This is a genomic window from Sinorhizobium sp. FG01, from assembly GCF_002531875.1.
In the GTDB taxonomy this organism is placed as follows: Bacteria; Pseudomonadota; Alphaproteobacteria; order Rhizobiales; family Rhizobiaceae; genus Sinorhizobium; species Sinorhizobium fredii_C.
Genome location: NZ_NWTB01000002.1, coordinates 1 through 57213, shown reverse-complemented (window position 1 = coordinate 57213; position 57213 = coordinate 1). Strand labels below are relative to the sequence as shown.

52 protein-coding genes (1 of these 52 only partly in view) are annotated in these 57213 nt (G+C 61.9%); 18 read left to right on the top strand and 34 right to left on the bottom strand.

From position 1 onward, the window contains the following. A protein-coding gene (locus CO656_RS00405) for a CDP-glycerol glycerophosphotransferase family protein (protein WP_097524411.1) crosses the window boundary here: on the top strand, positions 1 to 1930 show its 3' portion. It extends 671 nt beyond the left edge of the window; only the last 1930 of its 2601 coding nucleotides appear in the window; its start codon lies off the left edge, out of view; the stop codon is at positions 1928 to 1930. Between the two features lie 127 nt (positions 1931 to 2057). Here CO656_RS00405 and CO656_RS00400 read toward each other — a convergent pair whose 3' ends face one another. After that, positions 2058 to 3524 (bottom strand): stealth conserved region 3 domain-containing protein, encoded by a 1467-nt coding sequence (locus CO656_RS00400; RefSeq protein ID WP_097524410.1) that lies wholly within the window; start codon positions 3522 to 3524, stop codon positions 2058 to 2060. Positions 3525 to 3709: 185 nt separating this feature from the next. Then, entirely contained in the window at positions 3710 to 4672 is a 963-nt protein-coding gene (locus CO656_RS00395) for a glycosyltransferase family A protein (RefSeq protein ID WP_158255697.1), read from the bottom strand. 215 nt (positions 4673 to 4887) lie between these two features. On the opposite strand from CO656_RS00395, the gene CO656_RS00390 reads away from it, so the two are divergent. Both CO656_RS00390 and CO656_RS00385 read left to right on the top strand, forming a co-directional pair. Then, positions 4888 to 7248 (top strand): galactosyltransferase-related protein, encoded by a 2361-nt coding sequence (locus CO656_RS00390; protein ID WP_097524408.1) that lies wholly within the window; start codon positions 4888 to 4890, stop codon positions 7246 to 7248. 201 nt (positions 7249 to 7449) lie between these two features. Continuing rightward, the gene (locus tag CO656_RS00385; RefSeq protein ID WP_097524407.1) at positions 7450 to 8430 is read left to right on the top strand and encodes a capsular polysaccharide biosynthesis protein; all 981 of its coding nucleotides are present in this window, start codon (positions 7450 to 7452) and stop codon (positions 8428 to 8430) included. A gap of 11 nt (positions 8431 to 8441) precedes the next feature. On the opposite strand, the gene CO656_RS00380 is transcribed toward CO656_RS00385, so the two are convergent. The 4 genes from CO656_RS00380 to CO656_RS00365 form a co-directional block, all read right to left on the bottom strand. Continuing rightward, the gene (locus tag CO656_RS00380) at positions 8442 to 9218 is read right to left on the bottom strand and encodes an ABC transporter permease (protein WP_097524406.1); all 777 of its coding nucleotides are present in this window, start codon (positions 9216 to 9218) and stop codon (positions 8442 to 8444) included. Between the two features lie 294 nt (positions 9219 to 9512). Next, a complete protein-coding gene (locus CO656_RS00375; RefSeq protein ID WP_097524405.1) occupies positions 9513 to 10043 on the bottom strand; it encodes a dihydrofolate reductase family protein in 531 nt (176 codons plus the stop codon). A gap of 273 nt (positions 10044 to 10316) precedes the next feature. Then, positions 10317 to 10820: an SRPBCC family protein gene (locus tag CO656_RS00370; RefSeq protein WP_097524404.1), complete on the bottom strand. Its 504-nt coding sequence runs from the start codon at positions 10818 to 10820 to the stop codon at positions 10317 to 10319. Continuing rightward, positions 10813 to 11160, bottom strand: coding sequence for a metalloregulator ArsR/SmtB family transcription factor (locus CO656_RS00365; RefSeq protein WP_097524403.1), 348 nt, complete (start codon positions 11158 to 11160; stop codon positions 10813 to 10815). Before CO656_RS00365 ends, CO656_RS00370 begins: the two co-directional genes overlap by 8 nt. An 829-nt stretch (positions 11161 to 11989) precedes the next feature. Between CO656_RS00365 and CO656_RS00360 the strand changes: the two genes are divergently transcribed. From CO656_RS00360 to CO656_RS00340, 4 genes are all read left to right on the top strand, one after another. Continuing rightward, positions 11990 to 12391: a cupin domain-containing protein gene (locus CO656_RS00360; protein ID WP_097524711.1), complete on the top strand. Its 402-nt coding sequence runs from the start codon at positions 11990 to 11992 to the stop codon at positions 12389 to 12391. A 45-nt stretch (positions 12392 to 12436) separates the two neighbouring features. Continuing rightward, positions 12437 to 13756, top strand: coding sequence for an epoxide hydrolase (locus CO656_RS00355; RefSeq protein ID WP_179864682.1), 1320 nt, complete (start codon positions 12437 to 12439; stop codon positions 13754 to 13756). 96 nt (positions 13757 to 13852) lie between these two features. Continuing rightward, on the top strand, positions 13853 to 14590 hold the full coding sequence (locus tag CO656_RS00345; protein WP_097524401.1) for a response regulator: 738 nt from the start codon (positions 13853 to 13855) through the stop codon (positions 14588 to 14590). Beyond that, entirely contained in the window at positions 14587 to 15909 is a 1323-nt protein-coding gene (locus tag CO656_RS00340; protein ID WP_097524710.1) for an ATP-binding protein, read from the top strand. Before CO656_RS00345 ends, CO656_RS00340 begins: the two co-directional genes overlap by 4 nt. A gap of 77 nt (positions 15910 to 15986) precedes the next feature. Here the strand turns inward: CO656_RS00340 and CO656_RS00335 are convergent, their stop codons facing one another. The 9 genes from CO656_RS00335 to CO656_RS00300 form a co-directional block, all read right to left on the bottom strand. Continuing rightward, a complete protein-coding gene (locus tag CO656_RS00335; RefSeq protein ID WP_097524400.1) occupies positions 15987 to 16652 on the bottom strand; it encodes a VOC family protein in 666 nt (221 codons plus the stop codon). A 142-nt stretch (positions 16653 to 16794) separates the two neighbouring features. Beyond that, positions 16795 to 17211 carry an organic hydroperoxide resistance protein gene (locus tag CO656_RS00330; protein WP_097524399.1) on the bottom strand — a complete coding sequence of 139 codons (417 nt, stop codon included), beginning with the start codon at positions 17209 to 17211 and terminating at the stop codon, positions 16795 to 16797. Between the two features lie 359 nt (positions 17212 to 17570). Further along, entirely contained in the window at positions 17571 to 18617 is a 1047-nt protein-coding gene (locus CO656_RS00325; protein WP_097524398.1) for an alpha/beta hydrolase, read from the bottom strand. A gap of 143 nt (positions 18618 to 18760) precedes the next feature. Then, positions 18761 to 19705, bottom strand: coding sequence for a GlxA family transcriptional regulator (locus CO656_RS00320; RefSeq protein WP_037416245.1), 945 nt, complete (start codon positions 19703 to 19705; stop codon positions 18761 to 18763). Positions 19706 to 19767: 62 nt separating this feature from the next. Further along, entirely contained in the window at positions 19768 to 21312 is a 1545-nt protein-coding gene (locus tag CO656_RS00315) for an MFS transporter (RefSeq protein WP_097524397.1), read from the bottom strand. A 48-nt stretch (positions 21313 to 21360) separates the two neighbouring features. Then, positions 21361 to 22164: an SDR family oxidoreductase gene (locus CO656_RS00310; RefSeq protein ID WP_097524396.1), complete on the bottom strand. Its 804-nt coding sequence runs from the start codon at positions 22162 to 22164 to the stop codon at positions 21361 to 21363. Between the two features lie 113 nt (positions 22165 to 22277). Beyond that, a complete protein-coding gene (locus CO656_RS29565; RefSeq protein ID WP_097538664.1) occupies positions 22278 to 22466 on the bottom strand; it encodes a hypothetical protein in 189 nt (62 codons plus the stop codon). A gap of 33 nt (positions 22467 to 22499) precedes the next feature. Then, a complete protein-coding gene (locus CO656_RS00305) occupies positions 22500 to 24260 on the bottom strand; it encodes a cytochrome c biogenesis protein DipZ (RefSeq protein WP_097524395.1) in 1761 nt (586 codons plus the stop codon). 171 nt (positions 24261 to 24431) lie between these two features. Then, on the bottom strand, positions 24432 to 25106 hold the full coding sequence (locus tag CO656_RS00300) for a type 1 glutamine amidotransferase domain-containing protein (protein WP_037416233.1): 675 nt from the start codon (positions 25104 to 25106) through the stop codon (positions 24432 to 24434). A gap of 168 nt (positions 25107 to 25274) precedes the next feature. Here CO656_RS00300 and CO656_RS00295 point away from each other — a divergent pair, with 168 nt between their 5' ends. The 6 genes from CO656_RS00295 to CO656_RS00270 all read left to right on the top strand — a co-directional run bounded on the left by CO656_RS00295 (position 25275) and on the right by CO656_RS00270 (position 29770). Further along, positions 25275 to 26207, top strand: coding sequence for a LysR family transcriptional regulator (locus tag CO656_RS00295; protein ID WP_097524394.1), 933 nt, complete (start codon positions 25275 to 25277; stop codon positions 26205 to 26207). 142 nt (positions 26208 to 26349) lie between these two features. Further along, on the top strand, positions 26350 to 27063 hold the full coding sequence (locus CO656_RS00290) for an SDR family oxidoreductase (RefSeq protein WP_097524393.1): 714 nt from the start codon (positions 26350 to 26352) through the stop codon (positions 27061 to 27063). Between the two features lie 75 nt (positions 27064 to 27138). After that, a complete protein-coding gene (locus CO656_RS00285) occupies positions 27139 to 27375 on the top strand; it encodes a 4-oxalocrotonate tautomerase family protein (RefSeq protein WP_037416227.1) in 237 nt (78 codons plus the stop codon). A 125-nt stretch (positions 27376 to 27500) separates the two neighbouring features. Next, on the top strand, positions 27501 to 28502 hold the full coding sequence (locus CO656_RS00280; RefSeq protein WP_037416223.1) for a DMT family transporter: 1002 nt from the start codon (positions 27501 to 27503) through the stop codon (positions 28500 to 28502). A gap of 368 nt (positions 28503 to 28870) precedes the next feature. Then, positions 28871 to 29287: a cupin domain-containing protein gene (locus CO656_RS00275; RefSeq protein WP_097524392.1), complete on the top strand. Its 417-nt coding sequence runs from the start codon at positions 28871 to 28873 to the stop codon at positions 29285 to 29287. A gap of 27 nt (positions 29288 to 29314) precedes the next feature. Then, positions 29315 to 29770 carry a carboxymuconolactone decarboxylase family protein gene (locus tag CO656_RS00270; RefSeq protein WP_097524391.1) on the top strand — a complete coding sequence of 152 codons (456 nt, stop codon included), beginning with the start codon at positions 29315 to 29317 and terminating at the stop codon, positions 29768 to 29770. A 118-nt stretch (positions 29771 to 29888) separates the two neighbouring features. Here the strand turns inward: CO656_RS00270 and greA are convergent, their stop codons facing one another. After that, positions 29889 to 30371 carry a transcription elongation factor GreA gene (gene greA / locus CO656_RS00265; RefSeq protein ID WP_097524390.1) on the bottom strand — a complete coding sequence of 161 codons (483 nt, stop codon included), beginning with the start codon at positions 30369 to 30371 and terminating at the stop codon, positions 29889 to 29891. Between the two features lie 240 nt (positions 30372 to 30611). Between greA and CO656_RS00260 the strand changes: the two genes are divergently transcribed. After that, positions 30612 to 31340: a hypothetical protein gene (locus CO656_RS00260; protein WP_179864668.1), complete on the top strand. Its 729-nt coding sequence runs from the start codon at positions 30612 to 30614 to the stop codon at positions 31338 to 31340. Positions 31341 to 31665: 325 nt separating this feature from the next. Here CO656_RS00260 and CO656_RS00250 read toward each other — a convergent pair whose 3' ends face one another. The 13 genes from CO656_RS00250 to CO656_RS00190 form a co-directional block, all read right to left on the bottom strand. Continuing rightward, positions 31666 to 32196 carry an Rrf2 family transcriptional regulator gene (locus CO656_RS00250; RefSeq protein ID WP_037416213.1) on the bottom strand — a complete coding sequence of 177 codons (531 nt, stop codon included), beginning with the start codon at positions 32194 to 32196 and terminating at the stop codon, positions 31666 to 31668. Between the two features lie 197 nt (positions 32197 to 32393). Next, positions 32394 to 32795, bottom strand: coding sequence for a hypothetical protein (locus CO656_RS00245; RefSeq protein WP_037416210.1), 402 nt, complete (start codon positions 32793 to 32795; stop codon positions 32394 to 32396). 107 nt (positions 32796 to 32902) lie between these two features. After that, positions 32903 to 36238: a M10 family metallopeptidase C-terminal domain-containing protein gene (locus CO656_RS00240; RefSeq protein ID WP_097524389.1), complete on the bottom strand. Its 3336-nt coding sequence runs from the start codon at positions 36236 to 36238 to the stop codon at positions 32903 to 32905. 435 nt (positions 36239 to 36673) lie between these two features. Further along, positions 36674 to 37678 (bottom strand): N(2)-acetyl-L-2,4-diaminobutanoate deacetylase DoeB, encoded by a 1005-nt coding sequence (doeB, locus tag CO656_RS00235; protein ID WP_097524388.1) that lies wholly within the window; start codon positions 37676 to 37678, stop codon positions 36674 to 36676. Positions 37679 to 37682: 4 nt separating this feature from the next. Further along, on the bottom strand, positions 37683 to 38864 hold the full coding sequence (gene doeA / locus CO656_RS00230; protein ID WP_037416191.1) for an ectoine hydrolase DoeA: 1182 nt from the start codon (positions 38862 to 38864) through the stop codon (positions 37683 to 37685). 33 nt (positions 38865 to 38897) lie between these two features. Then, positions 38898 to 39887 carry an ectoine utilization protein EutC gene (gene eutC / locus CO656_RS00225; protein WP_097524387.1) on the bottom strand — a complete coding sequence of 330 codons (990 nt, stop codon included), beginning with the start codon at positions 39885 to 39887 and terminating at the stop codon, positions 38898 to 38900. Continuing rightward, on the bottom strand, positions 39884 to 40891 hold the full coding sequence (eutB, locus tag CO656_RS00220) for a hydroxyectoine utilization dehydratase EutB (protein WP_037416200.1): 1008 nt from the start codon (positions 40889 to 40891) through the stop codon (positions 39884 to 39886). The genes eutC and eutB overlap by 4 nt, the downstream gene beginning before the upstream one ends. After that, a complete protein-coding gene (gene eutA / locus CO656_RS00215) occupies positions 40888 to 41673 on the bottom strand; it encodes an ectoine utilization protein EutA (protein ID WP_097524386.1) in 786 nt (261 codons plus the stop codon). Before eutA ends, eutB begins: the two co-directional genes overlap by 4 nt. After that, on the bottom strand, positions 41673 to 42335 hold the full coding sequence (gene ehuD / locus CO656_RS00210) for an ectoine/hydroxyectoine ABC transporter permease subunit EhuD (protein WP_097524385.1): 663 nt from the start codon (positions 42333 to 42335) through the stop codon (positions 41673 to 41675). The genes eutA and ehuD overlap by 1 nt, the downstream gene beginning before the upstream one ends. A gap of 2 nt (positions 42336 to 42337) precedes the next feature. Further along, a complete protein-coding gene (gene ehuC / locus CO656_RS00205; RefSeq protein ID WP_037416179.1) occupies positions 42338 to 42997 on the bottom strand; it encodes an ectoine/hydroxyectoine ABC transporter permease subunit EhuC in 660 nt (219 codons plus the stop codon). A 107-nt stretch (positions 42998 to 43104) separates the two neighbouring features. Then, complete coding sequence (gene ehuB, locus CO656_RS00200; protein WP_037416176.1) at positions 43105 to 43956, bottom strand: ectoine/hydroxyectoine ABC transporter substrate-binding protein EhuB; 852 nt, start codon at positions 43954 to 43956, stop codon at positions 43105 to 43107. A 63-nt stretch (positions 43957 to 44019) separates the two neighbouring features. Continuing rightward, positions 44020 to 44805, bottom strand: coding sequence for an ectoine/hydroxyectoine ABC transporter ATP-binding protein EhuA (gene ehuA / locus CO656_RS00195; protein ID WP_097524384.1), 786 nt, complete (start codon positions 44803 to 44805; stop codon positions 44020 to 44022). A 118-nt stretch (positions 44806 to 44923) separates the two neighbouring features. Beyond that, the gene (locus CO656_RS00190; RefSeq protein WP_176536548.1) at positions 44924 to 46345 is read right to left on the bottom strand and encodes a PLP-dependent aminotransferase family protein; all 1422 of its coding nucleotides are present in this window, start codon (positions 46343 to 46345) and stop codon (positions 44924 to 44926) included. Between the two features lie 59 nt (positions 46346 to 46404). Here CO656_RS00190 and CO656_RS00185 point away from each other — a divergent pair, with 59 nt between their 5' ends. After that, a complete protein-coding gene (locus tag CO656_RS00185; protein WP_097524383.1) occupies positions 46405 to 46899 on the top strand; it encodes an Lrp/AsnC family transcriptional regulator in 495 nt (164 codons plus the stop codon). Between the two features lie 63 nt (positions 46900 to 46962). On the opposite strand, the gene CO656_RS00180 is transcribed toward CO656_RS00185, so the two are convergent. The 3 genes from CO656_RS00180 to CO656_RS00170 form a co-directional block, all read right to left on the bottom strand. Further along, on the bottom strand, positions 46963 to 48126 hold the full coding sequence (locus CO656_RS00180) for a Gfo/Idh/MocA family oxidoreductase (RefSeq protein WP_097524382.1): 1164 nt from the start codon (positions 48124 to 48126) through the stop codon (positions 46963 to 46965). A 104-nt stretch (positions 48127 to 48230) separates the two neighbouring features. Beyond that, positions 48231 to 49154 carry a TIM barrel protein gene (locus CO656_RS00175; RefSeq protein ID WP_097524381.1) on the bottom strand — a complete coding sequence of 308 codons (924 nt, stop codon included), beginning with the start codon at positions 49152 to 49154 and terminating at the stop codon, positions 48231 to 48233. A gap of 30 nt (positions 49155 to 49184) precedes the next feature. Next, positions 49185 to 50099, bottom strand: coding sequence for a sugar phosphate isomerase/epimerase (locus tag CO656_RS00170; protein ID WP_097524380.1), 915 nt, complete (start codon positions 50097 to 50099; stop codon positions 49185 to 49187). A gap of 126 nt (positions 50100 to 50225) precedes the next feature. Between CO656_RS00170 and CO656_RS00165 the strand changes: the two genes are divergently transcribed. Continuing rightward, positions 50226 to 51224 (top strand): LacI family DNA-binding transcriptional regulator, encoded by a 999-nt coding sequence (locus tag CO656_RS00165; RefSeq protein WP_179864667.1) that lies wholly within the window; start codon positions 50226 to 50228, stop codon positions 51222 to 51224. Positions 51225 to 51277: 53 nt separating this feature from the next. Here the strand turns inward: CO656_RS00165 and CO656_RS00160 are convergent, their stop codons facing one another. Both CO656_RS00160 and CO656_RS00155 read right to left on the bottom strand, forming a co-directional pair. Continuing rightward, positions 51278 to 52432 carry an acyltransferase gene (locus CO656_RS00160; protein WP_097524378.1) on the bottom strand — a complete coding sequence of 385 codons (1155 nt, stop codon included), beginning with the start codon at positions 52430 to 52432 and terminating at the stop codon, positions 51278 to 51280. 158 nt (positions 52433 to 52590) lie between these two features. Continuing rightward, on the bottom strand, positions 52591 to 52995 hold the full coding sequence (locus CO656_RS00155; protein WP_095678091.1) for a DoxX family protein: 405 nt from the start codon (positions 52993 to 52995) through the stop codon (positions 52591 to 52593). A 151-nt stretch (positions 52996 to 53146) separates the two neighbouring features. Between CO656_RS00155 and CO656_RS00150 the strand changes: the two genes are divergently transcribed. Continuing rightward, positions 53147 to 54019 (top strand): ferritin-like domain-containing protein, encoded by an 873-nt coding sequence (locus CO656_RS00150; RefSeq protein ID WP_097524377.1) that lies wholly within the window; start codon positions 53147 to 53149, stop codon positions 54017 to 54019. Positions 54020 to 54325: 306 nt separating this feature from the next. Beyond that, positions 54326 to 57115, top strand: coding sequence for a DNA translocase FtsK (locus CO656_RS00145; protein ID WP_097524376.1), 2790 nt, complete (start codon positions 54326 to 54328; stop codon positions 57113 to 57115). Positions 57116 to 57213: the final 98 nt, after the last annotated feature.

The following is a 57213-nucleotide window of genomic DNA, read 5'->3' as shown; positions in this document are numbered from 1 at the left end:
CGAAGACGCGAATTTCATAAATCGATATTTGTTGCGGTGCCCGGACGCTACCGTCGTGTTCTTACGCTCGGCGATCTATTATTACAGAAAACGGCAGGACCAAACCTCGCAAATGGATAATGCTCACGGCCGCCGCGAGTTTTACACCAATCAACCCATCTATGGGTGGCTGGGTCTTCTGTACGATGCTGCGGAACGGGGGGCGACCATACCAAGATTTGTACAGCGTACTATCCTGTACGATACGACCGGCCATATCAGGATTGCAATGTCCAAGCCTCACCTGATGGCCTTCCTTTCAGATGAGGACCGTGGGGCTCTTCGCGCCAGCCTGTATGAAACGTTTTCGTTTATCGATCCTGCAAACATTAAGGATTTTGGCCTCTCTTCCTTCCATGAAGAGATTCGTGTCGGAGCGCTTAACCTTTTCAAGAAAGCCACTCCTGATCGGACTATGGTCTACATTAAAGAGTTCGACGCCAGTGCCGGCATGGTCAAGCTTCTGTATTTCTCCGAACGGCCAGCGGATGACCTGATCGTGACGGTCGGCGGGAAAATCTGCGAAAAACTCTTTACCAAATCGATCAAGGCAGAGATCTTCGGGGAGGAGTTTTATCACGAGCACTCCTTCTGGATTCGTTTCAGCAGCGGCAAACTGAATGCCAGCCGACACATAGCGACGGAATTTCGTCTTGCTGGCAGAAGCATTCAAGGCGGCGTCAGCATCAATGATATTATATGCGCGTTTTCTCCCGCCATTCCGCATCAAATGTCTACGCGAGGACGGGCTAATCGCACCTATGCCCTCGCTCCCTCTGCCGTCAGCAAGTTCGAAGACTGCTGGGTATTGATGGACCGAGCCGACAAGGCTGGAGATAATGCGGAAGCTTTTTACAGGTATCTCCGAGATACGCAGAAGGCTGTAAGGGCCGTATTTGTGTTAAGCCGCAGTTCTTCGGATTGGCAGCGGTTAAGTGATGACGGCTTCAATTTGGTCGACTTCATGTCTCGAGACCACTTCGCCGCCCTCGCCAATTCGAAATTTCTTTTGAGTTCCCACGGCGACAGATTTATCGCTCGACCCTTCGACGGGGCGCAGTATAGCGACTTAATGACCTACAAATTTGTATTTCTACAGCACGGTGTCATCGTTCACGACCAGTCTGAATGGTTCAACGATATGATGCCACGGATCTTGGTCACATCGACGCCGCAGGAGTTCAACTCTGTTGTCGGTGAGGGATCTGGCTATCGTCTGACTAGACGAGAGGTCCGACTGATCGGACTGCCACGTCATGACCAGCTTCATTCGGCGGGCGCAGCAGCGGAGAAGGACACAATCTTCATCATGCCGACCTGGCGTCAAAATCTCACCCATGTCGAAGGGATCGAGAACAAACGAAAGGTTATCCCCGGATTTGCTGAGAGCGAATACGTACGCCGGTGGCGGGCCTTTGTTAATTCGGAGCGGCTGCGAAACCTATGCCAAGCACATGGTAAATCGGTTGTCTTCTGCCCGCACCCAAATTTTGCTGATGACATCGAAGCGTTCAATCTTCCGTCGTGGATTGAGGGCCTGAACGCGTTACAAGCTGCCAGCCTGCAGCCTTACTTTGCCAGAACAGACGTCCTCGTCACGGACTATTCCTCGGTCGCATTTGATTTGGCTTTCCTTAATCGTCCAGTCATTTATTACCAGTTCGATCGGGAGACCTTCTACGCTGGGCACATCTATAAGACTGGATATTTCGACTTCGAGCGAGATGGTTTCGGCCCACTTTCTCTAGAGGAAGGTGATGCCTTGGAGAGCCTTGAGGCCGCACTTCGAGGCAATGAAGACCCGAGATTCGCACAACGCAGACAAGATACTTTCCCATTCCGGGATGGACTGTGCAGGGAAAGATTGCATAAGGAACTACAATATCTTTAAACAATGAAAGCGTCACATCGAAGTAAACGCGAATCCCTCGTCCAGCCGTAGCCGAGTTCCGAGTGGCGCTCAAGACGTGGAGCTAACTACGAGGGGGCCCAAAACTTCTGAGGCTTTGGAGGGTCGCCTAAATCTCAGCTGGAGATTTGAACGTATAGTGCTCGTTCAAGAATTGCTGCTTAAATCGGCGGAAAGCTGCATCGTTTGAGCTTCCGCCGCCGTCGTTCACGCAGAAGAATCGCAGCGAACTATACATCTTCCGCGATAAGAAGCGCTTGTAGTTCGTCGCTCTGACTATCATGGCCGACTCATCGATGTGAGCCGCACGCCCGTGCCACAAGGCAAAGTGATGGTAAAGGAATGAGGAGAAGGAAAAATCAGTCTTCCGCCGAAACTGCGCTTTCCTCGTCGTTTCCAACTGCTCTGGAAACGTTTTAACCATGTCAGCATAGACAGAGCGGGCGTAGGCGTGCGGCGTATGGCAGTGGAGTTTGCTGGGCAGAACGCCCGTGGTTTCGAACATCAGCCGTGCGCAATTTACAGCTGCATGCTGCCATTCCTCAGCCGTCCCAGTCTGGACCCGTTGCAGAAGATGCTCAATCACACCGCAGGTCTCCATTCTGCTGACAGAGTGCCCGTACGCGTTGAAGAAATCCCTTGGGCGAACCACCGCGGAAAGAAAGACGTCGTCATTGAAATAGACGTAGCGCTCGGATAAGCCCGGTATTTCGTGGAGGAACGTTTCAATCGCGTGCGAATTGAATAGCGGCAGATAGCGCTCGGGGACGACCTCGTGATGCGCAACCCATTGAACGCGGTCGGACGCTTTGAACCACGCAGGCGGGGCGCAATTGGTGAATATGAAGACCTTCCTGATCCACGGTGCGAACGTGAAGAGCGAACGTATCGAGTACTTCAACTCATCAACTTGTGTGAACCTGTCATGGTCAACGGTAGACACCGCGCGATAGGGTGCGATCATCTCGCGCCAACCTGGATCCTCTGCATTAACCCACGTGTAGACTGCGTCAATTGGCTCGACAAAGGCATCCGACCTGACCCCCGAGACACTATCCGCATCAAGAAGTTTTTTGATTGGTGCTACTCGGCCAATGGCCTCATAGGTATCCCCTGCCCGCCTCCACAGAGTGACACTGAAACGCTCAGACAGCCGGGCGTCCTTATCGACGATGGCAAGTTCGACGTAACCGCTCTGATTCTGCTTTGGCATCCACGCCTTGAAGCTCACGCGACTCACATCCCTCCACGTGCCGTCGTTCATCAATAGGTAAATCATTTCTCCCGCTGCCTCGGCGGTTCGCTTCATGGCCTCAAGTATGAAGGGGAAGGCTGTCGCGCTCAGGTCGACATCAGAATCAAGTCCCGACGCAGTGCGTGTAACGCCCAAATCAACGCTGCGAACCACATCAGCAACGCTGCAAGGCTCCCCCCGTGGCGCCGTTACAATGGCCCCTGCCCACGGATCCTCCTGCCGTCTCGGCACTAGCATATGCGGCAGACGATACCGCTTGATAAGTTCCTTTCTCATCAAGACGCTACCATTGTCGATCGCGCCCATCAATTTCTTCAGCATCAACCAATCCTGAGTGTGCTTGCATCCGCGGCGCGGATTAGCCTTCGAGGACCGACAAACAAGAGCTTATCAGCTTGAAAGGAAATAGGGCTTATGCGGTCTGAGGCGCGGAAGCAACTCACCCTTGGTCAGCTCTATCCTGGCTATCCATCGCCTGATGCGATCATTCCAGTTCGATTCCGCCCTCAGAACGTCACCAATCGTGCAGGCGAAACATAGACATCGATTTCACCCTTTCGCATCTTTGCATGGCGCTGCTGCATTGCCTCCCATGAGGCGGCAGCTTCAGCCTTTCTCGTGAACCTCACGACCCGCTCGCCGGCGTTCTGAATATCAACTTCCGAGAAAAACGAGGAGTTGTTGCGAAACAGCGCCTCATAAAGCGTTCGAAAAACAAGAAGCTCGCATCCCTTCCCGAAAGCGATTTTGATCCGCTCATAAAAATCCGCATCCTCACTGAGGTTGCTTTCCAGGAAAAATCCGACTCTGTCCAAGACTTCACGACGTGGAAACATCATGGAGATGATGCATTTCATGACGCGTCGATCGTTTATCTGCAGTCTCGCGCCGTCTTCGTTGACCCGGACATAGTTGCACAAGACCAGTTTCTTGCCTGGAAACTTCTGCAAGGCATCGCATTGCATCTCCAGTCTCGACGGCGCGCTGAAATCATCGCCATCTTGAAACGTGACGTAATCGCCGGTCGCGGCCTGCAGGCCGCGGTTACGGCTCGCCCCGGTTCCCAATTGGCGCGCGTTGGTTATGACGCGAATCCGGTGGTCGGCCCGAGCAATCTCACGAATGATCCCGAGTGAGCCGTCCGTACTGGCATCGTCGACGACGATAATTTCGAGATTGTTCAGCGTCTGCCGCGTCAAGCTTCGAAGCGACCGTTCGATGGTCGCCTCATTGTTTCGAGTTGCGACTATGACGCTGACACAGGGCCGCTGAATCCGCAAAAACTTGCGCCGAATGGCCTTGTATGGCCACCACCATTCGTACAATCGCTGGGGGTCAGCACAAATATCCGAGAGCTGGCCGTTTCGATCCAAGCTCTCGAAAGCTCTCACCACGATCGCGCCGCCGACAGGCAAGTTCCATCGCTTCATTCTTCTCAACGGAAATCGCCTGAATTCGCTAAGCGCCATCAACCTCTCCAGACCGACGAAATGGGCTCCCATTGGGCAATGTGTAGGTTTTATGACAGATATATGTCAATTGCCAGAAGGCTGTGTTTATGACCCGCCTGTGTTGGCGATCTCTCGGAACCGCGACCTGCTTGTCATCAGACTGTCATCGGCCCTGATCTAAGAACGGCAACCTCGCATTCCGTTGCCGCTCAAAGTTCGAAAGGTGCGCTCTGATGAGATATGAGAAGCCGTCGGCCTTCATGAACTCGACCGTCGAAAGTCCCCTCCTCACGGTCATAGTCACGATCAGGACGGCCTCGCACTATGACATGATCTCGCGCTTGAGACTCCGGCTTCTGGACACAAGCAGACCGGCGAGCGTCTCCTTCGTTGTGGTAGACGAGGGATCTCCGCCTGCAGATGCGGAGCGACTGGCGTCCGTCTGTCGTGAACTTGGGTTCGATTATCTTCGAGTCACTACCAACAAGCGGAACTTCTGCGCGGCGACGGCGCGCAACCTGGGTGCTACCCATGCACGCTCTACGTTTATCATGCATGAGGACATCGATCTCTTCGGCTATCCCGGCTACTATCAGGCTCTGCTGCGCGAGATCGAGTTACAAGGACTTACGGAGCACTCGAGCCGCTTTATTACCGTTCCTGCTCTCTATTTAAGTGCCGAAACGACGGAAAGGGTCTTAGCCGGCACTCTGTCAAAGGACGAGATCGTACACGACTTCCTTCTAGGCGGGACGCACGTTCGCACCTCTTTGCCGGCGAGTTCGGCGATCATCGTCAACAGGATGTATTATCTCTCGATCGGCGGCTACAACGAGCAGTTCAACGGTTGGGGTCTCGAGGATCTCGAATTCGCCTACAGGCTCGTACGAGGAGCAAACACATTCATGTCGCCTCAGGATCACGCCTGGCTGGTCGAGGCAGGTTACGCGACTGCCTCTTCCTACAAGGGCTGGCGCGCCCAATTCCGGCTCCACGGCGAAATGCTTTCCCGCAAGGGTCTCTTCGTCTTTCATGCGGACCACCCGAAGGATCCTGCCTGGCGAAATGCCGAATTGCACGGTGACAACAAGAAGCTGTTCGCGGCAAGCATCGAGAAGTTCGAGGCCGCAGGGCAGCATCTGCCTCCCCTTCCCGCTGCCGAACGCGGAAAATCGCTGATCTTCGGACGAGGCACTTTTGCTTACAACCCGGCGCTTTTGCCGCTTTGGGGAGGGTTGGAGGTCAGAAGCTATCAGCATTTCGATAATGTCGACATCGTTCACTATGTGCACGCAAACGACATCGATCGAGTGATTTTCACCAACCCCTACGCAAACGAATCGCGCTTGCGCGTTTACACGGATGTCCGAGAAGCGGGAATCCCCTTCTATGTTGTCGAACGGGGAGCCTTGACTGATTCGATGTTCATCGACGACACAGGCTTTTGCTGCGAAAGCACACGCTACAGCAGCCATCATTGGCCTCAGCACCTTGATGACGGACGCCTTCGCAGGGTTCAGGACTATATCGCCCGGGAGACCGAGTCGGATGCGACACTGGAGAAGCAGGGACAGAGGATTGGCACTCGCGCAGCACTCCAACGGCTGGGGCTTTGCGCGGACAAGAAAATCCTCTTCGTACCGTTCCAATCCAGATCGGATACGACCGTTCGCTATTTCGCCGGGGAAATCGGCTCTTTCGATAATTTCGTCGAACTCGTTCGCGAAGTGACAAAGAGTCTTCCTTCCGATTGGGCCGTCGTCTTCAAAAAGCATCCGCTTTCCTCGGTCCAGGAAACCGTGCCGGGAGCGATTGACGCGGGTGACATGCACATCAAGGATCTTTTGGCGATCAGTGACTATGTGCTGCTGATGAATTCCGGCGTCGGCGTCCTTTCAGTTGTGTTTGGCCGCCCCGTAATACACACGGCGCAAGCCTTCTATTCGGATGAGAAGCTCAACCGGAAAGCCGGGTCAGTCGATGAGGTCCTGCGATTACTCAAACATGGCTTCGATGTGGACGAAGACAGCCGGCTCCGATTTATTTCCTATCTGATCGAGGACTTTTACAGTTTCGGCAAATTCACGGTTTCCGAGAAGCAACATACAGACAACGCGAAACTGACGATCACCGACCGGATCGACTATTATCGTGTGAACCTGCTTGGCCAAAGAATTCTCGACACAGCCGATGATCAGCGGGTTCTTAACGTCAACGCACCTATCTACGATCCATTCCGCGAGTGGATCCGGTCGCAGCGATATTTCGAAGCCAGCAATGGTGACCCGGCTGTGCCTGCGAATTCGCGGGAGGCAGCGGCAAGAGCAAGGCAAGCCTTTTACCGCAAGGAATACGGGGAGGCCGCTCGCCTTTTCGATATGGCCGCCCAGTTGTCGCCGAACAAGCCAACGCACTTTCGCGAAGCGGCCGAGGCATTCTTTGCTCTGGGCGATAGGGAGAGCGCCCTCTCCCGTTTGCAGGCCGCTCGCCGACTGGCCCCCGACAACCCCGCGGTGAGCCGTCGGCTGCGCGAAATGCGTCGTCCGCGCTGGCTTCAGTTCGCGTCAAGACCATTTCCAATCCAAGCCGGGTAGTTCCTAGATACCCTGATCCCACTTCAATAACGGCGGGCCGACAGGTATAGGATGGCCGGCATCGTCCATGCTCCGCCCCCTGGAGACGGAGCAAATCATAGGTGAAGACCGGAGGACTCTTTGAAACGCCGAACGCCGACTAATGGCCTTGCTTCGAAGCCTCCCGTCTTTCTCTTCGGCTTCAGCCGCTGGAAAACCCACATGCGCGATTGGTTTCCGGAGAACGAAGTCGTCTTCGGCTGCGTAAAGGCTTGGCCACTCGAATTTGAGCTCTACTGGAAGCGGCAGCTTCTCCGCGACCCGCGCACCAGGGTATTGGCCTGGCAATATAAGGGACCGCCGAAACTCAAAGAGTTCTGTGTCCGCCATGGCATCTCGTTTCACTATGTCGAGGATGGCTTTCTCCGTTCGGTGGCGCTCGGGGCGCTCAGGGTGCCGCCGCTGTCGCTCACCTTTGATGCGCAGGACATGTACTTCAACGCTCAAGGGCCGAGCGATCTCGAGGACATCCTCAGGACCTACGATTTCGAGAACGACCAAGCGCTGGTGCGAAGGGCGAAGGCGGCGCGGCAGCAACTGCTTGCAAGCCGCCTCAGCAAGTACAATTCCGGCCATTCGCTCGACGTCGCCGCCGTTTATGGGGAGAAAACGCGGAAGCGCGTGCTCGTCATTGGGCAGGTCGAACGCGACGCGTCGATCGCCTACGGCTGCGCAACGAAGATGACGAACAACGATCTGGTACGGCTCGCCCGCCAGGAGAATCCGGACGCGCAAGTGATCTACAAGCCGCATCCGGAAGTGCTGAAGGGTACGGCGGAGGCGAAGTCCAATCCGGAGCTCGTGCGCGACATCGCAATGATCCTCAAGCAGGACATCAGCCTTGCCGACGCGCTCGAAACCGTGGATCACGTCTACACGATCACCTCCCTTTCAGGCTTCGAGGCTCTGCTGCGTGGAATCAGGGTGACGACCGTCGGCTGCCCCTTCTATTCCGGTTGGGGATTGACGGACGACCGCCAGCCCAACCCCCGCCGCAACCGGAATCTTTCGATCGATGAGGTCTTTGCGGCCGCCTATATTCTCTACGCGAAGTATCTCGATCCGGTCACCAAGACGCCGATCGAGATCGAGCAGGCACTCGACGTTCTCGCCAGAATGCGGGCCGAGCAGATGGTGGCCTGAACGGCCACGTCTTAAAGCCGCTCCTCTCTGATTTCCCGCATCGATACTGTCAGCAGCGCCAGCCCGGCAACGAAGCAGACGAGCGCGAACTCCAGCACATAGCCCTTGTCCAACCCGTCAGCGCGATATTCCGTATAGATTGCGCTCCGGAACCACATGATGATGTGCACCAGCGGATTGTAGAGCAGGTAATCACGGAACGGACTTGGCATTGTCTCGGGCAGGAAGAAGACGCCGGAGATCATGAAGATCGGGCGGTTGATGATGCCAAAGATCTGCTCGTAAAGTGCCGAGCGGGCGAACATCACGATATTGACCGTGCCAACGCCTAACCCCAGGACCGCGGCGGCGCCGGCGGCCTCGACCATGCCGGCCAAATCCATCGGCTGGCTGACGCCGCCGAGTTCGATGATCAGCAGGAGGATGAGCACCGACACGAGTGCGTCCGTCATCAGCTGCAGGATGAAACGCGACACGATCGCGTCGAAGGGCGAGACGACCGGATAGGAGAGCAGCGCTCTGTTGGCCTTCATCGTGCCAGCCATGAAGGAGGACATGCGCTGGTAGAAGGTGAAGGGCAGATAGCCGCTTGCGAAGAACAGCGGAAAGCTCAGGCCCAGCGCCGGCATGCGGGCGAATGCCTGAAAGATCAAGGTCATCATCGCGACATGGGCGACCGGATCGAAGACGGCCCAGAGATAGCCGCCCGGCTTCGAGCCGTAGCGTGTCGACATTTCGCGCACGATGAGGGCGGCCGTCACTCTGATGTGCTGTTCGATAAGCTTCACTTCTGGTCCCGCGCGGATTGTCGTTCATGCGATGCGATGAGGCGAGCGGTGATTTTTCCCGCTGCCGCCGGCATATTCCACAATCCGCGCTTGCTGGCAAATTTTGGGCAAGTGTCGCGCGCAGACGCGGCGCCGCTGAAACCCTGTGACAAGCACGGGGATGATGCCGGCCGATCCTTGGCCCGGCCCCGGCAGCTTGTCTCCAGAGGAATTCAACGTCGCCAACCGGCGCTCGACGTCTGCTCATTACAGCTTAGACCCCCGTCGGTGCGTTCCGCCGCGCGAGCTGCGTAATCAGACAGGAACATAGGTCAGCCTAATCACGTCCTCGCCAACCGGATCATTGGCCACAAGGCGGAGCGGCGGTCGGGGGCCGGCGAAGAATGGCGTACCGCGGCCAAGAACGACGGGGTGGATGTAGAGGCGATACTCGTCCACAAGACCAAGGTCGGTCAGGCTTCCCGCCAGGCCCGGTCCGGCAACGGCAATCTCCCCCGGAAGCCGAGCCTTCAGCCCGCGGATCACCGTCTCGATGTCATCCGCGACCAGCGTGGCGTTGGGGCCGGCCGACTTCAGCGAGCGCGACACGACCCACTTCGGTTGGCGCCGCCACGCCGCGGCGAACGCGCGTTCCTCCGCACTCCACTCAGGACGGTCTTCGTCCCAATAGCGCATGATCTCGTACATGCGGCGACCGTACACGCTGCCGGTCAGGTCGCGCACGTGTTCTATCCAGTGGCGAAAGAGCGCCGGGCCAGGTGCAAATTCCTGGTGGTCGACGTAGCCGTCCAGCGATTGGTTCATTCCAAAGACCAGCTTCGCCATGCTCCAAAATCTCCATCCCTGGTTCTTCAGAATAGCTTGAGCCGGCGTTCCGTGTAAGTGCGGTTGCGGCACGGGCTGCGTGCGGCTTGAACGCGATGAACCTCTAAAGTGAACCCAAAGCCTGAGTTCATCGGGCAACTCTCCGGTTTTCGAAGCCTCGGCGCGGCTCGACGAAAGCAATCCTACTTTCCTCTTCCCCGAGCGCCTGGATAACCACGGATACCAAGTGCCGAGCCGCCCCCGTTCCCTCCAGGCGAGTTTCCCCGACCCGCGCTACTCGCCTGTGCTGGAAAGCAACTCGTCGAGCTGCTCCAACTGCTCCGGCAATGCGGCCGCCGAACCCTGTAGTGCTTCCTCAAGCGCCTCCTTGGACGGATAGACTTCGTGGAAATTCAGTAGTGTCCTCCCGCCTTGGGCCTCGAAGGTCACGGTCGTGATCGCGCCCTCTTCGCCCTCGTCGTTGGTCCAGACGATGCGCTCGTTCGGCACCACCAAGAGATACGTGCCATAGAAGACCATGGTGTCCGAACCGCCGGCGCCGAATTCCAGGCGATATTTGCCGCCGGTACGGACGTCCATATCGCACGATACGAGCGAAACGCCGGATAGCGATTTTGGCACCCACCAGCGCTGGAACAGCTCGGGCTGGCTCCACGCCCTGTAAACCGTGCTCGGCGGCGCGTTGAACGTCCGGGTTACGACGAGTTCGCGATCCCCTCTGCGCTCGACTGACGTGCGGTTCTGCGCACCACCTGCACTGTCAACTTGCTCAGTCATCGCTTCCCTCCTGTTTCATTTCGCTGATGATTTCATCCAAAACTTCGAAGCGGTCTTCGAAGAGCTTGCGATGCGCCTCGATCCACTCGGCCTCCGCCTTGAGGCCTCGTTTCCCAAGCTTGCAGGTTCTCACCCGTCCGACCTTCTGCGTGACGACGAGCCCCGCCCGCTCGAGAACCTGGACGTGCTTCTTCATGCCGGTCAGCGTCATCTGGAATTTATCCGCGAGACTGGTGATCGACGCGTCCCCTCGCCCAAGCTGATCGATGATTCCGCGGCGGGTCGCATCGGAAAGCGCCGCAAACGAGAGATCGAGGGGAGGACTTGAATACTGAACCATCTAGTTCAGTGTATAACCTGGTCGCAGGGAGCGCAAGCGTCCCGAACTTTCCATGCCGGTCATCCGAGGTCATGCACCGCTGCGACGGCAGCAAAAAATCGTCTGCTGCGGGTCAAAAGCGGACCTTATGGCCGCTGGTGAACGAATGTCAGCCTGCCGGGTGCCGGCCCAAAATCGGTCGCTCACTCAATTTCGCCGAATGACCGCAATTGGCACTAAGCCGACGTACCTTGGTGGGGCGTTCCCGCGTCGTGCCACACCGCATGTCTAGCTCGATCGCTTGGCTTTAGCCCGCGTCGCCCATCGTGAGAGGATGCGCCGTGGCAAAGATGGGCTGACGGCGATGACGACTTGCAGCGTCTGTTCAGGTTACTGGAACCGATGGCTCAGGCTGGGGATCGTCGTCAAAACCCGCACGAGCCCGCAAAGCGGCAGGCACGACGACTAGATCGCCGGCCAAGCCAGCAAGGCCGTAGACGAGGAATGAACTGCTGGCTCTCGTTCCGGCAATGTGTGTCTGCGCCTGGGGGCTCAACGCCTATTTCGCGATCACCGGGTGGTGCTGTTGGGCGCGGCGATCATTTCGGCGATCATCATCGTAAGGGCATGGAAAGCCATCGTCGCCATCGCGGGGTTCTCGAGCTCCGGCAGGAACGCGGTGTCCCGCACTCGCCAGCCCCACCCGGCGCGAATTCGCCCCCGCTGCTTCCGCGACACATGTCGTTACAAAAGTCCTGCCCAGCAGACACATCGTCAATACACCCGGACGTTCAAATGGCGACGCTGGCTTCGAAAACGGCCTCGACCCAATATGCGAAAGGACGACCATATGAAAACGTCTCGGATCATCGCGGCTGCGCTGCTGATCGTTGGAAGCGGATTGGCGCTGCAGGCGGCCAAGGCGCAGCAAGCGGGAATTCAGCGTACCGATCTCGTGCAGCACGACCTCGATACGCCTGGCCGGGAGGCCGTCCAGGTGCGGGTCGATTTCGAACAGGATGCCGTCTCCATCAAGCACTCCCATCCGGGCGAAGAGATAGCCTATGTCCTCGAGGGCTCGTTGGAATATCAGCTCGAGGGGAGAGCACCGGTCATCCTTCATGCCGGGGAAGCATTGTTCATCCCGGCCGGAGTGGCGCATGTGGCGAAGAATGTCGGCAGCGGCAAGGCATCGGAACTTGCGACATATGTTGTCAAGAAAGGCACGCCGCTGGTCGTTCCGGTCAAGTGAGCGTTCGACATGGATATTGAGAACCACCTGGAAGGAAGTGCGAAGATGACCGCACAGGAATCGACCGGAGCGTCCGCGCTGTCCCGCCGGGCTCTGCTCTTGAACGGAGCTGTGGCGGCAGCCTTTGCGGCGTTTCGCCCTGCGCCTGCCCTCGCCCAAGCGGTTGCGCCGGCGACCGTAGTGGCCGATTCCATTCGCCCCTTCCGCGCGGGTGTGCCCGCGGCAGCGCTCGTCGACCTCCGCCAGCGCCTTGTCGCCACACGCTGGCCCGACCCGGAGACGGTCGATGACCGATCCCAGGGCGTGCAGCTTGAGAAGCTTCGGTCCCTCGTCGGCTACTGGCAAAGCAGTTACGACTGGCGCAGGGCCGAGGCGAAACTCAACGCCCTGCCGCAGTTTGTGACCAATATCGACGGCCTCGACATCCACTTCATCCACGTCCGCTCTCGTCATGCAGACGCATTGCCACTCATCATGACTCACGGCTGGCCCGGTTCGGTTTTCGAACTGCTAAAGGTGATCGGTCCGCTGACCGATCCGACGGCACATGGAGGGACCGCGGAGGACGCCTTCCATCTCGTGCTTCCCTCCCTTCCCGGCTTCGGCTTTTCCGAAAAGCCGAAAGGCACTGGCTGGAACCCGGACCGCATCGCCCGCGCCTGGGACATTCTCATGAAGCGCCTTGGGTATCAGGACTACGTGTCACAGGGCGGCGATTGGGGTGCCATCATTTCTGATGCGATGGGCCGCCAGGCTACTCCGGGTTTGCGCGGCATCCACGTCAACAGGATCGAGCGCTCTACCACCCTCCCGCAGGAAGTCGCCAAGGCATTGAAAAGCGGTGATCCTGCACCGGCGGATTTGAGCGCCGAGGAGCGGGCGGTGTTTGACGAGGCCAGGGAGTTCCTCGGCAAAGGCTTTGGCTATGCGGCAATCATGGGGACGCGTCCGCAAACCGTCGGCTACAGCCTCGCCGACTCACCGGTCGGATTGGCAGCGTGGATCTATGACAAGCTCGCCGATTGGGTGTTCACCCGGGGCGAACCGGAACGCGCGTTGAGCCGCGACGAAATTCTCGACAACATCACGCTCTACTGGCTGACGAACACCGGGACCTCGAGCGGCCGGATATATTGGGAGAACAGCGCGGGCACTGCCAAGTTGGTCCCTATCGCGATCCCGGCGGCGGTGACGATTTTCCCCGGAGAGGTGTACAGGCCGCCGAAGCGCTGGGCGGAACGCGCCTACCGCAACCTGATTTACTACAATCGCGTGGACAAGGGCGGCCATTTCGCCGCCTGGGAGGAGCCGGACTTGTTCAGCGCCGAGCTGCGCGCCGCTTTCCGGCCGCTGCGTCGACTCTAGCCTTCAGTCGACACAGGCGCACGAGCCGGTGAATACTGCTACCACGGCGTTTTCATTTTGATAAGTAATGACGGGTCGAACGGTGGAGATCGCGCCATGGAACACGTTGATCATGTCTTGGTCGTGGATGACGATCGGGAAATCCGGGAGCTCGTGTCGAGCTATCTGAAGAAGAACGGCCTGCGCGTAACCGCCGTCGCCGACGGGCGGCAGATGCGCGCGTTCCTCGAGGCCAACACGGTCGACCTCATCATCCTCGATCTCATGATGCCGGGCGACGATGGCCTCGTTCTGAGCCGCGAGCTGCGCGTCGGCAGACACAAGGCGACACCGATTGTCATGCTGACTGCCCGCTCAGACGAGATGGACCGCATCATCGGCCTGGAAATGGGCGCCGACGACTATCTTGCCAAGCCGTTCTCGGCGCGCGAGTTGCTCGCCCGCATCAAGGCGGTCCTGCGGCGCGCGCGCATGTTGCCGCCCAATCTGCAGATCTCGGAAGCCGGCCAGCTGCTGCGCTTCGGTCAATGGAAGCTCGACACGACGGCAAGGCATCTCGTCGATGCGGACGGGACCGTGATTGCGCTCAGCGGTGCCGAGTATCGGCTGCTGCGCGTCTTCGTCGACCATCCACAGCGCGTCCTCAACCGCGATCAGCTCCTCAATCTGACGCAAGGACGCGATGCCGAACTCTTCGACCGCTCCATCGATCTCCTGGTCAGTCGGGTGCGCCAGCGTCTCGGCGACGATGCCCGCGAGCCGACCTATATCAAGACGGTCCGCAGCGAAGGCTATGTCTTCTCGATGCCGGTCGAAATCGTGGAGCCGCGCTGATGTCGGCGGCCGCCCTCAAAGGAATTCGCCTTTGGCCGCGCACACTCAGGGCGCGGCTGTTCATAATTCTCCTTGCCGGTCTCGCAATCGCTCACGCCATGTCGTTTGCGGTGCTGTTTTCCGAGCGGTATGTCGCCGCGAGGTCGGTGATGTTCAATACGCTCGAGAACGACGTCGCGACGGCGATCGCCATCCTCGACAGGCTGCCTGCCGCCGAGCGCAGCGCCTGGCTGGATCAACTTGCTCGCGGCTCCTACCGGTTCCTCCTGGGGCCAGGCATGCCCGGCAATCCAGTGCTTGAGCCGAACGACGCCGAAGTCGCCTCCAAGATCCAGGCTGCAATAGGCGCGAAATACCCGATCGAAGTTCAGTCGATTCCCGGCGCGGCCCGCCGTCTCCAGGCGCATCTTCGCTTGAGCGACGGCGAACCACTGACGATAGACGTCACCCCAAGGGGCGTCATGCCCGTAGCCGACTGGCTGCCTTACGTGCTCGTGGCACAGCTTTCCCTTTTGGTGTTGTGCAGCTGGATCGCGATGCGCCAGGCCATCCGGCCTCTCGCCAATCTGGCGAAGGCCGCCGACACGCTGGACCCGAACAGCAACACGCCGCGTCTCAGCGAAACCGGACCAACGGAAGTGGCCTACGCGGCGACCGCCTTCAATTCGATGCGGGATCGCATCGCGCAGTATCTGGAAGAGCGCGTGCAGATCCTTGCTGCGATCTCGCACGATCTACAGACGCCGATCACCCGCATGAAGCTGCGCGCCGAAATGGCCGATGAATCCGCCGAGCGGGACAAGCTGCTCCAGGACCTTGGCGAAGTCGAGCGCCTCGTCAAGGAAGGGGTTGCCTATGCGCGCAGCACCCACGGCACGGAGGAAAAGGCCTCACGCATCGATCTCGCCTCGTTCATCGAGAGCCTCGCATATGATTACCAGGATACCGGCAAGGCCGTTACCATCGGCGAATTGAGCCACGGCGCGATTGCGACCCGGTCGCACGCGCTAAGGCGAATTCTCACCAACCTGATCGACAATGCGCTCAAATTCGCCGGCAGTGCGGAAATCGAGGCTCAGCGCCAGGACCGCACCGTCTTTATAAGAGTGCTCGATCGCGGTCCCGGCATTCCGGAGGACCAGTTGGAAGCCGTCCTGAACCCTTTCTTCCGTCTGGAGCAGTCGCGCAACCGCGACACGGGGGGGACTGGCCTCGGTCTTGCGATCGCCGATCAGCTCGCGACCGCGATTGGTGCTGCGCTCACCTTGCGCAACCGCGACGGCGGAGGACTGGTGGCGGAAATCAGTCTCCGACAGTAGAATCCTCGGCCCCCGTGGCTACACACCAGGGCGGCCTCGGCCGCCCTGACATGGAATCCGTTAGTGCAGCAGCCCATTCACGCGGGCTGCGGCTCGCCCGTCTGCTCTCGGACGATGTACTCGGCGTACCAGATAGGCCAATCCTCGTCACGGTGACCGAGTTGCTTCTCGTATTCGCCGTGGGCGGCCTCTGCGCGCCGGAAAGCGCTTGCCAGATCCGCGGCGGAGGCGAATGTCGTGGTGCTCGCGTCGATCCGCCCGGGCAACCGTGTGGTGACCTCCTGGAACAGCCAGCCGTTGCCATCCGGATCGCGGAACGAGGCATAGGAGCGGTAGCTACGGCGCTCGGGATCAGCCCCGCCAACCCTGTGTCGCCCGAACAGATAGGGCTCGTCTTTGCCCGCGTGCACGTCGCCCGCATGGAACACTTCGCTGATATCGACGCCGCGGCGGCGCAAATCCTCGCGGGCGGCCTCTATGTCGGAAACGATCAGATACAGCCCCTGGGCGGAGCCCGGTTGCGCGTCGGTGACATTCTTTCCGAAGATGACCGAGGCGCCGGATCCGGGCGGGGTGAACTGGATCACGCGGTAGCCGTCATCCCCGGCAAAATCGGCATCGAGGCGCCAACCGAGGTTCGCGTAGAATGCCTTTGCGCGTTCGACATCCGAGACGGGGACGACGATGACCTCGAGCTTCATGTCGATCGGCCGCGTTCTTTCGCTGTTGATTGCGGTGGTCATGCTTTTCTCCTTGTGTTTGGAAGCGCCATGCGCCGGTGCGAGTTGTTCGCCGGGACCAGAATGCCGCCCTGAACGCGTGGGCGAAAATCGCCGGCTGCCCCCCGACCGAAACTCGTCCGATCGGGAGGTATCTTCTTCAGTGTCAGACGATGTTGATCGCGACCTCGATATTGCCGCGCGTCGCCTTGGAGTAAGGGCAGGTCTGATGGGCCCGCTCGACCAGCGCCTCTGCCGTGTCCCGGTCGATGCCCGGCATGCTCACATTGAGCCGGGCCTGCAGCGAATAGGCGCCGCCGCCGTGGCGAAGATCCACTTCCGCGTCCACCGCGAGATCGGCCGGAAGCGTTATCTTCCGCTCGCTGGCCGCCTTTCCGATCGCCCCTATAAAGCAGGCCGACCAGCCGGCCGCGAAGAGCTGCTCCGGATTGGTCCCCGGCCCCGTGCTGCCGGGTGAGGAAAGCTTGATGTCCAGGCGCCCGTCAGAACTGCGGGATGCGCCTTCACGGCCACCGGTGGTGTGCGTCTTGCCGGTGTAAAGTACCTTCTCGATCTCGGTCATGGTGTCCTTCCTTCGACAGAGTTGATGACGCCGAGCCAATTGGCTTGTCCGACTGTCGAGGCACACATGCCGTTCCGCACGTGTATGGAATGTTTCGTGACCAGGCGAAGAAAGTAAGCGAATGCCGGCAAGATGCGGAACGGAAACACTGCGATACAAAAGCGCTGTCAGAGGCGACGCGTAAAAGGGTGAAGCCATTCGCCCATGTCGCCCGAAGGTGCGCCACGGTTGAACGCGAGATGCATGAAGACAATACCCAAAGCGCGTCGCGCATTCGTGAATGCGGACGCGCTTTAAAAAGTCTACAGCGATCTCGGAGCGTCCAAAAGGATGCGACCGTGCTGCGGCGTTAAAAGTGATCAGAAACGATCGACGTCGAAGACGGCCTGTGCAAAGGCCTGAGGAGCTTCCTGCGGCAGGTTGTGACCGATGCCGCCTGTGATCAGCCTATGTTCATATTTGCCGGAGAATTTTTTCGCGTAAGCCGCCGGCTCGGGATGCGGAGCGCCGTTGGCATCTCCCTCCAGCGTGATCGTCGGCACACCGATCGTGGGGAATTTGGCGAGTTTTTCTTCCAGGTCGTCATATTTCGGCTCGCCGTCGGCCAGGCTGATCCGCCAGCGGTAGTTATGGATCGTGATATCGACATGATCCGGGTTGTCGAAAGCCGCCGCGCTGCGGTTGAAGGTGGCGTCGTCGAAATTCCATTTCGGCGAGGCCAGTTGCCAGATAAGTCTCGCGAATTCGTTTCGGTTCCGCTCGTAGCCGGCGCGCCCGCGGTCGGTGGCAAAGTAGAACTGGTACCACCAGGCATGCTCGGCGCCGGGCGGCAGCGGCATCTTGTTGGCTTCACGGCTGCCGATCAGGTAGCCGCTCACGGACACAAGGGCCTTGCACCGCTCCGGCCAGAGAGCGGCGATGATGTTGGCGGTCCGCGCGCCCCAATCGCATCCGCCGATGACCGCCCTTTCAATGCCAAGCGCGTCCATCAAGGCGACGATGTCGGCGGCGATTGCCGCCTGCTGACCGTTGCGCGGCGTCTCCGGTGAAAGAAAGCGCGTCGTCCCATAGCCGCGCAGATAGGGAACGATCACCCGGTAGCCGGACTCCGCCAGCAAGGGCGCCACATCGACATAGGTGTGGATGTCGTAGGGCCAGCCATGCAGAAGGATAACCACAGGCGCGTCGCTCGCGCCGAGTTCGGCGTAACCAACATTAAGAACGCCCGCATCGATCTGCTTCAGCGAGGCAAAGGACGTGTTCGTCCCTGGCGTGATCGCCCGAATGCCGGCCTCAGCCGTAGATTTTGCGGCGGCCACGCCGGTGATGTTCAATTGCGCGGCGGCAAGTGTCAACGCCGCCGCTCCGATGAACCGCCGTCTCTGCAGATTGATTTCCCCTGTCATCGCTCTTCTCCGAACTGTGTGAACTACAGTTGCGGAATGCGATTCCCATGTATCTGCGTTGTGACTTCGCGAGACCGCGATTGAAAGCTCATGTACGCACCCGCGCCTGGACACAGTGCGTTACAATTCCACTAGTGGCGGCACTATGCGGATGCGCTATCGCGCGCATTTCGCCGGATCGTCTGCGGTGGCTGCCCGAGCGTTCGAAGAAAGGCGCGGCGCATGCGATCGGGATCGGCAAAACCTGTCTCGACTGCGATCACGTCCATGGAGTGGCGGCCCTGCTCCATCAACAGCCGGGCCGCTTCGACGCGGAGGTTCTCCACTGCCTTGGCGGGCGACTGTCCCGTCTCTGCCCGAAATGCCCGGCTGAACTGGCGCGGGCTCAGCCCCGCCGCATCCGCTAGCTCTTCTACCGACAACACGCCGCGCAGATTCGCCTTGGCGTAGTCGATCGACTTCTGGATCCGGTCGGACTTCGGCTCGAGCTCAAGCAAGGCCGAAAACTGCGATTGCCCGCCGGCGCGCCGGTGATAGACGACAAGCTTGCGGGCGACGTTGCGCGCAATCTCCTGGCCATGGTCCTTCTCGATCATCGCAAGCGCAAGATCGATGCTCGCCGTCATCCCTGCCGACGTCCACACGCTTCCGTCAACGATGAAGATGCGATCGTCCTCGACCTTGACGTCCGGGAAACGCTCCTGGAGCTGGCGCGCGAAGGCCCAATGCGTGGTCGCGCGGCGTCCATCGAGCAGACCGGCTTCAGCAAGCACGAAGGCGCCGGTGCAGGGCGCCGCCACCCGGCGCGACGTTTCAAGCGCTTGACGCGCAAATGCGATCAGCTCCGGAGTCATGGGCTCGATCGTCACGCCGGCGCCGAACATCACGGTGTCAAAAGGTCTGTCGTCGAAGGCCCTCGTGAGGACACCGAAGCCGGCGGACGACTTGACCTCGCCGCCCGCCTCTGAGAGCAGCTCTATCTCATATGCCGGCTCCCCAAGCGCCGAGTTCGCCATCTCGAAGGCGGTTACCGCCGCGAAACCCATGAGCTGGAATCTTGGAAAAACGACAAAGCCGATCCTATGCATGGGCAAGTTCCTTACTGGAATTTTCCGCGATTACGATATTTCCGCTGGATACAAACTGCCACTCAGTCTCGAGCGGCTTCCCGCTGAGAAATCCTGACCGGACGCAGCAATGGCGGCGAACGGCCGATAGCCACAACTGCGACTAGGCCGAGCACCAACATGAGCCCAATAACGACAAAGCCGTCGCCGAATGCGAGCGCCCAGGCCTGCCGCCGAACCGCCGAGCCAATCTCCACTACAGCCCTCACCGTGGCGCCGGCGTCACCCGCAACCTGCCCCGCAACAGCGCCGGCGAGGCCGTAAATCCGCTCGGCCTCGGCGAGTGCGTCCGAATGGTACTTCTGACGCTCAGCAACGAAGCTGGAGAGAACCCCGACGCCGAGCGTCGTTCCCGCCAGATTGCTGATATTGAATGTCAGCGACGCTGTCGGAAGGTCCGCGGGCTTCAAACTGCCGGTGCCGACGATCATGGCGGGCGTCAACAGCAACAATTGACCGGCCGAATACAGGGCAAGCCCATAGCGGAAATGTTCTCCCGCGGGCGTCGTGGTTTCGCTGCCCATGAGCATGGTTCCCAACACCAGGAGGACAACGCCGGTTCCCATCGCGATGCGCAGATCACAGAGATGCAGGAACCACCATACCAGCGGGAGAGCGAGCAATTGGGCAGCCGCGGCCCAAAGCATGAGCTCCGAGATATCGAGCGGCGCGTGGCCTTCTACGGTCGCGAGCAATTGCGGCACTAGATACGAGCTTACGGCGAAACCGGCGCGTAGCAGGAAATTCAACCCAATCGGAAGGCCAAACCTCCGTGTGAGGAGGATCCGGGGCGCCACGAGCGGCAGCGCTGACAAGCGTGACACGATAATGAAGCCCGCCCACGCGGCAGCGGACGAGCCGGCGCCCCAGACGATCATCTCGCTCGCAAACCAGAAGCGGCGCGCTCCTTGGTTGAGGACGAGCATCAGGCTCGCAAGGGCGAGCGACAACAGGACGATGGACGTCCAATCGCCCTTGAGCGCCGACCAGTTCAGGGCCTTGTGCGGAACCCAAAAGCGGGCGGCAAGAGCCAGAGCCGCGCCGATCGCTGCCTGAACGGCGAAAAGCGCGCGCCAGCCGAAACTGTCGGAGACATAACCGGCAATGGCGGCCCCTGCGGTCCCGGAAAAGAGGAGGGCAAATGCGAGTATGACCACCGTATAGGCGAGACGCGGTCCGCCGGCCACCATGAAGACGGCGACGAACGCCGCCGGGCCGAACCCGCCGGCGGCAAAGCCTTGCAGTGAACGGGATGCAATCATGACGCCAAGGTCGCTCGTCATGGCACCGGCGAGCGCCGCGGCCGCAAACAAGATGGAGCTTGCGACCAAGTAGCGCCCTATGCTCAGGACTCCGATTAACAGGCCCGAGGTGACTATGCCGACGCAACTTCCCATCGTATAGGCGGTCAGTATCCAGGAGCCCTCGTCCGCGCTGGACAAGAGCCCGTTCTGGATGTCGGCGATGTTTGCCGAGGCAAATTGGGCCGACAGGTTCACCAGGAAGGCGCCGGCAAGCCCGGTCGCGAGGAACAGCAGATTTTCACGTGTCAGAGTGGGCGTGCTCATTTGAACCATCCTCGGCGGTAAAATTGTTGCCGGTGTTGGCGATTTGCTTCAGCCGGCCGCATTGAGGTAGCGAGCCGCCGGCGCCCGGAGGGAAAGGTTCGGCATGAGTTTCTGCCGCGCCGCCTCATAGAGTTCCCAATCGGCAACGTTCGGTAGCGCCGGAATGGTGACGTGTTCGCCGAGATCGAAGCCGGCGAGAGCGGCATCCACCATCTCTTCGGCGGGCATGACGATCTCGCTCGGGACATGTTCCAGAGGAGTCCCCGCAGTGCCCCAGAAGTCGGTGGCCGTCGCACCCGGGAGGACCGCTTGAACGCGGATGTTCTTCTCGGAAAGTTCCTTTTGAAGCGATTGGGTAAAGGCGAGCACAAAGGCCTTGCTGCCTCCGTAGACGCCGTTCAGCAGCTCCGGCGCGATGCCGACGATCGAAGCGATGTTGATGATCGCACCCGTACCACGGGCGACAAAGCGGGGAACCGCCGCATAGGTCAGCCGCGTCAGAGCGTTGACGTTCAGCATGATCATCTCCTCCATCTTGTCGATATCGGAATCGAGCAGTGGGGCAGTCGCACCGACGCCTGCATTATTGACCAGCAAGGTAATGCTGGCATCCGTCTGAAGTACCTGCTCGAGGCGGCCGAGATCGTGCTTGTTGCCTAGATCTGCCGCAACGACCTCGATGGCACGGCCGGTCTCATCGGTCAGGCGCTTCGCGAGATCGTTGAGCCGGGACTGGTTGCGGGCGACGAGGATCAGGTCATATCCCCTGCGCGCCAAGCGATCGGCATAGATCGCTCCGATGCCGGAGGACGCGCCGGTAATCAAAGCGGTACCTTTCGAGTGCTGGGTCATGCGAGGCTCCATTGATTTAAGATTGGAGCCTCGATGGTAGGGCGAAAGCGCCATGTCTCAAATGTCGTATTTCCGTCGATTTAGGACATGATCGTTGGGATCGGCGGGTACCCTCATTTAAACGCGCCATTCAGCGCAACCGGAGTGTCGCGGCTTGACTTCGCCTGCATCGGGCCTTGCTCAGACGACGTTGCCCCGCCGACGAGCGCCGCGATCGCCGATGCCTCTCGTAGATCGGTATCCCATGCACAGGGCGCAGCCGCGAGTGCCATGATGCCAACGACCAGGACAAAAACACGCACTTGAACTCTCCTCTCTGACGACGAGTCGAACGCTCATCCGAATGTGAAAACAAAGACTTCGACGCCGGGATCAAGGAAGCGGATCTCGAATGTCCGCTCACGCACTTCTCCTGACTGGCGCACGAGCTGATAGAGGCGCGTCTCACGCACCGTTCCGTTGCCCTCCGGGTCGATGTCCGAACCGTGATCCGTCCCCGGTGCAGTTCCGTCAACGAGCACCTGGAAGCGCACCTTCCTGCCGTTCACCCCTGGGCCGAGGACGAGGTGTAGGTCGCGCGCGCTGAACCTATAGGTGACCGCTCCTCCGGCGCGATTGAGGCTCGCCTGCTCGGCGCCGACGGTCCAGTTGCCGGCAAGGCCCCACTGATTGAGGCGCGGCTTTCCGATCGTATAGTCGCGTGGCTCATCGGCCGCGACGCCCTCGTACGACGCGAAGTTCGCAGCACGGCGGTAGCCGACATAGTCTTCGCCGGACTGGAGATTGGCGAAATCGGGGGCGGCTTCGGCGCCCTTTCCCTCGGGCTTCACAAGAGTTCCTTCACCAGCGCGGCTACCCGCCGCCTCCGCCAGCAGGTCCTGGATGACGCGTTCCGACTGTGCGTAGTCACCCTCGCCGAAGTGGTGGTGCCTGACCCTTCCCTCGGCATCGATGAAGTAATGCGCGGGCCAGTAGCTGTTGGCGAAGGCGCGCCAGATCGCGAAGTCGTTGTCGACCGCGACAGGATAACCGATGTTAAAATCGCTGACTGCCCGCTTGACGTTGTCGATGCGCCGCTCGAAGGCGAATTCGGGCGCATGCACGCCGATGACCACCAGGCCCTGATCCCGGTACTTCTCCGCCCAGGCGCGAACATAGGGGATTGTCCGAATGCAGTTGATGCAGGAGTAGGTCCAGAAATCGGCGAGGACCACCTTGCCGCGAAGCTCCTCCACCGTCAGCGGCTTGGAATTCAACCACTCCACGGCGCCGTCCAGGGGTGGAAAAATGCCCTCCACCGGCAGATTGCTTCGATAGTGCCGGACCTGACCGTTCGCGGCCGGTGCGGCACGATAGCTGGCCGCCGTTTTAGGAAGTTCGCCGTGCAGGCGATCGAGGAGCGATTGCTCGATGCTCGTGGTGCCCGCAAAGGAGAGGCGCGCCAAGAGGCCCGTATCCAGGCCGAGCGCAATTGCCGCGACGCCCGCCAGCACGGCGATGCCGAGGCCGTGCCGGAGACGCTCGCCGAAACCGAGCGACCGCTTCATGGCCGCAAACACCCTTCCACCGGCGAGCAGGGCCAGCGCCAGCGAGGTGGCCGCGCCGGCGGCATAGGCCGCCAGCAAAAGCGTCGTGCCCACATTGGCGCCATGGAGGGCAGCGCCGGTCAGCACCAGCCCGAGGACCGGACCGGCGCAGGGCGCCCAGAGAAGTCCGGTCGCGACACCAAGGAGCAACGATGCTCCGACACTCGCCTTCTGTCCGGCTGTCCGATGTGAGAGGCGGTTGCCGATGGCGACCAGTGGGCGGGTGACTACGGCCCCAACCTGCGGCGAGAGCAGCATGACGCCGAAAACCGCAAGCACTGCAATTGCCGCATATCGGCCGGCCTCATTCGCCTGGACCACCCAGTCACCGCCGATGGCGGCCAGCGTCGCGACCCCCGCAAATGTCACGACCTTGCCGATGAGCATCGGGAGAATGCTCGTCGCGAATGGCCGACCGGCTCGTGAAAACACGAAAGGCAACACCGGAAGAATGCAGGGGCTGACAATGGTCAGCACACCTGCGAGATAGGAAATCGTGAAAAGGATCATCGTCGTCCCTCTGCGAGAAGACCAACGCCTTTTTTGGCGCGGGCCGCGTTGTCACGCGCTGCAGAGGATCAGCGTGAAGTATCCGGCTTGTGTCTTCTCGCTAACGGATCTGTATCAAAGTGCATGAGGCCCTTGGAGCCCTTATGGAAAGCCGGCGAGCGAGCCGCTCCGTTATTGAAGTAGCTTCAGCAGTTCCTTCGCCGCCGAGGTGGACGAAGACGGGTTCTGTCCGGTTATCAACCGACCGTCGACGACCGTGAAATCGGCCCAATCGGCAGCCTTTTCAAAGCGGCCGCCGAGACGCTTCAGTTCGTCTTCGACGAGGAACGGCACAACCTCGGTCAGTTGCACCGCCTCCTCCTCGGAATTGGTGAAGCCGGTGACGCGCTTTCCCTTGACGATGGGCTCTCCCTGATAGGTGACCTGTCGCAGGACTGCCGGGCCGTGGCAGACGGCCGCGACCGGCTTGCCGGCATGGTAGAAATTCTCGATCAGGGCAATCGAGTTCCTGTCGTCGGCAAGGTCCCACAACGGGCCGTGACCTCCCGGATAGAAGATCGCGTCGAAGCCGTCCGCACTCATGTCGGAAAGCTTGGAGGTATGCGCCAGTGCCCTCTGGCCCGCGAGGTCCGTCTTAAAGCGCTTCATCGCTTCGGTCTGGTTGCCCGGCTCGTCGCTCTTCGGGTCGATCGGCGGTTGACCACCCTTCGGTGACGCAAGCGTGACCTCCGCTCCGGCATCCGTGAATGCGTAATAGGGCGCTGCGAACTCCTCGAGCCAGAAGCCCGTCGGCTTGCCGGTGTCCCCGAGTTGGTCATGCGAGGTCAGAACCATCAGAATTTTCATCGCCATGCTCCTTCTGTTGAGGCGTGTCCAAACGCGGGTGCGCCGAGGCATGTGGGGCCTGCGCCCGATCATCCGCCGCTTCGGCTCGGCGCGATTATTTACCTGGTGCCGTTTTCGGGTGAATACTCGTTTTCTGGCAGTCACTATCCCGAAGAACGGCAGAAAAACATGGACCGTATCGATGCAATGAAAGTGTTCGTAACGGCGATAGACGAAGGCAGTCTCGCCGGTGCCGCCCGGCGGCTGAAGCGCTCGCCGACTGCGGTCAGTCGGGCGCTGAGTTTACTTGAGGCGCATGTCGGCGTCGAGCTATTGCACCGGACCACCCGTACGCTGAAACTCAGCGAAGCCGGCCAGCGCTATGCCGTGGCCTGTCGGCGGGTGCTGGTCGACCTCGAGGAGGCCGACATGCTTGCCGGCGGTGAGCGCGCGGCTCCACGCGGGAAATTGACGATTTCAGCGCCGCCGATTCTCGGGGAAGAACTGCTTCAGCCCGTACTCGACGATTTCCTCGATCTCTATCCGGCCGTTTCGGCCCAACTCCTCCTGCTCGATCGCTTCGCCAACCTGGTCGATGAAGGCATCGACCTTGCTCTGCGCATCGGGCAATTGGCGGACTCATCCCTCATCTCCACCCGGCTTGGTGGCGACGTGAGACGTGTCGTCGTCGCCTCCCCTCGCTATCTTGCCAATCACCCGCGTATCGACGAACCAGCCGATCTCGCAAAGCATCAGATCGTCGCCTTCACCAATTTTGGTCTGGACTCCTGGAGCTTTACCCCGGCGCAGGGGTCGTCTATCCCAAGAACGGTTCAATTCTCGCCGCGATGCACCGTCAACAGCGTACGCGCTGCGACCGCTTCTGCAGTTGCGGGCCACGGCGTCACCAGGCTCTATTCCTATCATGTCGCCGAATATGTGCGGGACGGTCGCCTGAAGATCGTACTGCCCGATGCCGAGCACCCGCCCCTGCCGGCGCATCTGCTCTCACCGCCTGGGCGCATGTCGGTCCCGAAGGTCCGCGCCTTCGTCGACTTCGCCGCGCCACGCCTGCGCGCCGAATTTCTGCGCCTGGCGACGGAGGCCGGTATACTCGGTTGATCATGCCGATCTTCGGTTGAGTGTCTGCCAATCTCCGGCAATTCTCCCGCAGAGTGAATGGCTCTACTTTCGACTGCACCAACGCCAAGGGCGGAGGGCGGACGCAGCAAGCGGCCGCTGCAATCGAAAAGGGACCACTGCCATGAGCACTGAACAGAAGGTCGTCATCGTCACCGGCGCGTCGCAGGGAATCGGCGCCGGATTGGTTCGCGCCTATCGCGACCGGAATTACCGCATCGTCGCCACGTCCCGGTCGGTCAAGCCGAGCGCGGACCTGAACATGCACACGGTGCCCGGCGATATCAGCGAGCCGCAGACCGCAGAGCGGGTCGTGCGGGAAGCGCTCGAGCGCTTTGGCCGCATCGATTCGCTCGTCAACAATGCCGGTGTTTTCCTTGCCAAGCCTTTCGTCGAAATGACACAGGAAGACTACGAGCACAATATCGGCGTTAATGTCGCTGGCTTCTTCCACATCACCCAGCGCGCCGCCGCGCAGATGCTGAAGCAGGGCTCGGGCCATATAGTCAGCATCACCACGAGCCTCGTTGATCAACCGATCGTCGGCGTCCCCTCTGCACTCGCCTCGCTGACCAAGGGCGGTCTGAACGCAGTGACCCGGTCGCTCGCGATGGAGTTCTCGAAAAGCGGCATTCGTGTCAACGCGGTCTCCCCGGGGATCATCAAAACACCGATGCATCCGGTCGAGACGCACTCGGCTTTTGCCGGACTGCACCCAGTCGGTCGAATGGGTGACATTCGCGACATCGTCGATGCCGTCCTCTACCTGGAGACCGCCAGCTTCGTCACCGGCGAGATCCTACACGTCGACGGCGGCCAGAACGCCGGACGCTGGTAGCCAAACGAGTGCGCCGCGCCGCAGCGGCGCGGGCGCCTGAGACCCCCAGGCAATTTCTCGCAAAAGGAGGCTGCAATGCCCATCGTCACCGTACAGGTCACCCGAGAAGGAACCACACCCGACCGCAACTCGGTCACTTCTGAGGAAAAGGCCGCGATCATCAAAGGTGTCAGCGAGGTGCTCCTCAACGTCCTGAACAAGCCGCTTGAATCGACCTACGTCGTGATCGAGGAGGTCGATCTCGACAACTGGGGCTGGGGCGGCCTCCCGACGGAGCAGTACCGTCGAATACGCGCCACGGCACGATCCTGAAGCGATCAACTGTCAGGTCCCCGCCCGCAACGATCGTCGCTGAAACCATCTCCGCAACGGAGCGAACGAACAGCCGGCCGGACCTCGTCCTGCCGACAACGAAGCCATGGCTGGAAGGAAAAGAAATGGACAAGAGATTCTACATCGGCGTTTTCGCCGCACTCTTCGCGGCCTTTGCTTTTTCGCTCAATTTCGTCGTGCCATTCATCATCGGTGACTACTCCACCTTTGATTTTGCCCTTGTCCGCCACGTCGTTTCGGCCCTGGTCGGCCTTTGCATCCTGTTTTCGGCAAGAGGGGCGTTGCGGCATCTTACGCTTCGCAACTGGCTTTCGACGACCTGGCTCGCCTTCATCGGCTATGTCGGCTATTTCCTGACGGTGACCGGATCCGCCATCTTTGCCGGTCCGGTGATTGCTCCCGCCTTTCTCGGACTGGTCCCGATCGTTCTGGCAGTCATCGGCAACCAGCGGCAGAGATCCCTGCCCTGGCGATTCCTGATGATGCCGCTCATGCTGGTGCTGATCGGCCTTGTTCTCGTCAATGGCACGGTATTTACGGCCGAAGGATTGAGCTCCGTCCGCTCGCTGTGGATCGGCATTCCGCTGGCACTCGCGGCCGTGGCCCTGTGGGTCTGGTTCGCGATTGCCAACGAAGCTGCAATCGCCGCCCGACCCGACATGCCCGCAGCCGCGTGGTCGGCGCTCACACTGGTCGGCGGAGGCGTGTTGATGCTGGTCCTTTACCCGATCGGTGCAGCGATGGACCTCTTCCAGCTTCCCAAGCTCGGTTTCGGGTGGAACGCTGCCGGCTCGCTCTATCTTTGGGGCACATCCCTCGCGCTGCTGGCCACGGTCGGCGGAGTGTGGGCGTGGAATGTCGCCTCACGGAACTTGCCCGTCGCACTGACCGCGCAATTGATCGTGGCGGAAACCGCCTTCGGCGTCATTGGCGGACTCATCGTTCATGCGCGGTGGCCAACTGCAATGGAATGCGCCGGGGTCGCTATCCTGATCGCCGGGGTTGTCCTGTCGATCCGGGCTTTCCATGTAAAGGAGCGTCGATCGGGCAAACCTCCATCGCATGACTCCTGCGTTTCACCGCGGGGCCTGCCCGCAGCGTCCTAATTAGAAACGGCTTGCCCTACGCTCGGGAACTATTGCGCCCGAGCGCGGCGGCCACGTCGCGGCCTTCGTGCCGCCAGCCATTGCCCTCAGCAATGTCTGTCGCCGGGCGTTCCCGTACAAAGCCGCCCGCCGATTTCCCCGCGCGCCGCAGCGATGCACGCATTCTGCAGCGAATCATACGCGGGGACGTTCTGCAGCTCCCGTCTCCTGGGTGTTGACAATGCGTCTCCCAAAACCGGCCGCAATTTCCGTTGCCGATAAACTACGATCATATTAATCGTAGTTAACGCGACACACAAACGATCGTCGCGGAACTGGTCTTCCTTTTGGAGACAACGAGCTGAAACGCCATAAGGAGAAATGCCGACATGAATGCACGATCCATCATCGGCGCAGCCGGCGCCGCCCTCGCCATCGTCACTGCCATGCCCGTCGCAGCGCACGATCCCGGCGATGTGGTTACCCCCCATTTCGAGCGGGCCATACCCAACATTCCCGGCAAGACGCTGACGGCGCTGATTGTCGACTATCCGCCGGGCGGTGTCTCGGCCGCGCACAGGCACGCAAAATCGTCTTTCATCTTCGCCTACGTCCTCTCGGGAGCAATCGAGTCGAAGGTGAATGACGGTCCGACGCAGACCTATCGCGCCGGCGAGAGCTGGCACGAGCCACCGGCGTCCGACCATTTCGTCAGCCGCAATGCGAGCAAGACCAAGCCTGCAAAACTACTCGCCGTATTCGTCGCGGATAGCGACGAAAGGGCCCTGACCACACCCATCGAGTAGTGGAGCGACCTTTCAAGGAGCAAGCAAATGAGCAAGCGTCTCGACTACAACCAGATCGCACCGGCCGGCGTCAAAGCCTTGGGCAACGTCTACGGCTACGTCATGCAGAGCAGCCTTCCTGCGGTGCTGGTCGATCTCGTCTATCTGCGTATCTCGCAGATCAACAACTGCGCCTACTGTCTCGACATGCACACCCGCGACCTTCTGAAGAAGGGGCAGACGATCGAGAAGATCGCACTGGTGCAGGCATGGCCGGAGGCCGGCAATCTCTTCGACGAGCGTGAGCGGGCCGCCCTCGCCTGGGCCGAAACCGTGACGCGCGTCGCCGAGACCGGCGTGCCGGACAAGGCCTACGAGGCCGCGCGTGCCTTCTTCGACGAGCGCGAACTCGTCGACCTGACGATCGCGATCGGCCTGATGAACAGCTACAACCGCATGGCGATCAGTTTCCGCAACACGCCACTGGCTGCGATCGATAAATAAGGTGGCAGTGCGATAGCGGGCGCGTGGGTCTCGCGCGTCCGCAAATTTTCCCGCGTTGGGTACGACCAGAATTCTCTGGAGCTGTTCTGAACCTGGAGCGCTACGCGAGGCCAACAGCCTAGGAGATGGCGATAATCTCGAGCTCCTGATCGCCCACACTCACGGCATCTCCGACGGCCCTGCCCATCAGCATCCTTGCGACCGGCGATACGTAGGAAATCGATCCGGCCTTGGGGTCCGCTTCGTCCTCTCCCACGATGCGATATTTCTGCACCCGTCCATCGTCGCGGCTGAAAGTGACCGTGCTCCCGAAGGCGACGGTATCGGTTGAGGTCGGATCCGGGACAAGCTGAGCCGTGCGAAGTCTCTCGGCAAAGTAGCGCAGGTCCCGCAAGGGGCTTGCCGCGTGCCGGCGCCTTTCATTCACGTCTTCGATCGTGCTCGTGGCATCATGGGCCTCGCGAGCGAGCTGGAGCGACACCTCCAGCGCCTTCAGACCCGCTTCCGTGACAAGGTTCGGGTGAGGTGAAACTGGACGGTCGGGCAGCAATGTTTCCGACGCAGTTTCGGCACTTTCTTCCTTGGTGAAGGCAACACTCAATCTCAGTCTCCGTTTAGACGCGGGGCGCTGATGGCCCGTCCGCCCCGACGCCGCGCGAGCCGATACTGCGCCGACCTGAAGTCAAACTCGGAACCTGCGTTCGGGGCGCCCGCGATCGTCGCTCCCTCGCCTGACAGAGCGACAGCCGAAGCGTGGCGCCTTCAATGATGGTATATAGAACATAGGGCCGGGGCTGAAGCGTCAAGTAATCATCATCACTCCCAATCGAGGAGGAGGTCGATGCGTGGCAAATTGCACCCGCTGCTTGAAGAGGCTCTGGAAGCGCATGGTGGGCACGCCCGTTGGCGCGCGTTCAGGGGGATCGCCTCGACCATACGGACCGGTGGAAAGCTATGGGAGCTGAAAGGCGCTCCTTTGATTCCCGTGCCGCGGCGGGCAACAAGCGAGTTCCGTCGCCAGTGGACTCGCGTTACGCCCTTCGGCGAACCCGATTGGACGATGACCTGGACTCCCGAGCATGTGGAGATCACCGCCGGAGACGGCTCGGTTATCGCCCATCGGGAGAACGGACGTGAGGCGTTCGATCGCAGCTTCAAGGGACAGTGGGACCCGCTGAACCTCGCCTACTTCAACGGCTACGCCATGTGGACGTATCACGCGGCGCCGTTCGTTTTCGGCGAGCCCGGCTACGAAGCGCGCGACGTTGCCCCGATCGACAATGAAGGCGTGAAACTTCGCGGCGTCGCCGTGCGGTTCCCCGAGGGCGTTCACAGCCATACGCGGGAACAGCGCTTCTACTTCGATCCCCAAGGGCTGCTCCGCCGTCACGACTATACGGTCGATGTCTGGGCGGACACGCCGGCGGCGCATTTCATATCTGATTACGTTGACGTTGACGGGCTGAAATACCCGACCCGCCGCAGCGTGTTCACAATCAAGCCGGATGGCGCTCTCGACCGCGATTTCACCGCCGTCACGATCGAGCTGTCGGACTACGCGCTGTTCTGAGCTGCCGCGGTTACGGCTATGCGCGTCCGTGCGGACGCGACACTTGGAGGAAGATCGAGAGCGCGCGATGCGGGCGCCGTTCGCGATGCCTCCATCGATCACGCGATCCAGGATCACGAGCCTGACTTGGAAACTGTCGACCCGGTTCGCCCGAGACTCGTGAACCGGAGACGGTCGGCGTAACGGGCTAAGGATGCGCGGAACACTGCGAAGAGCGAGCTTCATGCGGTGGTGCGCGCTTCGGGCGGCCCGGGAGCACGAGCATTGGGACGGCTTGATGCGCAAAAGCTGTACCGCGGGTTCGCTCCCTTGCCGCTAAAACCCATCAGGATGCCCGCGCACGGCGCCCACGCCTCGGAGTACGTGCGGCCAGCCATTCCTTTACGTGGCCGGCGTGTTCCTGGGGTGCCTTCGCCTCTACCCGGCCCTTGATGCTCGCCAGCGTATGCGCCGCCAGCGCCTCTCTTGTCCGCTTCTCGGCCTCGATCATGACCGCGTGGATGGCGCAGACGCCATCCACCGCCCAAGCGGGGGTGCGGTCGCCGAAAAGCGCGCATTGAGCGCGTATCTCCCTGCATTCGAAGAGTGCCTTGCGTCCATCGACAGCTTCGACGACATCAAGCGCGGTGATTTCCGTCGCGGGGCGCGCCAGCGCAAAACCGCCGCCAATCCCCTCGCGTGCGACGACGATGCCGGCCTTTTGAAGCTTGGTGAAAAGCTTCGCCACGAAATCAGCAGGAACCTTCTGCAGCTCGGCAAGATCGCGCGCGCTTGCGGGCTGCCCCAACTCCTCCGCATCGGCGAGGAAAAGAAGACAGTGAAGAGCGTATTCAACGCCTGCGCTGACATGAGCCATGGAATACTCAAAACCCAGACTAATATTGTCGGAGATACCACCGAAGGCGCGCCTTCGCAATCCCTGTTCCGTCTTCAGATTGACGAGACGTTTCCGAAAGCGGCCGGAACTATCGTTGCCCGACTACTCTCCGTGGCAGCAAATAGATCGCGCCCTGGCCGTTGAAAATGCCCAGTTCGCCTCTAACGTTTGGCCACTCAATACATAACCGTATTGAGCATGACGCTGATAGGCGCCCCCTTATTGAACTGTGCGCTGCCGCGCGCCAGCAGCCAGCCGTCCGCACGTTCCAGGCGCGCAACGATCCGCAGCGTTGATGAAGCCGTCGAGCCTGCGGGCGGGGACAAGGAAAAGGTGATCGTCTTCGTCCCGCCGTCGCTTCTGATGCGCGTCTGCGCGGCGCGGCGTCGCGCAGTGTCCTGAATGGCAGGGTCCTCGAGATAAATCTCAAGATGACCTTCCGGGATAGCAGCGCCGCTCTCGAAGGTGACTGTGCCGCGAATATCCGTCGGTTGCGCGGCGACGGGCACGGCGACCGCGGCGAAAGCCGCAGCTCCGACGGTCATCAACACTGTGCGGCGGCCGGTCGGGCGCTTCATCACACACTCTCTCCATGGTCGCCCCGCTTAGATCCGTGCGATAGCAACATTGCAGCGACGCTGGTCTTTTGGGAGGGGCGCCTGAAAGCGCCCCTCCCGCGGTCGAGTTAGACGATAACGAAGTCGTTCGCCGAAAGATTCAGATTTCTGCTCAATTGCGCATATTGAATGGCTGCGACCTCTCCGGCGCCATCGGCGTCATAGGACAGGATGCCGCTGTCGGTATCGTAGATGATGCGGTCGTCGGCGTCATGAGCGACGCCCGCCGCACTCCCGTGGAATGCGCCGAGCGCGAGAGCGCCGTCGCCACCCACGCTCTCGAAGACGAGGTTGTCCAGCAGGATCGTATCGTCGATCACCCTGAAGTCCCTGATCCAGTCGACATTGCCGTTCCCAAGCTCGGTTGAGAAGCGGAATGTATCCTCTCCCTCGCCGCCGGTGAGCGTGTCGGCCGCCAGACCTCCATCCAGCAGATCGCTGCCAGCGCCACCATCGAGCCTGTCGGATCCCGCAACGCCCGGCTGGGGCAGCGCAGGGGGGAATTCGACCGAAACGTTCAGTTCATAGGTCGAGCCTGCAGGCACGGCTTCCGCCCAGCCATCGCCCGGCGCCGTCGGCGACCAGCTGCCCTCCAGTATGTAATAGGTCCCCGTCTCCTGAGCGACGAATACCAGGCTTGAATCCCGGTTGCTTGCAGAGCCGGGGTCGCCGCCGCCATCATCGTTCTGAGCGACGATGTTGCCGGAGCTGTCGAGCAGCCTGACCCAGCTGTCATGGACATTCGGGTCGGCAATGCCATCGATGTCGATCGTGATGACCGTACCGGCAGCCAGTTCGATCTTGTAGTATCCGCCCTGGCCGTTTCCGGTGGCGTTGACGGTCGTGTGAAGGACCGTCGTCGAATCGAAGATGTCGGGGTCGGCGGTCAGCGAGAAATTGTTGGAGATGTCGAAGGAGGCTGCGATCGAGTTGTTCGTCGCGTCCGGTCCGAGCGTCGCATAGCCGGTTCCGATGCCCGGGCGTGGCGGCGCGTCGCCCTGATAGGCGAAATCGCCGAGCAGCGTGTCATCGCCGTGGCCGCCGTCGATCCCGTCGTTGCCGCCCTGGCCGGTCAACACATTGGCTGCGTTGTCGCCGGCGAGGCGGTCGTTGAAGCCCGACCCCGCGAGATTTTCGATGGAGACATAGATATCTCCGCCGGACCTGCCACCCGTGAGGCTAAGCCGGACACCGCTCATTGCCTCGGCATAGTCTGCGGTGTCGCTGCCGGCACCGCCGTTCAACCGGTCGGCGCCGCCGCCGCCGGTCAGCGTGTCGTCGCCTGTGCCGCCGGAGAGCTCGTTGGCGAACGCATTGCCGATCAGATGGTCATCGAAGGATGAACCGACGGCGTTCTCGAACCCCTCGAGGATATCGTGCCGGATCGCTGCGCCCCGGCCGACGATCTGCACCGGACCGTCACCGTCGCCGCCATTGGCCGTGCCGTTCTTGAGATCGATCGTCACACCGTCGGAGCTGCCGGCGTAGACCACCGTGTCGATACCCGAACCGCCGTCCAGATAGTCCTGTCCGGCGCCGCCGATGAGCGTGTCGTTGCCGCCTTCTCCATAGAGGATGTCGCCGTCATTGCCGCCATCCAGGATGTCATTGCCGTCGCCACCGTTGAAATAGTCACCGCCGCCCTGACCCCAGAAGTGGTTTGCGGCGGCCGTGCCGATGAAGCGGTCGATGCGGTCGTCGGAACCGATCAGGTTTTCGATGCTGTAGAAAGTGTCACCCGAGACGGTGCCGCCGCTGGCGACATTGGTGGCAAGGTTGACGAGCAGCTGGAAAGGGCTCTCCTTGCTGAAATCGACCGTGTCGACCCCCGCGCCGCCCCTGAATATATCGATGCCGTCCTGGCCGCTCAGCGTATCGTCGCCCTCGCCGCCGTCGAGAATGTCGTTGCCCTGGCCTCCAAGAATGGTGTCGTTGCCGCCGCCGCCGTAGAGCGTGTCGTTGCCGTCGTCGCTTTCGGTCTGGTCTTCGAGGTCCTCCACATCGATCGTGTTGTTGATGTCGCGGCTGGCAAGCGAGTCGCGGCCGCCGATGATCAGGTCGTCACCGCCCTGGCCGAAGATCGTGTCGTCGCCGGCGCCGCCGTCAAGAGTATCGTTTGCATTGGTGCCGAAGATGATGCTCGCCATCGTGCTGTCGCCGATGCTGGGCGGGGTCTCGCCGCCGCCGGGTTGGATCGTCGACTCGTCGGCATAGATGATGTTTTCGACGTGGGCGATTTTCCTGATCTTCAAGTGCCTGGACAGGAGAATGACCGTGTCGTTGCCGCCGTTCGCCTCCTCGCGAACGATGTCCTGCCATGAATCGATGAAATAGATGTCGTCGCCGCCATTGCCAGCCATGCGGTCGCCGCCGGCGCGGCCGTCGAGCGTGTTGGCGCCGTCATTGCCGATCAGGATGTCCTTAAACCTGCTGCCGATGCCATTCTCGACGTAATAGTCGGTTTGATCGGCGTTGTGTCCGGCGAAGATCGACACATTGTTGCTATGACCGTTGACGCTGGAGAACTGTCCGGCGCGCAGGTCGAGGATCGTGCCCGCCGTCGAACCGGAGAAATCGATCGTGTCGGTCCCGCCGGTATCATGGATCGCAAAGCCGATGTCATGCTGCATGCCCGACGAGGTCAGCTGGTAGCCATATTGCGTGCTGCCGAAGCCGTAGACATTGTCCCCGGTGTTGAGCTCGATCTGCTGATAGGTGCGCACGCCATTTTGGTCGACGGTCGAGAAAAAGCGACGAATGACGGCCTCGATGTCGGCGATCAGCGGCGTCGACGCCGACCAGCGGCTGGTTTCGCCGACATCGATCCCATCGAAATAGGACATGACGCTGTATTGCTGGCGGTCATAGGTCCAGGTCGCATTGTTCAGATAGTTGATCTGCACGCCGCCGGGACCGCTGTAATTGTAGAGCCCCGGATGGTTCAGGCCGAATTCATGGCCGAATTCATGAATGAAGGAATCGAAGACATAACCGCCGATGTCGGTCTTGTTGGGTTCCGTGTCATGGAAACGCTGGCCGATGCTGACATAGCGATCGCTCGAATAGGCGCTGCCATCGTCCTCCTCGCCGAGTTCCGGGCTGACGACCTCCATCCAGTCCGTGGTGCTGTCGAACGGCGCGTCGTCGACGATCTCGAATTTCAAAGGGGTGACAGCCGCCCACATCTCCAAGGCGCCGATCGCGGCGGCCTTGTATTCCGGATGGTCGTTGAGCTCGAAAACGTTGATCCTCAGCGTTCCCGCCGCAATCTCCGGCGTCAGGCTGCGGGGCAATGCCCCAAGATAATCGAGAAAAGACTCGTAATCCTCGCTCTTGCCATAAGGGTTGTCAGGCGTCTGATCGTTGACCCACCATTCGTCGCTCGTCTCACTTGGATTGGGCATCGTGAGGTTCCCTCTCTGACGATTATGCGCAGTTACGGCTGTACCGTTCTGCAGCTAGCCATTTTTCCATCACACGCGTGGCGTGCGCCTGCCTGCCAGCCCCGTCACCCGGCGCGAATAATGTTATTGCAGCCTTTGATTTGTCACCCCCATAAAGACGGGGGTAATGTCACATTAGAAGTTGCAGCCACAGCAAGCGTCCCGGAGCGGCAAACGAGCTGCGAAACCATTGCTCCGACCGACCAGCTCTGAGTCGCCGCCGGTTGCTTTCAGTGTCGAGGAGGCGGGGAACCTCACCGGTGTAACGCTTCATCCTGGAATTTTGGGCTGTTCGGCTGGCTTGCCGAAATTCTCCCGGTAAGCGCGCGGCGTCAGGCCGAACCGGGTCGGTAGAAAGCGCAGGCTGGCTGACGCGGCGGTCAGCGACGATCTCGTCTAAATCGCCACGGCCAACACCGCGCAGCAGTCGCCGGCCTTGATCAGTCCGGGAAAGTGGCGGGCGACCAGCATCCCGGCCATCTTGGCCCGAACATCGATCGGCTCGGCGCCGGTGCGCCCAGTCGGATGAATCCGCGCGATGACGGAGCCGGATTCGACGGCCTCACCGAGATCGACAAGGAACTCGACGAGCCCGCCATCTTCGGCAAAGGCGAAGCAATCGTCGCTCGGCATGTCCAGCCACTGCGTCGGTTGGGCATCGATCTCGCCCTTGATGATGCCGGCGTGGCGCAGCACATTCATCGCGCCGCGTTTAGCGATAGCAGCACTTTTCGCCGTCGCCGAGCCGCCGCCACCGAGTTCCGTAGTGATGAAGATCTTGCCCATCTCCTCGGCCGCCGTGTCGTACATGCCGACCGCGTCGATCTCGAGCATCTTCATGGAAAACGGCGCGCCGAAGGCTTTGACGAAGTCGAAGGCGCTCGCTTCCTGCTCCTTGTCGGGAAGGATGTGAGCGGCGCAGAAGGGCAAAAAGTCGAGCGTCTTGCCCCCGGAATGGAAGTCGAGCACGATGTCTGCCAGCGGCAGAAGAGCGCGCTGGAAATAGTCGGCGATCTTCTCGGTCACCGTCCCGTCCGGCCGGCCCGGGAAACTGCGGTTCATATTGCCCCTGTCGATCGGCGAGGTCCGCGTCGCAGCCTGGAACGCGGGATAATTCATCGCCGGGACGATGATCACCCGGCCCTGAACTTCGGCGGCATCGAGCCTCCGCGCCAGATCCAAGAGCGCGATCGGGCCTTCATATTCGTCGCCGTGATTGCCGCCGGTGAAGAGGGCCGTCGGCCCTATCCCGTTCTTGATGACGGTGATCGGGATCATCACCGAGCCCCAGGCCGAATCGTCGCGGCTATAGGGCAGGCGCAGGAATCCGTGCTGGACGCCGTCGGCGTCGAAGTCGACCGTGGCGCTGATCGGCGACGGCCGCAAATGCTGCTCCCTCATGTCCTCAGTCCTTGACCATCAGCTTGCGCGGCACGGAGGCGAGGCATTCGACGCCGCTTTCGGTGATCAGAATGCTCTCTGTGGTCTCGAAGCCCATGTCCTCGAGCCAGAGACCGGTCATGAAGTGGAAGGTCATGCCCGGCTTCAGCTCCGTCTTGTCGCCCGGACGCAGGCTCATGGTGCGCTCGCCCCAGTCCGGCGGATAGGAAAGACCGATCGGATAGCCGGTGCGGTTGTCCTTCACGATCCCGTATTTCTTGAGCACGGCGAAGAAGGCGTTGGCGATGTCCTCGCAGGTGTTGCCCGGCTTGGCGACCGCGAGCCCCGCCTCCATGCCCTCGAGCGTCGCCTTCTCGGCGTCGAGGAAGGCCTGGGTCGGCTTGCCGAGGAACACCGTGCGCGACAGCGGCAGGTGATAGCGGTGGTAGCAGCCGGCGATCTCGAAAAAGGTCCCCTCGCCCCGCTTCATCGGCCGGTCGTCCCAGGTGAGATGCGGCGCGGAGGCTTCGACGCCCGAGGGAAGCAGCGGCACGATCGCCGGATAGTCGCCGCCGATGCCGTCGACGCCGCGGGTGCCGGCGTCGTAAATTTCCGCGACCAGATCGCATTTGCGCATGCCGACCTCGATCTTGTCGAAGATGCGCGCGTGCATCGCTTCGACGATCCGGGCGGCGTTGCGCATGTACTTGATTTCCGTCTCGCTCTTGACGGCGCGCTGCCAGTTGACGAGCGCCGTCGCGTCGACGTAGCGGGCATTCGGCAGATGCTTCTGCAGCGAAGCGAAGGCTGCCGCCGAGAACCAGTAATTGTCCATCTCGACGCCGATCCGGAGCGACCCCCAGCCGCGATCGGCGAGGATGCCGGAGAGGTAATCCATCGGGTGGCGCTCGGTCGACTGCACGTAGTGGTCGGGATAGCCGATGATGTTCTCGTGGTTGAGATAGGCGGTCAGCTTGGCGCCGTTGGCGTCCTGGCCGCGGCCGAACCAGATCGGCTCTCCTAAAGGCGGCACGATCACCGCCTGATGCACATAGAAGGACCAGCCGTCATAGCCTGTGAGCCATGCCATGTTGGACGGGTCGCTGACGATCAGGAGCTCGATGCCCTTGGCTTCCATCGCCTGGCGGGTCTTTCTGAGCCGCGCTTCATATTCCCCAAGGGAGAATTTGAGGTTGGGTTGGGTCATGTCTCTTCCCTCGTTTTGCCGGAAATGCCGGCGTCAACTCTCGAACGTCGTTCCTGCGTTCGCGGCATTCGCCCGCGCGAAGGCGAGCGTGGCGATGGCGGTGTCCTGGATGCCGGTACCGGTCAGGTCGGCGATGGTGATCTCGTTCGCGCTCGTGCGTCCCGCCCTCAGACCGGCGATCACCTGGCCGAGCTCGGCGAACTCGGCATCCGGTGCCACGACGCCAGCAGCAACCGCGTGGTGCAGTTCACCGAGACGGCGCGTCTGCTTCAGGCTGTCGGCGACATAGGTGGCGCGGGCGATCGCCCGCGGATCAAGCTCGTTCTTGTGCTCGGCATCGGAGCCCATGACGGTGACATGCTGACCCGGCTCAAGCCAGCCGGCCATGAAGATCGGCTTCTCCGACGGGGTGGTGGTGACGACGATATCGGCGCCCGCGACGGCTGCCTCCGGCTCGATTGAGGCCTTGACCGGAAAGCCGAGCTTTCCGGCCAGTACGATCGCAACCGCTTCGGCCTTCGCCGCATCGCGGGCCCAGAGCCGCGCCTCGCGGATCGGGCGGACGAGGGTCAGCGCTTCAAGCTGCAGCCTGGCCTGCATGCCCGCACCGAAGATCGCGGCAACGGATGCACCTTCCCGCGACAAGTGCTTAGCCGCGATGGCACCAGCGGCAGCCGTGCGGACGTCCGTCAAGTATCCATTGTCGAGCAACAAGGCCTGCACCAGCCCGGTGCGGCTCGAAAGCAGCACCATCATGCCGTTGGTGCTCGGCAGGCCGATCTTCGGATTGTCGAAGAAGCCGGGGCTGATCTTGATAGCGAAACCGTCGAGGCCGGACACATAGGCCGTCTTGACGTCGACCTCGCCGCGATGCTCAGGAATGTCGAGCCTCAGGATCGGCGGCATCGCCACCGCCCTGGTGGCGAGCGCATGGAAGGCATTCTCGACGCAGGCGACCGCTTCGCGATCGAGCGGCACGATGCGACGCAGCTCCGCCTCGGTGAGAATCGTCATCCTCGTCATGCCGCTGCCTCCTTGCGAAACGGATCCGTTTCGCCGTTCATCACGCTGAGATGCAGGCCCATATCGACATTGCGGCCGGAGAGAATGACTGCGATCGGACCGACGATCGTCTTGATCTTGCCGGCGAGAAGCGCCGCGATCCCGACCGCCCCGGCCCCCTCGACGATCTCGCGCTCCTCGGCATAGGCGTGGCGCATGCCGGCGGCGATTTCCGCCTCTGTCACAAGGATGATGTCGTCGAGGAGCTCCCGGCACATGCTAAATGTCACGCGATTGTCGAGCCCGATGCCGCCGCCAAGCGAATCGGCAAGGCTCGGCTGTTCCTCGACGAGCACGGGGGTGCCGGCGGCGAGGCTCGTCTTCATCGCGGCGCCGCGCTCCATGGTCAGCCCGATCACCCGCGTCGCCGGCCTGCGCGCCTTGACGGCTGCGGCCAACCCGGCCGCCAGCCCGCCACCCGAAACCGGCACCAGCACAACGGCGACCTCTGGCATCTGGTCGACGATTTCGAGCCCGAGCGTCCCCTGCCCTGCGACGACTGCCGGATGGTCGAAGGGCGGCACCATCACGAGACCTTTTTCCGCGATCAGCCGCTCGACCTCTTGCTGCGCCTCGTCCTGTGACCTGCCGACAATCCGGACATCCGCGCCAAGACGCCTGATTTCGGAGACCTTGTTTTCCGGCACGAGGTGCGACATGCAGATCGTCGCGAGCGAACCTTCCGCCTTTGCCGCATAGGCGAGTGCTCGGCCATGATTACCGGTCGAGGCCGCGACGACGCCGCGCGCACGCTCCGCGGCGGTGAGTGAAAGCACCGCATTGGTCGCGCCGCGCAGCTTGAAGCTGCCGGTCGTCTGATGATGCTCGAGCTTGAGGCCGACAGACACGCCGCAGAGCCGGCTCAGCGATGCCGAGGCAACCAGCGGCGTCGTCAGCACGCGTCCGGAAAAACGCCGCGCCGCGGCTTCGATATCCTCGATCGTCACGGGGAGAGACGCGTTCACGGCCATTCCCCCTTAAGTGGCAGCGCCATCAGTCGCCCGAGCCGCGGCCGAGCCTCCTGGTCGCTGCAGAGGCGCAGGCAGGCCCAGGCTGTAGCGTAATTGCTGCTGACGACCGGCTTGCCGATCGCCTCCTCGATTTCATCGATCACGCCGGCGGCGCGAACGGCGGTGCAGGAGATGAAGAGGGCATCGGATTCCGGGGCCATGGCCTCCTTCGCAAACGCGACGATCTCCGAAGGCGCGATCCGGGCCATTTCCCGGTCGTCGGAAAGCCCCAGGCAGGTGAAGCGGTCGATCTCGAAGCCGAAGGCCGCAAAATAATCCGCCATCGGCCGGCTGGTCTCGACCGTATAGGGGGTGAGCACGGAAATTCGCGTCGCGCCGAGCGTCCGCAAGCCTTCGACCGCCGCCGCCGTCGGCGTCACTACGGCAGCCCCGGGCTTGGCGGCCTTGACCGCTGCAGCGATCTCCTTATCGCCAATGACGACGGATGCCGAAGTGCAGGAATACATCACGACGTCGAGCGCCTCGTCGGGCAGGATCAGGCCTGCCGCCGCCGTCAGCGACGGCTGCATCGCCCGCAGGTTCTCCGGCGTCACCGGATTGGCATAAGGAATGCGCGTGACATGAACGCCGATCCGGTCCGAGGCCACCAGCCGATGAAAGTCCGCTTCGGTGGTGTGATCGGTGGCAAGGATGATGAGGCCGATGCGCTTTTCCAGCGGCCGGTCGTCGAGGCGCGGTGCGCGCGCTGCCAAAGAAAGAGCGACAGGCGTTTCCATCAGCGTTCGTCCACCCGTGCGTAGCGCTCTTCTAGCCAGCGCAGGAAGAAGACCGAGATGAGGCTCATGATCAGGAAGAAGACGCCGACCAGCGTCATCGGCTCGATATAGCGATAATTGCTGTTGGCGATGCTTTTCGCCTGGTTCATCAGTTCTAGCACCGTGATTGCCGAAAGCAGCGGCGTCTCCTTGAACATGGCGATCAGGTAATTGGCGAGCGCCGGGATCATCGGCGGGATCGCCTGCGGCAGGATCACGTGGACCCAGGTCTGGCGGGCGGAGAGGTTCGTCGCCTTGGCGGCTTCCCACTGGCCGCGCGGCACGTTCTCGATGCCGGCCCGGTAGACCTCGGCGGCGTAGGTGCCGTAATGGATGCCGAGACCGATGACGCCGGCGAGCAGCGCCGGCAGTCGGATGCCGATATCCGGCAGCACGTAGAAGATGAAATAGAGCTGCACCAGCAAAGGCGTGCCGCGGATGAACTCCACCGCGAAGCTCGTGGTGCGCGCGATCGGCGCCGTCGCCACCATGCGCAGGATCGCGAAGACGAGGCCGACCACGGCGGCGACCGCCGCACCGAGAATGGTGGCGAGAATGGTGATCTGCAGCCCCTCGATGAGGGTCGGCATGATTTGGCGGACGAATTCCCAATCCCATTCCATGGTCAGGCCCTCACGCCGTCGAGGCCACGCGTCACCCGGCGCTCCAGCCAGCGCATGCCGAGCGAGATCAACCAGGCCATGACGAAGTAGAGCACCAGGATCGTCGCGAAGGGGATCAGCGTGCTGCCCGTCTGCGCGCGCACCACCTGGGCCTGGAAGGTCATGTCGGTGAGCGAGATCAGCGAGACGACCGCCGTCCCCTTGAGGAGCTCGATCGCATTGTTGCCGAAGGTCGGCAGCATCAGCGGCAGCGCCTGCGGCAGGATGATGTGGCGCATCGCCTGGTAACGCGAGAGGTTGAGCGCGGTGCAGGCTTCGCGCTGCTCGCGGCCGATCGCTTTTACGGCACCGCGCACCACTTCCGCGCCATAGGCACCGACATTCAGGCCCAGCGCCAGCACGCCGGCTTGCAGCGGCGTCAGCGTGATGCCGGCAAAGGGCAGCACGAAATAGACCCAGAAGAGCTGGACGAAGATCGATGTGCCGCGGAAGAACTCGATATAGGTCGTGGCAAGCGCGCGCACCACCATGAACCGGCTGACGCGCCCGAGCCCCGCCGCAAAGGCGACCACGACGGCCAGCGCCGAGCCCATCAGGGTGAGCTGGACGGTCACCCAGGCGCCTTCAAGGATCAATCCGATATAGCCGGACCAGTCGATCATCGTTCAATTGTTCCAGTCAGAGTGCGGCTCGGTTCGACGGGGCCTTCCATGCCGCCTTCCCCCGGTGTCGCTCCGGTGAAAAGGCGGCGGGAAGCCCCAGCCCAGGCTTATTGCGCGGCGCAGAGTTTCTCGCGCGTCGTCGACATCGCCGCCTTGGCCGAGAAGCCATAGGGCTCGATGATCTTGGCGAACTCGCCGGATTCCTTCATCTTGGCGAGTTCGACATCGAAGGCATCGCGCAACGCCTCGTCGCCCTTTCTGAAGGCGGCGCCGTCGCAATAGACCGGGGCGCCTTCGACCGGCGCGACCACTTCGATATTGGGGTCGTTGGCCTTCGAGACGAGGTCGTTGATCGAAAGCACCGGCAGCGAGTAGACGTCGATGCGGCCGTCCTGCAGCATCTTCATGCCGCTCTGGCCGTCCGGCACGACGATAACGCGGTCACGCGGCACGCCGGCTTCGAGCGCCAGCTTCTCTTCCGTGCCGCCGCCCGGCGCACCGATCTTCGCATCCGGATTGTCGGCGATGTCCTTGTAGCTCTTCAATTTGAGCGGATTGCCCTTCTTCAGCGCGAAGGCCTCGGCGTCGCAGAGGATCGGCTGCGAATAGGCAACCGCGGCGCAGCGCTCCGGCTTCATGAAAAGCCCGGCGGTGATCGCGTCGTGACGGCCCGCCTGCAGGCCGGGGATCATCGCGCCATATTCGGAGATCGAGGCGACGATTTCCGGCACGCCGAGCCGCTTGAAGATCTCGCGGGCCACATCCGGCGCGGCACCGGAGACCTTGCCGTCGGCGCCGACGGCGGTAAAGGGCGGCTCGTTGGCGATGGCGACACGCGCGAAGCCCTGTTCCTTCAGTTCCTCGAGCTTGTTCTCATCCGCCGCGACGGGCGTCGCCGCGGCAATTGCCATCAACGCCGTCGCACCTGCCGCCATTGCCATCAAAGCTTTCAGTGTCATCGTTCCCAACTCCTCTGTTGTTCTCTTCACGTTGTTGCTTGAGGCAATGTCGGGCCCGAGAGCTCAGACGCGGTGCCCTGCCGCTATGATCTTGCGCAGGAAGGTCTGCGTGCGTTCCTGTTTCGGGTGCCGGAAGATGTCTTCGGGCCTCCCCTCCTCGACAATCTTGCCGCGGTCGAAGAAGAGCACCCGATCGGCGAAATCATGGGCAAAGCCCATTTCATGGGTGACGAGCAGCATCGTCATGTCCGTTTCGGCCGCCAGCTTGCGCATGACGTTCAGGACTTCCTCGACGAGCTCGGGATCGAGCGCGGAGGTCACCTCGTCGAACAGCATGATCTTCGGCGACAGCGCCAGCGCCCGGGCGATCGCGACGCGCTGCTTCTGGCCGCCGGAGAGCTGGGCCGGCATGCTCTTCGCCTTGTCGGCGAGCCCGACCATGTCAAGAAGCTCCATCGCCCGCTTTTCCGCCGCCGCACGCGGAACGCCCTTTGTCAGCATCGGCGCCAATGTGACGTTGTCGAGCACGCATTTATGGGGAAACAGGTTGAAGTGCTGGAAGACCATGCCGATCTTCTCGCGCATCTTATGGAGATGCCGCTCGTCGGCCGGAACGAGACTGCCCGCCTTCTTCATGTGATAGAGCTGCTCGCCGTCAACCTGAATAAAGCCGTCGCTGATCGTTTCCAGCGTCATCAGGATGCGCAGGATCGTCGTCTTGCCCGAACCGGACGGGCCGATGAGGGCGAGCTTCTCGCCCGGCATTACCTCCATCGACAGACCATCGAGCACGGTCAGCGGACCGTATCTCTTGACGATGTTGTCGATGCGGATGATCGGCTCGGGCATTCGCATCTCTCCCTTTGAGAGCGGTAATGTCCTAACGATGATCCGGTTCCGAAATCATGTCAATGTGAATAATAATCTCACGACAATTATTCGACGATGAGCAAGTTTTGCATCCACATCAGATCGCGAGCAGCAATGCCTCCGGGTCGCCAAGCGCCAGCGAGGCGACGATGCCTAGCCCGGTTTTGAGCTCCTGTTCGCTGGTCGAGCCGAGCGAGATGCGCACGGCCGGGCGCCAGCCGCTGTCGGCGGTGCGGAAGGACGCGCCCGGCGCGATCGCCACACCGCGCAGGCGCGCCTGGGAGACGAAGGCCTCCTCCGCGTGGCCCTCGGGGAGCGGCAGCCAGACATGCAGGCTCTGCGGATGGCTGCGGTGGGGAAGTCGGCCGAACGTCTCGGTGGCGATGGCGTGGCGGGCGGCGAGAGCCCGGCGCTGCCAATTGACGAGGTCGATCGCCGTGCCGTCGCTCACCCAACGGGTGGCGATCTCGGCGATCGACGGCGTCGCCATCCAGTTCGAGACGAGATGCCGATTGGCGACCGCCGCGACGTAGCGGTCCGGCGCCACCAGATAGCCGATCCTGAGGCCCGGCACGGTGATCTTGGTGAAGCTCGTCACGTAAAGGGTGCGTTCCGGCGCCAGCGCCGCCACCGGCGGCAGACGCTCCTCGACCAGTGGCCCAAGAATATCGTTTTCGATGATGGCGATGTCGTGCCGGCGCGCCACTTCCGCGAGCGCGGCTCGGCGCTCGCGGCTCATCAAGGTCGCCGTGGGATTGATCACTGAGGGCTGTAGGAAGATCGCGCGGATGACCCCCTTGCGACAGGCTTCGTCGAGCGCTTCCGGCACCATCCCGTCGTCATCGATCGCGATGCCCTGGAGATGAATGCCGAGATAGGTCGACAGCGGCACCAGCGTGTGATGGCTGATCGCCTCCGTCGCGATGGTCGAACCGGGCGGAGCGACGCTCATCAAAGCGACGGTCATGGCGGAGGTCGCGCCGTTGGTGAGGCTGATATTGAGCGGCGAGACGTCGAGCCCGCAGCGCGAAAGCCATTCCGCCGCAATTGTGCGGTGGCGCGGGAACACCATGTTCGGCCGGAAGGACAGCGCCGAGCTTGCCGGCAGGTTCTCGGCAAGCCACGCGAAGGCCTGTCGCATCTTTTCGAGATGTATCTGCTCGCAGACCGGCTTCAGGATCGAAAGGTCGATCAGTTCGCCGAGCCGCTCCGGCAGATAGGGCGGATCCGGCTCGCGCGGCCGCGTCTGAACGAAGCTGCCGCGCCCGACCTCGCCCGAAATCAGCCCGCGCCGGATGAGCTCGTCATAGGCCCGGCTCACCGTCTGCACCGACAGCTTCAAATCGTCGGCAAGCTTGCGATGCGTCGGCAGCCGCGTGCCGTTCTGCAACCGGCCCTCCTCGATCGCACGGGCAATTTGATCGGCCAGCGAGAGATAGGCCGGGCGGCGCAGAAGCGTTGTGTCGGGCATCCAATTTGTCATGATTTGAACTGTGATTAAAATCAGCTCAATTGACAATGCAAAAGTGAGAACCCAATGTCTTTTCCCGGATTTCGACTTCAGGAGGGGCGCCCCGCATGAAACTTGACGCGATCGATCTGCGCATCCTCGAGGCGATCCAGGCCGACGGGCGCATCACCAAGCTGGCGCTGGCCGAAAAGGCGGGGCTTTCGCCGACGCCCTGCTGGATGCGGCTCAGAAAACTGGAAAAGGCCGGCATCGTCGCCGGCTACCATGCGCGCGTGGCGCTGCGACGGGTGGCTCCGGTCGCAAGTGTGATGATGGAGGTGACCCTTGCCAATCACCGGCAGGCGGATTTCGACCGGTTCGAGCGCGCCATCGCCGTAATTCCCGAGATCGTCGCCTGCTGGTCGGTCGGCGGCGGGGTGGATTATATCCTCAAGGTGGTGACGGCCGACATCGACGCCTATCAGCGGCTGGTCGACGAGTTGCTCGGCCGCGAACTCGGCATCGATCGCTATTTCACCTACATCGTCACCAAGACCGTCAAGGAAGAAACCGTCCTGCCGCTCGGTGCGTTGTTGCCACAGGCTTCGGCGGGGCAAGCCTAGAGGCGGTGTCTTGAAACCGAACGGTAGGAAAGGACGAGCGGAGGGATGGAAAGCCGTAACTCTCTACTCGTACTCCAACCAAACCCCGCCGGCATCGGCCGAACGGACGCAGTTCTCGACCCAGCGCACGCCTTCCAAGCCGGCATCGATACCCGGGAAGGCCAGGTCTTCGATACCCTCGGGCGCAAGGCCACGATTGCCAGTAATGGCGAGAGCGAAGCGGCGGTAGAGATTGGCCCAGGCCTCGAACAGCCCCTCTGGATGGCCGCCGCCGATGCGGTCGTCGAGCCGGGCTTGCGGGTAGAGATAGTCCATGCCGCGTTCCAGGATGCGGACCGGCTCGCCCTGGATCTCGTAGGAAAGCTGGTTCGGCCGCTCGTCCCACCATTCGATGCTCGCCTTCGAGCCGACGATCCGGACCTTCTGGCCGTGCATCGAGCCGGCATTGACGGCGCTCGACCAGACATTGGCGACGGCGCCGTTGTCGTATTCCATCAGGGTTATGGCATTATCCTCGAGCGGCGCGCGGCTCTTGACGAAGCTTTGGCGCACGCACATCAGCCGCCTGATCTTCAGGTGCGGCAGGATCACCTCGGAAATATAGAGCGGGTGGGTGCCGACGTCGCCGAGCACATAGCTCGGACCGGCGAACTTCGGATCGACCCGCCAGCGTGTCGACGGGTTCTGCTCCTCGACGACGGCGCTGTGGAAGCCATGGGCAAATTGCAGGTTGACGATGCGGATCTCGCCGAGGTCGCCGTTCCTCACCATGGCGCGGGCCTGCTCGATCATCTGGTGGCCGGCATAGCCATAGGTGACGCCGACGGTCAGCCCGCGCGCTTCGGCGAGCGCCTTCAACTCCTTCGCTTCCGCGACCGTGAAACAGAGCGGCTTTTCGCAGATGACGTTGAGGCCGTGTTCGAGCGCCGCCCTGCAGATCAAGAAATGGGTGTTGTTCGGCGTGGCGATCGAGACCGCTTCGATGCCGTCGGCGCGCTTCGCCTCCTCGGCGAACATCGTCTCGTAGTCCGGATAGCTCCGGGCCTCGTCGAGCCCGAGATCCACCCCAAAGGCGCGGCCGCGCTCCGGATCGATGTCGAAGGCGCCGGCCACCAGTTCGAACGTGTCGTCGCGGAGTGCGGCCGAGCGATGGATATAGCCGATCTGGCTGCCGCACCCGCCGCCGACCATGCCCCAGCGGATCGGGTTTGTCTTCTTCACTGACATTGTTCCTTCCTAAGGGTTGGTGTTGCTTTTCCGCTGGTGTCCGGGGTCACCCCCTCTGCCTGCCGGGCAGAGGGGGTGCGACACGTACCCGACCTCCATCACCTCTAAAACCCGACCGAGCGCAGATAGTCGCGGCTTTCCTGCACATCCGCGAGGCTGCCGGCGACGCTTAAAGGGTCGCGCTCCTGCTCGACGGTGATGAAGCCGTGATAGCCGATCTCCTCGAGAGCCTGCTTGACCGGCCGATAGTCGATGACGCCACGGCCGATCGGGCACATTACCCCTTGGGCGCAGGCCTCGAAGAAGCGGATTTCCTCGCCGAGCACGCGGCGGAAGACCGTCTCGTCGATGTCCTTGAAGTGGACGTAGTCGAGCCGGTCGGCGTAGCGCTTCAGCGTCTCGACCGGATCCATGCCGGCGTAATAGCTGTGGCCGGTGTCGATGCAGAAGCCGGCAAGCTCCGCCGGCACGTCGCGAGCGATCCGCTCGATCTCGTCGGCGAATTCGATATAGCCGCCGGCATGCGGATGGATGACGGCGCGCACGCCGTATTTGCTCCTCGCAAGCTCGGCGATCGCCTTGATGGTGGCGACCATGCCTGCCCAGGCTTCATCCGAGAGCCGCGGCGCCCGGTCGGAATGGCCGGCGGCAAAATCGCGTTCGTCGTGGCCCCAGTCCATCACCGTCAGGTATGGCGTCCTGAAACGCTGGCCGGCGAGCTGTTCGGGCTGCGGCAGCCTGGTGATGACGGCGCAGATCTCGTGGGTCTGGCGCAACAGATTCTCGCGGTTTTCGGGCGAGACAAGATCGTCGAAGATCGTCCCGGCGACGATGAAGAGCTTGCGGTCGGCGAGCGCCTTGGCGACCCGTTCGGAGTCGAGCGGCACATAGCCGTAGGGGCCGAGTTCGAGACCGCCATAGCCGGCGGCGGCGGCCTCGTCGAAGACGCGTTCCCAGGCGGGCAGGTTCGGGTTCTTGACGTCGTCCACGCCCCAGCAGCAGGGGGCGGTCGTGATGGTGATGGTCACGAATGTTGTCCTTGTTGTGTAAGGAAGGCCCTACGCAGCCTTGCCCGGCCAGTATTTGTCGACGTATTTCTGGATCTCCGCACGCATGAAGCGGCCCGACTCGTCGGCGCGATCTTCCCAGCCGAAAACGCAGGCAGTGACGATGCCGTCGAAGCCGACCGCGGCGAGCGAGGAGAAGAAGACGTCCCAGTTGATCTCGCCCTGGTAGATGTCCATGTGCTGGTGGATGGTCACCTTGGCGCCGGGCGGGTTGATGATGTAGCGAAGCCCCGAAGATGCCTTGTGGTTATACGTGTCGGCGACATGGACATGGGTAATCAGCGGCCCGGCATCGCGGATCATCTTCGCCATGTCGTCGCCGAAATAGAAGGTGTGCGGGGCGCAGTAGAGGAACTTGACGTTCTTCGAGCCGATCGTCTTCAGCATGTCGATCGCCGGGTGGAGGGTCTCGCACCAGTCTTCCGGGTGCGGCTCCATGTTGAGCGTCACGCCTTCCTTTTCGAAGACCGGCACCAGCTCCTCCATCGAGCGCCACCAGGCCGCCTCGCTGTGCTCGTGCGTGTGCATGCCGCCGCAGCAATTGGAGCGATGGTTGCGGTCGGGCGACGGGCCACGGCCGAATTCGGAGTTCATCGTGTCGCAGCCCATCTCGACGGCGACCTCGATCGCTTGCTTCCAGTAGCGCACCGCCGCCTGGCGCTCGTCTTCATGCGGGCTCGCCCAGCGATACATCGGCAGGATCGAGGCGAGCTTGACGCCGTGATCCTTTAGCGCCGCCTTGAACTCGGCGATCCGCTCCTTGTGGGCGCGCGGCCGCACCCACCAGGGAAGGAAATCGTCGCGCGGCGACAGCTCGATATGATCGTAGCCGAGCTCTGCCGCCTTGCGGCACAGGTCGTTGAGACCGAGGTGGCGATGCATATAGGGGTCGAGTGCGATCTTCATGGGTGCTCCTCCTGATGCGCAAAGGATACCGAGCACCGCCGCTGCCTCCCAAATCTTCCTTGATCAAATTTGATCATTCCTGGATGCTGAACCGGAGTGGAATTTTCCGGGAGCAAGCGCGCATTGGTGAAAGCGACCTTGAAGGATGTGGCGCGGGAGGCGGGTGTCGGCACCGCCACCGTCGAGCGTGTCGTCAACGGCCGCGGCGGCGTCAGGCCGGAAACGGTCGAGCGGGTGTTCCTCGCGGTCCGAAAGCTCGACTACCGGCACAGGCTACCGGAGGCGCATCGCGGCCTGATCCGGATCGAGGTCATCCTGGTCCGGCCCGAGACGAGCTTCTACTCGCGCATGAACCAGGCCTTTGAGCGGATCGCCGCGCTGCTCGACAAGAGCATCACCGTTCACCGCACCTTCGCGCGCGAGAACGATCCGGTCGAATTCGCCCACCACATCGCCAATCCCGGGTTCCGCCGTTCGGCGCTCATCGTCGTGGCTCCCGACCATCCGAACGTGGTGAAAAGCCTGAAAACAGCCGCGCGCTACGGCACGCCGGTGGTGCAGATCATGACGCGGCCGGCGCCGGAACTTCCCTATGTCGGCATCGACAATTATGCGGCGGGGCGGACGGCCGCTTATTACACCTCGAGGATGCTTGCCGGACGGTCAGGGTCCTTCGTGGCGCTCTGCCACAGCGGTGCCTACGAGAACCACAAGGAACGCATCCGCGGCTTCTCCGCCTATCTCGCCAACCATCCTGGCGACCACCTCTTCGGGCAGGTGATGTTCGATTGCGACGACGACCTCAACTCGATGGAGCTGCTGCACGGGGCACTGCGCGACGATCCGGAAATTATCGGCCTCTACACCGCCGGTGGCGACAACCGCTCCGTCGCCGCGGTGCTGAAGGAGCATGCGTCGCGCCGCATCTTCTGGGTCGGCCACGAGCTCTCCGACCAGTCGCGCGGCGCCCTCCGCGAGGGCGTCATGTCGATCGTCCTCGACCAAGCGCCGGAGATCCAGGCGCGCCGCGCGATCGACCTGACTTTGCGGTCGCTTGGCCTGATCGACCTCGAGGTGAGCCTGGAGCCGGTGCGGTTTCTGACGATCACGCCGGAGAACGTCTGACGGATTGCGGGCGAGCCGAGTGGGGTGCCAGCAGTGGATTCCGCCAATCTCTCTCACGCCCGAACCGGCTGCGGTCTTCTCCGATTGATCAGGCGCTTGGCGAGTTTTTGCCCCGGTCGTTCAATGGCAAGGAATGTCGCGCAGGCAGCCGCATAGACCAAAGGCACAAGGATCAGGGTGACGGCCGCAAAGCGCGCGGCCGGCGAGATCATTTCGCCGAAAGTGCCAATGAAATAGGCGGCGATCGGCTGCAGAAAAATGAGGTGCCAGAGATAGGCCCCGAACGACAGCTCTCCCAGCCAGTGGAAGAACCTGTTTCCGAGGGACGACGACACGGCGCGAAGCCTTTTGCCCAACGCCTCGCCGGCCAGGCGGTGATGGAGCAGGGCGAAAAACACCCCGACAAGCGCGACCCGCATCAGCATTTTCGTCGCCGTCATGTCGCCGCCGATCGGCAGCAGCACGAGTGCCAGGGCGACGGCGCCGTAGAGGAAAGCCTTGGACCTCTCCGCGTCAAGGCCGAGCGCCAAGAGCATTCCGCAAAGGAAGACATGCATCTTCAACGGCAGGAAGGCGGGCATCGGGAAATGCACCCCCAACAGACCGGCCGTCGAGACGATCGCGACGGCGATAGCGGCGGTGACGAGCGCGCCCCTCAGCCAGCCGCATCTCTTCAGCAGAAGCATGACGAAGGGAAAGGCGGCGTAGAACTGCATTTCAAGGCCGATGCTCCAGTCGGGCAGCGGCGTCCTGTAGGCATAATCTGGGGAGAGGCCGAACAGAAAGCTCAAATGCATCAGCCCGTTCGTCAGACCGTTGTCGAGGTAGCGCGCCGGCGACTGCGGCGCCTTGTCTAGGAAGCCGTCGATGATCATCCTCGATTCGAACAGCCAGGGACCGAGCGCAAAAGCCACGGCCAGAAGAAGATAGTAAAGCGGCGCAATTCTCAGGAAGCGGCGGATCCAGAAGCTCGCCCAGGTCGAGGTCAGTTCCCACGGCTCTTTTGCGGCCCGCAGCTGATAGTGAAATACCATCAGGAAGCCGGAAAGCATGATGAAGAGATCGACGCCGAGATCGGGCTCCGACAGAACAGGCAGGCGCCAGCCCGTGAGCAACAGCGTATGGCCGACCATCACCCAGAGGGATGCCAAGCCTCGCAGTCCGTCCAGGCAATCGATACGGGTCTCGCGGAGGGTATAGCCGGCCATCAGTACACTTCGTCCTTGTTTGCAACCAAAGGTTACTGCAGCGCGCTATGTTGCGACGCACAAGGGCATGCCTAGAGGCGGACTAAGGCGATACTAAGTAAAGATTGAGGCCGCCCCGTCGCCGAGGCGACGACGAGAAGCGGGTCGGATCCTTCCGATCAGGTGCGGCCGGCCCTTGCGTCAAGGCTGAACCCGCCCGCGCCGAATGCGGCGACCTGCAGAAAACCGCCGACAATCGCGATATTCTTCATGAAGTGGATCAGCTGGTTCTGATCGTCGAATTCCATATGAAAACCGAGCGCAGAGGCGAGCGTGAAGACGGCCAGGACCAATGCTGCCAGCCTCGTCTGATAACCCAGGACGAGCAGGATGCCGCCGCCGAGTTCGACGACGAGCGCGCCGGCATAGGCGACGGCTGGAAGCGGCAGGTTGGCCGCCGATATATAGGCGATGGTGCCGGAGGGATCGGCCAGTTTCTCTATGCCGGAAACGACGAAAATGACGGCGAGGAACAGGCGGCCAACAAAGGCAAGCGAACTCTGAAGTGCGGCATTGTTGCTCATGTCAGTTCCTTTCCCAGCAGTGGCGGCCGCCATATTACACGGATGAGGAGTTCGGGCCCGGAACTTTTCGCGCTTGATGCTGTTGGACCCTGATTGGCCCGCCTGATCCAGGGTGCCAAAAACTGACGCCGGGCGGGCTTCGGAGGAAGCCATGATCCGCGCATTACCCCCACTTTATCTGCCGCGCCGCCGCCTGTTGCAATTGGGACTTGGAGCAACGCTCGCCTCGACCGCTGGCTTCGCCCGCGTTTCGCGCGCGGATGAACCAGCTGAACCGATGGACGAGGATGTCTTCCAGTTCGCGCTGAACCTCGAATATATGGAGGCCGAGTATTACCTGCGCGGCACGACCGGCAAAGGGATCGACGATGCCGACGCGGGTGCCGACGCTGGGCCGGTGACCGGCGGCAAGCAGGTTTCGTTCGAGACGCCCGCGATCGGCGAGTTCATGAGCGAGGTGGCGGAAAACGAACTTGCTCACGTCCGGTTCTATCGCAAGACCCTTGGCGCCGATGCCGTGTCGCGGCCGGCCATCGATTTCGATGCCGGCTTCGCCGCCGTCGCGAAGGCCGCGGGCCTCGGGGAGAATTTCGATCCCTTCGGCAACGAGATGAACTTTGTGCTCGGCGGTATGCTGTTCGAGGATGTCGGCGTGACCGCCTATGCCGGCGCCGCGACGGTCCTGAAGAACGAGGAGTTTCTCGCCGCCGCCGCCGGGATCCTCGCCGTCGAGGCCTATCACATGGGCATGGCCCGCTCGACGCTCTATCGGATGGGCGAGGAGGCCTGGAAGGCCGCCGCCGCGGTTTCCGATGCCCGCGACAAGATCGATGGATCGGACGACAAGGACCAGCCGCTCCAGATGGACGGCAAGGCGAACATCGTTCCCTCGACGCCGGATGCAATTGCTTTTACCCGAACGCCGCAGGAAGTCCTGCGCATCGTCTATCTTACCGATCAGGAGGGCGCCACCAAAGGTGGCTTTTACCCGAACGGCATGAATGGAACGATCACCAGCACCTGAACGGATCGCCAGGGCCGGCACGGCGCGGCTTCGTTTTTCCCGCCTGGTCCGGCCTCGCCGGCTTTGCCACACACGGCAGCAATTCTCCCGGTCTGAAACAGAAATTGAACGGCGTTACCCTGCAGAGCGGTGTCCGTGTCGAAGGCCTGGAAATCCTCGAAAGAGCGGCCGGAAAGACGCGTCGAAAGTGCGCTCGTGTGGGCAGCGAGATACCATCCGGCGGCGCCGTTGGAAGGGAGTTGTTAACCTTCATTTCCTATTCGCTAGGGACAGCCCTTTCGATGATGAAATTTCGAGTTTCAGGCCATGCGTATTCCCCGGACAAATTTCTCGACGGCAGCTTTGCATGATGCAGATGAGGCGGATGGTTTCGAGCATCCGCATCCGGGAGCACCGGACGTTTCGCATGCCCAGACAACCCTCGCCTCGCCGCAGGATCATCTGTTCGAGGCGCCGGAAGCGCCCCGCCGGGGTACGGGTCATCCGGGCGACGATATGGGCTATGCCGGGCGCGCCGCGCGCCTCTACGGCCACGGCTCGCCCTATGCGCCGGCCCAGGTCACCGCCTGGACGCGCGATCCGCTGCCGACCCTTGCCGAGATCACCGGCCAGTCGGACGGACCGAGCTGGGAGAGCCATTTCTTCCTGTCGCCCAATGTCCGCTTCACCCGCACGCCCGAACGCGAATTCATGAAGCGCCGCGCGCCCGCGGCCGATGAGGGCGAGGTAGAAGTCGAGGCGATTGCCGCCGAGGTGGTCGAAGCAGAGATCGTCGCCGAAACGGGGCCCGTCGACGCAGTCCCCGCTGCTGTCGAACCCCAAACGCCGGCCCATAGCCCCTCCGAACTCCTGCGGGTGCTGATGCAGCAGCTTCCCTCCTGGCGTCCCGCACAGTCGCGCGATGCTGCCACCGCAGAACCGGCGCTCAATGCGGCACCGATCGTGAAAGGGGAGGTGCCGGAGGTGGAAGAAGCGGGCGGAACACTGGCGCCGGCGGTCCATGCAGCGGACGTCGCCGAGATGATCCCGGCCGGCCGCGAACCCGCATCAGATTCGGCCGCCAGGGTTGTGACCGGTGAAAGAGAAGCCCGTCTCTCCTACCTCTCCGATCACGCATTCTTCGAATTCATGCCGCTCGAAATGGCGGCTGCCATGCAGGTCGCCGCCGATCCGGTGAAGGAACCGGCAAAAGCGTCGCAGCAGATTGCGGCGGCACCGAAGCCTGTCGCCGCGCCGCCGGTGGAAATCCGGCCGCAGCCGCCAACCGCGATTACCTCGATGTTCCGGGTGGTCGAATGCCGCCTGGCGACGACAATCATCGCCGCGCCCGTTCCCGTACCGGCCACAAGCGCCCCCGATAAGCCTGAAGCCGTGGCCGTGGCGGCCGCGCCGGCGCTGGTCGAGCCTGTCGTCAAAGCCGAGGAAAAGACGCCGGTTTCCAACGTTCCGGTCACCAAGGCGGCGATCACGATGCCGGCCGTGGTGCAGCGTTCCGCTTCACCCTTTCCGCCGATCGGCGGCAGCGAGCGCCAGCAGGCTGACGCCGCCTACGAGTTTCCGGCCAAGGAGCTGCTGCAGGAGCCGCCGCAGGGCCAGGGCTTCTTCATGACCCAGGAGCAGCTTGAGCAGAATGCCGGGCTTCTCGAAAGCGTTCTCGAGGATTTCGGCGTCAAGGGCGAGATCATCCATGTCCGTCCGGGCCCCGTCGTGACCCTCTACGAATTCGAGCCGGCGCCCGGCGTCAAATCCTCGCGCGTCATCGGCCTTGCCGACGATATCGCTCGGTCGATGTCGGCGCTTTCGGCCCGCGTCGCAGTGGTGCCCGGCCGCAACGTCATCGGCATCGAACTGCCGAACGCGACGCGCGAGACGGTTTATTTCCGCGAGCTGATCGAATCCAATGATTTCCAAAGGACCGGCTGCAAGCTGGCGCTCTGCCTCGGCAAGACGATCGGCGGCGAGCCGGTGATCGCCGAACTCGCGAAGATGCCGCATCTGCTCGTCGCCGGCACCACCGGCTCGGGCAAATCGGTGGCGATCAACACGATGATCCTGTCGCTGCTCTACCGGCTGAAGCCGGAAGAGTGCCGACTGATCATGGTCGACCCGAAGATGCTCGAACTCTCCGTCTATGACGGCATCCCTCATCTTTTGACGCCGGTCGTCACCGATCCGAAGAAGGCGGTGATGGCGCTCAAATGGGCGGTGCGCGAGATGGAAGACCGCTATCGCAAGATGTCGCGGCTCGGCGTCCGCAACATCGACGGCTACAACCAGCGCGCCGCCGCCGCCCGAGAGAAGGGCGAGCCGATCCTGGCAACCGTGCAGACCGGCTTCGAGAAGGGCACCGGCGAGCCGCTCTTCGAGCAGCAGGAGATGGATCTGGCGCCGATGCCCTATATCGTCGTCATCGTCGACGAGATGGCCGACCTGATGATGGTCGCCGGCAAGGAGATCGAAGGGGCGATCCAGCGCCTCGCCCAGATGGCGCGCGCCGCCGGCATCCACCTGATCATGGCGACGCAGCGCCCGTCGGTCGACGTCATCACCGGCACGATCAAGGCGAACTTCCCGACCCGCATCTCCTTCCAGGTGACCTCGAAGATCGACAGCCGCACCATCCTCGGCGAGCAGGGTGCCGAGCAGCTGCTGGGCCAGGGCGACATGCTGCACATGGCCGGCGGCGGCCGCATCGCCCGCGTTCATGGCCCCTTCGTCTCCGACCTCGAGGTCGAGCATGTGGTGGCGCATCTGAAAACGCAGGGGCGCCCGGAATATCTGGAGACCGTGACGGCGGACGAGGAGGAAGAGGAGCCGGAAGAAGATCAGGGCGCCGTTTTCGACAAGAGCGCGATTGCTGCGGAAGACGGCAACGAGCTCTACGAGCAGGCGGTGAAAGTGGTGCTGCGCGACAAGAAATGCTCGACCTCCTATATCCAGCGCCGGCTCGGCATCGGCTACAACCGCGCTGCTTCCCTCGTCGAACGAATGGAGAAGGAAGGCCTCGTCGGCCCGGCCAATCATGTCGGCAAGCGCGAGATCATCCATGCCAACCGCGACCACGCGGCCAAGGCGGACGACGCCGAGATGGAGTGAGCGAAGGGCGAGCAGGGAACAGATGCGCGACGTCGGCAGCCACCAACCCCCTCTGGCCCGGCGGCCCTCTCCCCCACAAGTCCCCACAAGTGGGCCAC

What these genes read in the sequence shown, in the direction of transcription:
- ehuA (WP_097524384.1), bottom strand. Translation starts at nt 44,805, where the DNA reads ATGCCCGAGCCGATCATCCGCATCGACAACATCGTCAAGAGATACGGT.
- CO656_RS00355 (WP_179864682.1), top strand. Translation starts at nt 12,437, where the DNA reads ATGACCGCACAGGAATCGACCGGAGCGTCCGCGCTGTCCCGCCGGGCT.
- CO656_RS00260 (WP_179864668.1), top strand. Translation starts at nt 30,612, where the DNA reads ATGCGTGGCAAATTGCACCCGCTGCTTGAAGAGGCTCTGGAAGCGCAT.
- CO656_RS00320 (WP_037416245.1), bottom strand. Translation starts at nt 19,705, where the DNA reads ATGCATAGGATCGGCTTTGTCGTTTTTCCAAGATTCCAGCTCATGGGT.
- CO656_RS00295 (WP_097524394.1), top strand. Translation starts at nt 25,275, where the DNA reads ATGGACCGTATCGATGCAATGAAAGTGTTCGTAACGGCGATAGACGAA.
- CO656_RS00330 (WP_097524399.1), bottom strand. Translation starts at nt 17,211, where the DNA reads ATGACCGAGATCGAGAAGGTACTTTACACCGGCAAGACGCACACCACC.
- CO656_RS00400 (WP_097524410.1), bottom strand. Translation starts at nt 3,524, where the DNA reads ATGCTGAAGAAATTGATGGGCGCGATCGACAATGGTAGCGTCTTGATG.
- CO656_RS00305 (WP_097524395.1), bottom strand. Translation starts at nt 24,260, where the DNA reads ATGATCCTTTTCACGATTTCCTATCTCGCAGGTGTGCTGACCATTGTC.
- CO656_RS00170 (WP_097524380.1), bottom strand. Translation starts at nt 50,099, where the DNA reads ATGAAGATCGCACTCGACCCCTATATGCATCGCCACCTCGGTCTCAAC.
- CO656_RS00250 (WP_037416213.1), bottom strand. Translation starts at nt 32,196, where the DNA reads ATGGCTCATGTCAGCGCAGGCGTTGAATACGCTCTTCACTGTCTTCTT.
- CO656_RS00395 (WP_158255697.1), bottom strand. Translation starts at nt 4,672, where the DNA reads ATGGCGCTTAGCGAATTCAGGCGATTTCCGTTGAGAAGAATGAAGCGA.
- CO656_RS00360 (WP_097524711.1), top strand. Translation starts at nt 11,990, where the DNA reads ATGAAAACGTCTCGGATCATCGCGGCTGCGCTGCTGATCGTTGGAAGC.
- CO656_RS00275 (WP_097524392.1), top strand. Translation starts at nt 28,871, where the DNA reads ATGAATGCACGATCCATCATCGGCGCAGCCGGCGCCGCCCTCGCCATC.
- CO656_RS00300 (WP_037416233.1), bottom strand. Translation starts at nt 25,106, where the DNA reads ATGAAAATTCTGATGGTTCTGACCTCGCATGACCAACTCGGGGACACC.
- CO656_RS00375 (WP_097524405.1), bottom strand. Translation starts at nt 10,043, where the DNA reads ATGGCGAAGCTGGTCTTTGGAATGAACCAATCGCTGGACGGCTACGTC.
- CO656_RS00280 (WP_037416223.1), top strand. Translation starts at nt 27,501, where the DNA reads ATGGACAAGAGATTCTACATCGGCGTTTTCGCCGCACTCTTCGCGGCC.
- ehuC (WP_037416179.1), bottom strand. Translation starts at nt 42,997, where the DNA reads ATGATCGACTGGTCCGGCTATATCGGATTGATCCTTGAAGGCGCCTGG.
- eutA (WP_097524386.1), bottom strand. Translation starts at nt 41,673, where the DNA reads ATGGAAACGCCTGTCGCTCTTTCTTTGGCAGCGCGCGCACCGCGCCTC.
- ehuD (WP_097524385.1), bottom strand. Translation starts at nt 42,335, where the DNA reads ATGGAATGGGATTGGGAATTCGTCCGCCAAATCATGCCGACCCTCATC.
- CO656_RS00345 (WP_097524401.1), top strand. Translation starts at nt 13,853, where the DNA reads ATGGAACACGTTGATCATGTCTTGGTCGTGGATGACGATCGGGAAATC.
- CO656_RS00385 (WP_097524407.1), top strand. Translation starts at nt 7,450, where the DNA reads ATGCGCGATTGGTTTCCGGAGAACGAAGTCGTCTTCGGCTGCGTAAAG.
- CO656_RS00285 (WP_037416227.1), top strand. Translation starts at nt 27,139, where the DNA reads ATGCCCATCGTCACCGTACAGGTCACCCGAGAAGGAACCACACCCGAC.
- CO656_RS00180 (WP_097524382.1), bottom strand. Translation starts at nt 48,126, where the DNA reads ATGTCAGTGAAGAAGACAAACCCGATCCGCTGGGGCATGGTCGGCGGC.
- CO656_RS00245 (WP_037416210.1), bottom strand. Translation starts at nt 32,795, where the DNA reads ATGAAGCGCCCGACCGGCCGCCGCACAGTGTTGATGACCGTCGGAGCT.
- CO656_RS00390 (WP_097524408.1), top strand. Translation starts at nt 4,888, where the DNA reads ATGAGATATGAGAAGCCGTCGGCCTTCATGAACTCGACCGTCGAAAGT.
- CO656_RS00325 (WP_097524398.1), bottom strand. Translation starts at nt 18,617, where the DNA reads ATGACAGGGGAAATCAATCTGCAGAGACGGCGGTTCATCGGAGCGGCG.
- CO656_RS00240 (WP_097524389.1), bottom strand. Translation starts at nt 36,238, where the DNA reads ATGCCCAATCCAAGTGAGACGAGCGACGAATGGTGGGTCAACGATCAG.
- CO656_RS00315 (WP_097524397.1), bottom strand. Translation starts at nt 21,312, where the DNA reads ATGAGCACGCCCACTCTGACACGTGAAAATCTGCTGTTCCTCGCGACC.
- CO656_RS00370 (WP_097524404.1), bottom strand. Translation starts at nt 10,820, where the DNA reads ATGACTGAGCAAGTTGACAGTGCAGGTGGTGCGCAGAACCGCACGTCA.
- CO656_RS00310 (WP_097524396.1), bottom strand. Translation starts at nt 22,164, where the DNA reads ATGACCCAGCACTCGAAAGGTACCGCTTTGATTACCGGCGCGTCCTCC.
- CO656_RS00365 (WP_097524403.1), bottom strand. Translation starts at nt 11,160, where the DNA reads ATGGTTCAGTATTCAAGTCCTCCCCTCGATCTCTCGTTTGCGGCGCTT.
- doeB (WP_097524388.1), bottom strand. Translation starts at nt 37,678, where the DNA reads ATGAGGGAGCAGCATTTGCGGCCGTCGCCGATCAGCGCCACGGTCGAC.
- CO656_RS00160 (WP_097524378.1), bottom strand. Translation starts at nt 52,432, where the DNA reads ATGGCCGGCTATACCCTCCGCGAGACCCGTATCGATTGCCTGGACGGA.
- eutC (WP_097524387.1), bottom strand. Translation starts at nt 39,887, where the DNA reads ATGACGAGGATGACGATTCTCACCGAGGCGGAGCTGCGTCGCATCGTG.
- ehuB (WP_037416176.1), bottom strand. Translation starts at nt 43,956, where the DNA reads ATGACACTGAAAGCTTTGATGGCAATGGCGGCAGGTGCGACGGCGTTG.
- CO656_RS00145 (WP_097524376.1), top strand. Translation starts at nt 54,326, where the DNA reads ATGCGTATTCCCCGGACAAATTTCTCGACGGCAGCTTTGCATGATGCA.
- doeA (WP_037416191.1), bottom strand. Translation starts at nt 38,864, where the DNA reads ATGACCCAACCCAACCTCAAATTCTCCCTTGGGGAATATGAAGCGCGG.
- CO656_RS00150 (WP_097524377.1), top strand. Translation starts at nt 53,147, where the DNA reads ATGATCCGCGCATTACCCCCACTTTATCTGCCGCGCCGCCGCCTGTTG.
- CO656_RS00185 (WP_097524383.1), top strand. Translation starts at nt 46,405, where the DNA reads ATGAAACTTGACGCGATCGATCTGCGCATCCTCGAGGCGATCCAGGCC.
- CO656_RS00270 (WP_097524391.1), top strand. Translation starts at nt 29,315, where the DNA reads ATGAGCAAGCGTCTCGACTACAACCAGATCGCACCGGCCGGCGTCAAA.
- CO656_RS00290 (WP_097524393.1), top strand. Translation starts at nt 26,350, where the DNA reads ATGAGCACTGAACAGAAGGTCGTCATCGTCACCGGCGCGTCGCAGGGA.
- CO656_RS00335 (WP_097524400.1), bottom strand. Translation starts at nt 16,652, where the DNA reads ATGACCACCGCAATCAACAGCGAAAGAACGCGGCCGATCGACATGAAG.
- CO656_RS00155 (WP_095678091.1), bottom strand. Translation starts at nt 52,995, where the DNA reads ATGAGCAACAATGCCGCACTTCAGAGTTCGCTTGCCTTTGTTGGCCGC.